This is a genomic window from Actinoallomurus soli, from assembly GCF_024055715.1.
In the GTDB taxonomy this organism is placed as follows: Bacteria; Actinomycetota; Actinomycetes; order Streptosporangiales; family Streptosporangiaceae; genus Actinoallomurus; species Actinoallomurus soli.
Window position 1 is genome coordinate 227641 of record NZ_JAMXMV010000012.1, and the last position, 57480, is coordinate 285120.

Sequence of the window (57480 nt, forward strand, 5' to 3'; positions counted from 1 at the left end):
GAGGTCATCTCCTTCCAGCTGGCGGATCACTCGGTGCGCGTGCACTACCAGATCAGCAAGCCGAAGGGCGATGACGTGCGCTGTTCTCTCGTGGCGTACGGCACCGATCACTCCGAACTCGGGCGGGCCGATGTGACCGTTCCGCCCGGTACCGGCAGTATTGAGCGGCATCAGGAGTTGCCGACATCATCACGGGCCACGTCCGTGACCGTCAACGACTGCCGCGTAGGTTAAAAAGGCATCCCCACTGGGGAACAAACATGAACGTCATAACGGCATAAAGCTCTCGTCCCTCGGCTACTTCACGTTCAAGTGCCGGTAGCCTAGAGAGTTCAACGGCCGCACTTCATGTGGATGAGGAGTACCCGTGACCGAGACCCGCAATGAGAACGTCACCTGGCTGACCCAGGAGGCGTACGACCGGCTCAAGGCAGAGCTGGACTACCTCACGGGCGAGGGCCGGATCGCGATCGCACAGAAGATCGAGGCCGCTCGTGAGGAAGGGGACCTGCGGGAGAACGGCGGATACCACGCGGCCAAGGAGGAGCAGGGCAAGCAGGAGGGCCGCGTCCTCCAGCTCCAGCAGATCCTGCAGAACGCCCGCGTGGGTGAGGCGCCCCGCACCGAAGGTGTGGTCGGTCCCGGTATGACCGTCACCGTGCAGTTCGTCGGCGACGACGAGGAGGTCACGTTCCTGCTGGCCTCCCGTGAGGAGAGCGGCGCCCCGATCGACGTCTACTCCCCCAAGTCCCCGCTCGGCGCCGCCATCAACGGCAAGAAGGTCGGCGAGAAGGCCAAGTACAACCTGCCGAACGGCCGGAGCATGGAGGTCGAGATCCTCGACGCCACGCCGTACGCCGGCTCCTGAGCCGCCGCACCTTCCGCCCCCGGACATCCACGTCATCGCCCGTACGCCCTCGGCGTACGGGCGATGGCGTGTGTCTCACTGCCGCGCGGCGGCCCGTACGAGCGGCAGCGTCCGCTGCGGCACCGGGGTGGCCAGCGCGATGACGGTCGAGGTCCGCTGAACGCCCTCGACGTCGACGATCAGGTCGATGACGCGCTGTAGGTCCTGGTTGCCCCGCCCGACGATGCGGCAGAGCATGTCGCCGCCGCCGGTGATGGTGTGCGCCTCGATGACCTCGGGAATGGCCGCCAGCCGGGCGGCGACGGGATCGTGCCCGCCCACCTGCCGGATCTCCAGCGTGATGAACGCCGTCACCTGGTAACCGAGCGCGGCCGGGTCCACCTCCGGCCCGAACCCGCGGATGACCCCGCGCTCCTGCAGCCGGTCCAGCCTCGCCTGCACGGTGCCGCGGGCCACCCCCAGCCGGCGTGAGCACTCCAGGACGCCGATGCGCGGCTCGGCGTTCAGCAGCCCGATCAGCCGGGCGTCGAGATCGTCGATCATCTCGCCCTCACTTTTCCCTGGGCAGGGTGTACAGATCTGCCCACCCTCTCCCGCCCGAACTGTACAGACTGCCCAGTGATTTCGGCAGGTCTTGCCCACTCTGTACCCGGCGACCCACATTGAGAGGGAACCTCGCCCACCGCAGTGCAGGGAGTAGTGATGACCGAGACCACCGAGCGGCAGGAACTCGCGCCGAACCCGCGCCGGGACGATCCGTTCCCCGTCAAGGGCATGGACGCCGTCGTCTTCGCCGTGGGCAACGCCCGCCAGGCGGCGCACTACTACTCGACCGCGTTCGGCATGCGCTGCGTCGCGTACAAGGGCCCGGAGACCGGCAGCCGGGACGAGGCCGCGTACGTCCTGGAGTCCGGCGGCGCGCGGTTCGTGCTCAAGGGCGCCGTCCGCGCCGGCACCGACCTCGGCCGCCACGTCGCCGAGCACGGGGACGGCGCGATCGACCTGGCCATCGAGGTGCCGGACGCGGAGGCGGCCTACCGGCACGCGATCGCCCAGGGCGCGCGGAGCGTGGAGGCGCCGCACGTCCTGGAGGACGAGCACGGCAAGGTCGTCGTCGCGGCCATCGCCGCCTACGGCGAGACCCGCCACTCGCTGGTGGAGCGCGTGAACTACTCCGGCCCGTACCTGCCGGGCTATGTCGCCGCCGACCCGATCGTGGCGCCGCCCGCCAAGAGGTTCTTCCAGGCGATCGACCACTGCGTCGGCAACGTCGAACTCGGCAAGATGAACGAGTGGGTGGAGTTCTACCAGCGTGTCATGGGCTTCACGAACATGAAGGAGTTCGTCGGCGACGACATCGCCACCGAGTACTCGGCGCTGATGTCGAAGGTCGTGGCCGACGGCAGCCGAAAGGTGAAGTTCCCGCTCAACGAGCCGGCGATCGCCAAGAAGAAGTCCCAGATCGACGAGTACCTGGAGTTCTACGGCGGCCCGGGCATGCAGCACATCGCGCTGGCCACGGGCGACATCCTCTCCACCGTGGACGCGATGCGCGCGGCGGGCGTGGAGTTCCTGGACACGCCGGACTCCTACTACCAGGACCCTGAGCTGCGCGAACGCATCGGCGACGTCCGGGCGCCGATCGAGGAGCTGCAGAAACGGCGGATCCTGGTCGACCGCGACGAGGACGGCTACCTGCTGCAGATCTTCACCAAGCCGGTGCAGGACCGGCCCACGGTCTTCTTCGAACTGATCGAACGGCACGGCTCGCTCGGCTTCGGCAAGGGCAACTTCAAGGCCCTTTTCGAGGCGATCGAACGCGAGCAGGAACGCCGCGGAAATCTCTAGTCCGCGATCACCGGAACCGCGCGGAGATTCCCCGTAAGGCGAAGGCAAAGGTTTCTTGGGGGAGGATCGCTCACCGGCCCGTTTCCGCCGTTTCGCGGGCGGGATCGAGCAAAACGGCGAGTTCGCTTTATCGGCGTTTTGCGGCGAGGCTGGGGCGGTGAGCCTTCCCTCCTCCCGGATCTCCCTGAGCGCGCTGCTCGTCGCCGCGCTCACCGCCTGCTCGTCCAACGCGGGCTCCGCCCGGCCGACGGCCGTCGCCGCACCGGCCGCGGCGGCGGTCGGCGCCGCGAGCGTCGGAGACCCCTACGTCCCCGGTGACGGCAACGGCGGGTACGACGTACAGCACTACTCCCTGGACCTGCGGATCACGCCCAAGGCGACACCCGAGCTGACCGGCACCGCGACGGTGACCGCGGTCGCGACCGGCCCGCTGGCCCGCTTCGACCTGGACCTCACCGGGCTCACCGTGTCCGAGGTCACGGTCGACGGCCGGACCGCCTCCTACACCCGCAGCGGCAGCGAACTCGCCGTCACCGCGCCCAAGCCGATCGCCCGCGGCGCAAGGTTCGCCGTACGCGTCCGGTACTCCGGGAACCCCCGGCAGATCGACGATCCGGTGCTGGGCCGGTACGGCTGGCTGCCCACCTCGGACGGGGTCTTCACCGGCGACGAGCCGAGCGGGGCGCACACGTGGTTCCCTTCGAACGACCACCCGGAGGACAAGGCGAGCTACGACTTCCAGATCACCGTGCCGCGCGGCCTCACCGCGATCGCCAACGGGATCCAGACCGGAACGACCACCACCGGGAAGTCCACGACGTACCGCTGGCGCGAGGACGCCCCGATGGCGACCTACCTCGCGATGGTGGACGTCGGGCGGTTCAAGGTCCGCACCGGCCGTACGCCCGGCGGTGTCCCGGTGTACGTCGCGGTCGACCCGTCCGTCATGACCACCACGGCGGACAAGCTGTACGACACGACCTCGCGGGTCGTCGACGCGTGGACGAAGCTGTTCGGGCCGTACCCGTTCGCGTCGGCCGGTGGCGTCGTCGACAACCTCCAGGTGGGCTTCGCGCTGGAGACCCAGACCAAGCCGGAGTACGGACCGGCGATGGGCGCCGACCCGACCACGGTCGCGCACGAGCTGTCGCACCAGTGGTTCGGCGACAGCGTCACCGTCACCCGGTGGAGCGACATCTGGCTCAACGAGGGCTTCGCCACGTACGCCGAGTGGCTGTGGGGCGAGCGGACCGGCGGCCCGTCGGTGCAGGCGCAGTTCGACCAGCGGTACCGCCAGACGGGCAGCCCCGACCTGTGGTCGGTTCCCCCGGCCGACCCGGGCCGGGCGCAGCTGTTCGGCCGCTCGGTGTACGAGCGCGGCGGCATGACCCTGCACGCGCTGCGGCAGAAGGTGGGCGACGCGAAGTTCTTCGCGATCCTGCGGGCCTGGACGAGCGAGCACCGCCACGGCAACGCCACGACCCCACAGTTCATCGCGCTCGCCGAACGGGTCTCCGGCAAGGATCTCGGCGGGTTCTTCCAGGCCTGGCTGTACGGAAAGAAGCGCCCGACCTCGTGGTGAACGCCGGTCGTGCCTTGTGATCGGGGATCATGGGGAGGATGCTGTGTCCCGCGTGACGCCTCGGGCGTGGCGCCAGCGAAGACAACTGGAGAGGTGCATGGCAAGGCTTACCCCACGGGCTCTGTCGATCGCCGCCATCGCGGCGGCGGCCGGCCTGCTCACCCCCCTTTCCGCAGCCCAGGCCACGACCGGGTTCACCCCCGGCGCGCCGGGCGCCGGCGACCCGTACTTCCCCGACATGGGCAACGGCGGTTACGACGCTCGGCACTACAGCCTGTCCCTGGCGTACGACGCCGGCACCAAGGCCATCGACGCCGAGGCCAGGATCTCCGCGACCGCGACGCAGAACCTCTCCCGGTTCGACCTGGATTTCCTCGGCCCGCTGAAGGTCGGCAAGGTCAAGGTGGACGGTCGCGCGGCGAAGTACGAGCGCACCGGCGCGCAGGAGCTCATGATCACTCCCCCGCACGGCCTGCGCAAGGGACGGTCGTTCACGGTGGACGTCGCCTACTCCGGCGTCCCGCAGATGATCGACGACAAGGCGCTCGGCATCTCCGGCTGGATCCAGACGCACGACGGCGCGGTCGCGCTCTCCCAGCCGTTCGGCTCGGCGACCTGGTACCCGGTCAACGACAGCACCGACGACAAGGCCACGTACGACTTCACCGTCACGGTGCCGAAGGGCCTGCAGGTGCTGGCCAACGGCGAGCCGGCCGGCACGCACACGCACGGGTCGACCACGACGTTCCGCTGGGTGGACAGGCAGCCGACGGCGAGCGAGCTCGTCATGGTCGCGATCGGCCACTTCGACGTCAAGGACACGCGTACGCCGAGCGGCCTGCGCAACATCACCGCCGTCGACCCGGCCTCGGTGAAGTCCGCGACGGCCTCGGGCGACTTCAACCAGGCGACCGCCGACGTGATCGACTGGGAGCAGAAGCTCTACGGCCGCTACCCGTTCGGCTCGGTCGGCGGGATCAACGTGCTCGCCCCGAACGTCGGCTACTCCCTGGAGACGCAGGGCCGTCCGGTGTACGCGCGGCGGTCGGCGGGCGCGATCCCGAGCGCGGACCTGCTCGCCCACGAGCTGGGACACCAGTGGTTCGGGGACGCCGTGACCCCGCAGCACTGGAAGGACATCTGGCTGAACGAGGGCTTCGCGACCTACTCCGAGTGGCTCTACAGCGAGCAGCACGGCGGTCAGACGGCCCAGCAGTACTTCGACCAGGCGTACAACTCGCCCGACACCGACTGGAGCGGCAAGGTCGCCGACCCGGGCCGTGACCACATCTTCGACGACCTGACCTACACGCGGGCCGCGATGACGATCCACCAGATCCGCAAGGCCGTCGGCGACAAGGTGTTCTTCCAGCTGATCAAGGCCTGGCCGGCGGCGCACCGCTACGGCAACGCCGACACGGCGCAGTTCGTCTCCTTCACCGAGCACTTCACCCACAAGAACCTGGACAAGCTGTTCCAGGCGTGGGTCTACAGCGAGGGCAAGCCCGCTCTGTAGCAAGAAGTCGACGACCCGGTGGCCTCGGCAGGCCACCGGGTCGTTCGCTTTCAGGCGAGGACGCAGTGCGTGCCGCGGAAGATGGTCGGCATGCACTTGTTGCAGTGGATGCACAACGACCGGGTGGCGGGGTCCTTCCGGATGCGGTCGACGAGGTCGGGCTCGCGGAGCAGCGCGCGGGCCATGGCGACGAACTCGAAGCCCTCGGCCATCGCGCGGTCCATCGTCGCGCGTTCGGTGATGCCGCCCAGCAGTACGAGGGGCAGTTTCAGGGCGGCGCGGAACTGACGGGCGCTGTCCAGCAGGAACGCCTCCTGGTAGGGGTAGCTCCGGAGGAAGCGCCCGCCGACCAGCGCGATGCCCAGCCGTTGCGGCTGCGGGAACGCCCCGGCGAACTCTCGGAGCGGCGCGTCACCCCGGAACAGGTACATCGGGTTGAGCAGCGAACTGCCCGCCGTCAGCTCCAGGGCGTCGACCCCGCCGTCCCGCTCCAGCCACCGGGCCACCTGCAGGCTCTCGTCCAGCCAGAACCCACCCGGTACACCGTCGTCCATGTTGAACTTCGCGAGGACGGCGATGCGGTCCCCGACGGCGGCCCGTACGGCGCGTGCGATGCCGAGTGCCACCTTCGCCCGGTTCGCGAGTGATCCGCCGTACGCGTCCCGGCGCCTGTTGAGCCTCGGGCTGAGGAACGAACTGGCGAGGTAGTTGTGCCCCAGGTGGATCTCCACCGCGTCGAACCCGGCCTCGATCGCCAGTAACGCCGCGTCGCCGTGCGCCTTGGTGATCCGCTCGATGTCGTCCCGAGTGGCCCGGCGGTTGAACTGCAGACTCTGTGGATTGAACCCGGCGGACGGAGCAAGCGACGGGACGCCGTTGGACCGGCCGTTCGCCACCGGTCCGGCGTGCCCGAGCTGAGCCGAGATCGCCGCGCCCCCGGCGTGCACCGCGTCGGTCAGCCGCCGCAGACCCGGCAGCGCCTCCGGTCGCATCCAGAGCTGATGACGCTCGGTGCGGCCCTCCGGCGCCACCGCGCAGTACGCCACGGTCGTCATGCCGACCCCGCCCGCCGCATGCCGCCGGTGGAACTCGATGAGCGCGTCGCTGACGAGGGCGCCCTTGGTCATCCCCTCGAACGTCGCCGCCTTGATGACCCGGTTGCGAAGCGTCAACGGCCCGAGCCGCGCCGGCTCGAACACGTCCGGGACGACGGATCCGTGCGCCATACGGGGCGGCCGATCAGTCGCCGTCGAGCACCGTCACCTCGACGCAGTCGCCGCCGTTGTCACTGCTGCGCCTGGACTTCCGCCACTGCGTGTCCGTTACGTCCATCGGTCCTCCGCCGTTCTCCTGATGAAGTCCAATGACTCTCGCTGGGAAAGGGCATGGGTGCGGATCGTCTCCCACACATCCTCTAAGGTGGCGATGTCCTCGTGGTTGCTGGTGACGATCCCGCGTACGGCCGTGTCTATATAACCCACCTCACTACCGTCGATGGTCCCGATTGTAAAGGCCCCCGACAGGCGCGGGCTGGCGTCCGAGGGGACGACCTGCACGGTGACGTGCTCGGATACGCTGTCGACCAGACGCATGAGCTGTTCGTGCATCACCTTCGGGCCGCCCTTGTCGCGATAGAGGACCGCTTCGTCGATGACGAAATGCAGTTTCGGCGGCGGGTCGGCCGAGAGAATCGCCTGCCGCTCCATTCGCCTTTGGACTGCCGCCTCGTTCCCGTTCAGGAGCACCCGTGCATAGTCCTCGGTCTGCAGCAGACCGGGCATGATCACGAGTTGGAAAGAACGGAGCCTGGACGCTCGGCGCTCTTCGATGAGCCAGTCGCGTATCCAGCGGGGCAGGCTCTCCTGGTCGAGGAGGTCGAACAGATCGACCAGTGCGCCGTCCGAGGTCTTGAGCGCGCGTTCTATCGCGGCGACCATCTCTCGCGATGGGCGCTCCCGCCCGGTCTCGATCGCGCTGATCGTCTTGTCCGAGCAGGGGATCTCCTTGGCCAGCTCGACCTGCGTGTATCCGGTCCGTTTCCGGTTCCGGCGGATGGCCGCTGCGAGCTTGATCAGGGCTGGGCTCGGGGGATTGCCCATGTCCGCGCCTTTCTGTCCGACTCTGGAAGACTCTCGTCGGCTCCGGGAGTCGCGACGAAATCTCCACCTGTTGTGACCGTTTGATTTCGGAGCGTAGCGCATATCGGCATCGTGGACAGCGCTTGCAGAAAGGCGAGCCATTCGAGGCGGGAGCCGTCCCATGTGCCAGATGCCCACGGAGCCGGACGACATCCGGACGCTGACGATCACGGGTGAACCCAGAGAGGCCAAACGTGCCCGCGCGTTCGCGCGCGCGTGCCTTGACGAGTTCGGCTGCAGCGCCGGCAGCATCGACGACGGAGAGTTGATCATCTCCGAACTGGCCACGAACGCGATCGCCGCGGCCCCCGGGAAACAGATCGACATATCGATCTTCCCCATCAAGGACCTCGTCGCCATCTACGTCTATGACCCCGCGGACGGCCTGCCCCGGCGGCAGCCCCTGACGCTCGCCAGCGAGAAAGGACGCGGCCTCGCGATCGTCAGGTGCTACTCGCATCGGCACGGGACCTTCCGGAGCGCTTCGGGCGGGAAGGTCGTCTGGGCGATGGTGCGGAGGTTCTCGTGATCGACGAGACTCTCACCATCGAGCACCTCAGAGCGCGGTTCTCCGAATGGATAATCGCCTGCGACCCGTCGATGCGCTGTTACTGGCTCCTCCATTGGCGCTACCTGGAGCTCGGGTGGTGCCGGGTCGAGTCGATGCTCCGCGTCGAGGCCACGATCCTCGATATTCAGCAAAGATACGTCCCGTACATCCGTCCCTGAGAGACGCCCCAGGGCGTTGCACTGGCATCCACTGCGCCTAGAGCGCAGTGATCGCCAGGGCCATGGCCAGGTCGGACTTTCTCTATCGATTCGCCCTTACCGCTGGCACATGGCTCCAATCATGCCAGCGACGAAGCCGTTATAACCAACAGGTTCGAGGGCGGAGACCGCCTCGCCCGGGTCAGCGACTCCTCCATGGGCGGCTTCAGCGATCTTTCCTGGGAACTCTCCCCTCGACATGGCCGCGCAGCCGGCACCCGCCACCATGCCGGCCCTGGTCGCCTACGGAGTCAGTCACCGTTGAATACCAAATATCTGTGCGGTCGAGCCAAAGCAAGATCGATTAGCTCAACGAGTCCTTGTGCCGCCTCAATTTCACCAGGATCACCAGATCGCCGAAAGCTTTCGACTTCTCCACGAAGTCGAGGCAGTTGCGACCTGTTGAAAACAGTATCGTCGTACGGATCGACGTCGGAGAGCATCGGAAGGCCCCGCTCTCGCGCCGACGCGCGGAGTGAATGGAGTTGCGGATGAACAGACCTACCGAGTATCTCACCCGAGTAAGTTCGAACGAAGACACTTAGCGCCACTACACCCCTCTCGCCCCGCCATCAACAACGGCGCCGCCCAGCAGTGGACCATCACTCCCGACAACGCCGACGACCTGAACTACACCATCTCAATCGGAGATCCGGCCAACGGTGGTAAGTGCCTGGCCGTTTCAGGGACCCATACCGCGAACAGCACACCGATCATCCAGGCCAGGTCCCGGCTTCGCGCACTCCAGCGATGGAGACCCGCGGGGCCGGGGCCTCGGCGGTGGGAGGCATCCTCCGCCGTCGAAGACGGCGAGGGTCAGCTGAAGCTCAGGGTGTAGCCCTCGGCGCGGAGGCGGCCGAGGACCTCGTCGCAGTGGTCCGGGCCCCGGGTCTCCAGGTGCAGCGACACTTCGGCCTCGTCCACGTTGAGCCGGGAGGCGGTCCGCTGGTGGACGACGTCCAGGACGTTGACCCCGAGCTCGGCCAGCTCGCCGAGCAGCGTGACGAGCGCGCCGGGCCGGTCCGGGAGCCGTACGCGGAACATCAGGTAGCGGCCGGCCACCGCCAGCCCGTGGCGGAGCACCTTGGACAGCAGCAGCGGGTCGATGTTGCCCCCGGACAGCACCGTCACCACCGGCGGCTCGAACATCTGCGGCCGGTCCAGCAGCGCGGCGACGCCGACCACGCCGGCGGGCTCGACCACCTGCTTGGAGCGTTCTAGGCAGTTGAGCAGGGCCCGGGAGATCATCTCCTCGGAGACGGTGACGACCGAGTCGACGAGCTTGGAGATCAGCTCGAACGTGAGATCGCCCGGCCGGCCCACCGCGATGCCGTCGGCCATCGTGCCGGCCGGCTCCACGGCCACCGGGCGTCCGGCGGCCAGCGACGGCGGGTAGGCCGCCGCGCGCTCCGCCTGGACGCCCACGACCCGTACGTCCGGGCGGAGCTCCTTGACGGCCGCCGCGATCCCCGCGACCAGGCCGCCGCCCCCGACCGGCACCACGATCGTGCGGACCTCCGGGCACTGCTCCAGGATCTCCAGGCCCACCGTGCCCTGCCCCGCCACCACGTCGGGATGGTCGAACGGGTGGATGAAGACCGCGTCGTTCTCCCGCGCGTAGGCCGTGGCGGCCGCCAGGCAGGCGTCCACGCCGGGGCCGCCGAACACGACCTCCGCGCCGTACGCACGGGTCGCGGCGACCTTCGGCAGCGGGGCGCCCTCGGGCATGAAGACGACACTCCTGCAGCCGAGGAGCGTGGCGGCCAGCGCGACGCCCTGCGCGTGGTTTCCGGCGCTGGCCGCGACCACGCCGTGCGCCCGCTCCTCCGCGCTGAGGCGGGCGATGCGGACGTACGCGCCGCGGGCCTTGAACGACCCGGCGCGCTGGAGGTTCTCGGCCTTGAGCAGCACGGGGCCGCCGACCTTCGCCGACAGCGACCGGGACTCCAGGATCGGGGTCGTCACGGTCACATCGCGCAGCACGTCACGAGCCGCGCGGACCTCATCAACGCCGACGGGACCGCTCATGCCAGAAGTGTCCCACGGCAGGCGTCAGTACCAGGGTCCTGGTCGCGGGACCCGCCGAAACCCTCGGCACGAGCGGCCTGACGCCTACTCCTCCGCCGTCCAGTAGCGGTCCTCCGCGAGGACCAACGCCGCGGCGCCGATGAGGCCGGCCATCTGGCCCAGCGCGGCGGGGACGACCCGGACCTGGCGGGCGAAGTCCATCCGGGCGTGCGCCCGCAGCGTGTCCTCCAGCGGCCGGAACAGCAGCGGCCCCGCCTGGGACAGCCCGCCGCCGACCGCCACGACCTCCAGGTCGCAGAGGTGCGTCGCGGAGGCGATCGCCACGCCGAGCGCCCAGCCCGCGCGGTTCATCGCCCGCACGGCGACGGGGTGCCCTCGGGCGGCGTCGTCGGCCAGCTCCTTGGCGGTCTCGCCGAGCCAGCCCTGGTCCCGCGCCCAGGCGGCCAGGGCGGGGCCCCGCGCGATCGCCTCCAGGCAGCCGCGGCCGCCGCACTCGCAGACCGGCCCCTCATGGTCGACGATCACGTGACCGATGTGGCCGGCGTTGCCGCTGACGCCGTCGACGAGGCGGCCGCCGAGGATCAGCCCGCCGCCCACGCCGGTCGAGACGACCATGCCCAGCATGTCGCCGCGCCCGCGGCCCGCGCCGCGCCAGTGCTCCCCGGCCGCGAACGCGATCGCGTCGTTGTGCACCCGGACCGGCAGGTCCGGGTACCGCTCCTGCAGCCGCTCGCGCAGCGGGAAACCCCGCCACGCCGGGATGTTGAGCGGCGAGACCTTCCCGGCGGGCCAGCTCATCGGGCCGCCGCACCCGACCCCGACGCCGGCGAGCCCCGTGGCGGGCAGCCGGTCGATCAGGCTGAGCATCGTCCGCCAGAGGGTCTCGGCGTCGGTCGGCGGCTGCGGCGTCGCGATGCGCTCGTACGCGGCGATCCGCCCGCCCGGCTCGACGAGCGCGGCCGCCAGCTTGGTGCCGCCGATGTCGACCGCGAGGACACAGCCCGTCACGCGGGACCCTCCTTGCCGCCCGGCCCGAAGGCCAGGATCGAAGCGGTGAAACTGTGGACGTGGTTGCGCCCCGCGACCGGCCCGATCTCCCCCGCGGCGAAGAACCCGCCGACGCCGGGGCCGCCGAGCACCTGGCGCAGCGTGCGCACGTCGTGATCGGAGCTGGGGAACATCGCCCGGCCCCGGCCCGTGCACGAGAACAGCAGCGCCCCCTCGATGGGCGCCAGGTCCAGATCGCCCAGGAGGTGGCTGAGGTCCTCGTCCGCCGCGTCGGCGTCGCGCACGTGGAACCGCACCGTCCGGCCGACCTCGATGACCTCCCCGGCCGCCAGCGCCCCCACCTCGGGGTCCGCGCCGATCACACCGCGGACCAGGAAGTCGCCGCGCTCCTGCCGCTCGGCGTACTCGTCCATGGCCACGCCGATCAGCAGGCCCGCCTCGACCAGCCCGCGCTCGTCCTCCGGCAGCCCGGCGACGATCTCCTCCAGCTTGGCCAGCGCGGGCATGCCGGCCAGCTCGTACAGGACGTTGTCCTCGGCCTTGGTGACGACCATCGTCGGGCCGATGGGCCTGGCGCCCTGGCTGACCACGGTCGAGGTCATCACCGACCCGCCGAGGAGCACTCCGACGGCGCCGGAGTCGACGATCTCACCGTCCGCGAAGAGCCGGGTGGTCCCGCGGCCGCCCTGGCCGGTCGCCAGGCCCCCGACGAGCGGGAGGCCGGGCAGCACCTCGCCGGACCGCTCGACGAACGCGTCCACCGGGAAGCTGTACGGGTCGGCCAGCAGCACCGCCACCACGTCATCGTCGCGGGTCTGCGGCATGCCGACGACCGCCAGGCGCGGCATCGCCTCACCCTCCGACGCGGGGAACTTCAGCGTCTCCAGCCGGAACGGCTCGATGCGCGCCTCCGGGAGCCGGGCCGCCCAGGCGCTGACCGCGCTGCCGCCCTCGACTCCGTGGTTGCCGCCGATCACCCCGGACGCGCCGCAGCCGATGACATTGGGTGTGCCCGCGACCTCCATCGCCCGCCGTGCCGCCGGCTCGACGGCCTCCGGGCTCGACGCGGACACGAAGACGAACACCAGATCCGGAGGGCCGTCCAGCGGGGCCACCGCCTGCGCCACCGCGGACTCCGCGGCCGTGACCAGGTCCGGTCCGACCGCCAGCCCGTCGCCGAAGCGTGTCATCGCCCTCCTCCCCTCCACCGTGGGCTCGATGCTTACGGTGTACCACAGCCACCTGATGAAGCCACGAGTCAATGATCGACTTCGTAGCGCGACGCGCGCCCCGGTCGGATGCGGCAGCGGAGTTCCCGGCATAGGGTCGGGAACATTGACGCTGAAGAACGTGCTGCGCCACGACGGACGCCGGCCGTCCGGCGAGTGAGGAGCGGTGCCCAGTGAATACGCGACCGAACACGCTCGGTGAGCTCCGGGCGACCGGCCATGTCCACCGGTCCGTGAAGGCCGAGATCCGGCACAACCTGCTCGCGCGGCTGCGCTCCGGAGAGCCACGGTTCCCGGGCATCGTCGGGTTCGACGACACGGTCCTGCCGCACGTCGAGCGCGCGCTCCTCGCCGGGCACGACCTCGTCCTGCTCGGCGAGCGCGGACAGGGCAAGTCACGGCTGATCCGTACGCTGGGCGGCCTGCTGGACGAGTGGACTCCCATCGTCGAGGGCTGTGAGATCAACGACCACCCGTACGCCCCGGTGTGCGTGCGCTGCCGCCGGCTGCTCGCCGAGAAGGGCGACGACCTGCCGGTCGACTGGAAGCACCGGGACGAGCGGTACGGCGAGAAGCTCGCCACGCCGGACACGAGTGTCGGCGACCTCATCGGCGACATCGACCCGATCAAGGTCGCGGAGGGCCGTACGCTCGGGGACCCGGAGACCGTGCACTACGGCCTCGTCCCGCGGACCAACCGCGGCGTCTTCTGCGTCAACGAGCTGCCCGACCTCGCCGAGCGCATCCAGGTGTCGCTGCTGAACGTCCTGGAGGAGCGGGACGTGCAGATCCGCGGCTACAACCTGCGGCTGCCGCTGGACATCCTGCTGGTGGCCAGCGCCAACCCGGAGGACTACACCAACCGCGGCCGGATCATCACGCCGCTGAAGGACCGCTTCGGCGCGGAGATCCGCACCCACTACCCCCTCGACGTCGACGAGGAGCTCGTGCTCATCGGCCAGGAGGCCGAGGTCGCGGCGGCGGTGCCGATCCACCTGATGGAGGTCGTCGCGCGGTTCACCCGGCTGGTGCGCGAGTCCCCGGCGGTCGACACGCGGTCCGGTGTGTCCGCGCGGTTCGCGATCGCCGCGACCGAGACGGTCGCTGCCTCCGCGCTGCGGCGTGCGGCCCTGACCGGTGAGGAGCAGCCGGTGGCGCGCGTGTGCGACCTGCCGTCGATCGTGCCGACGCTCCTCGGCAAGGTCGAGTTCGAGGTCAGCGAGGAGGGCCGGGAGGAGGAGGTGCTGGCGCACCTGCTGCGCAGGGCGGTCGCGGAGACCTGGCGGCGCACGCTCGGCCCGGTCGACCTCAGCGGCCTGCTCGACCGGTTCGACCGCGGCGCGACCGTCGACTCCGGGGAACTGGTGGCGGCGGCCGACCTCCTGCACCGCATCGGCCCGGTGCCCGGCCTGGCCCGGATCATGAACGGCCTGGGCATGGAGGGCGAGTCGCCGGGACACGCGGCGGCGGCGCTGGAGTTCGCGCTGGAAGGGCTCTACCTGATGCGCCGACTGTCGAAGGACACCGAGGACGGGACCTCGACCTACCGGACGTGACGCGGTCCGAGGTCCATGAGATTCCCTTACCCCCCGAGCGAGGGAGGAGGTCGCCGTGGCCGGATACCGCTACGGTCCGTTCCACGAGGGGCCGGACCCGCTCGCCCCTCCGTACGACGTGCGCGCCGCGCTGGACGCCATGGGCGATTCGATGCTGGAGGGCACGAACCCCGGTGACGCGCTGCGCGACCTGCTGCGCCGCGGCCTGCCCGGCGAGCGGCGGCGGCGCGGGCTGGACGACCTGCTGCGGCAGGTCCGGTCCCGCCGGCAGGAGCTGCGCGGCCGCGGTCGGCTCGACGGCACGCTGGAGGAGGCGCGGTCGCTGCTCGACCGGGCGATCGGCCAGGAGCGGGCGGCGCTGTTCCCCGACCCGAGCGACGACGCGCGGCTGCGGGAGGCCGAGCTGGACACCCTGCCGAACGACACCGCGCAGGCGGTGCGCCGGCTGGCGTCGTACGAGTGGCGGTCGCCGGAGGCGCGGCGGACGTTCGAGGAGCTGAAGGACCTGCTGCGCCGTGACGTGCTGGACGCGCAGTTCCGCGGCATGAAGCAGGCCCTGAGCAATCCGGACCCGGCGGCGATGCAGCGGGTCAAGGACATGATGGCCGCGCTCAACGAGATGCTGGAGAAGGACGCGCGGGGCGAGCACACCCCGGAGGACTTCGACGCGTTCATGCGGGAGTACGGGGAGTTCTTCCCGGAGAACCCGCAGAACCTGGAGGAGCTCGTCGACTCCCTGGCGCGGCGCGCCGCCGCGACCGAGCGGCTGCTGGCCTCGCTCACCCCGGAGCAGCGGGCGGAGCTGGCCGGGCTGATGGCCCAGACGCTGGAGGACGCCGGGCTGGCCATGGAGATGCAGCGGCTGGGGTCCTCGCTGCGGCAGCGCCGGCCCGATCTGGACTGGTCCGGCTCCGAGCGCATGTCGGGTGAGGACCCGATGTCCATGGGCGACGCGACGACCGCGCTGGAGGAGCTCGCGGACCTGGCGGAGCTGGAGGGCGCGCTGCGGCAGGACTACCCCGGCGCGCGGCTGGACGACATCGACGAGGAGGCGGTGCGCCGGGCCCTCGGCCGGCAGGCGGTCGACGACCTGTCCGAGCTGCGCCGCATCGAGGCCGAGCTCGAGCGCCAGGGATACCTCAAGCGCAAGGGCGGGGCGCTGGAGCTGACGCCCAAGGCGGTGCGGCGGCTCGGCGAGACCGCGCTGCGCCGGGTGTTCGCCCAGCTGGACACCGGCCGGCGCGGCGACCACGACCAGTCCGACGCGGGTCAGGCCGGCGAGCTGACGGGCGGTTCCCGCCCCTGGCAGCACGGCGACGAACAGCCGATCGACGTCGTACGGACGGTGTCGAACGCCCTGCGCCGCGGCGCGGCCCGGCCCGGCGAGGCCGGGACCGGCGTGCGCCTGACGGTGGACGACTTCGAGGTGCTCGAGACCGAGCGCCGTACGGCGGCGGCGGTGTGCCTGCTCGTCGACCTGTCGTACTCCATGGCGCTGCGCGGCACCTGGGGCTCGGCCAAGCAGACCGCGCTGGCCCTGCACACGCTGGTGGCGAGCAAGTACCCGCAGGACGCGATCCAGGTGATCGGGTTCTCCAACTACGCGCGGGTGCTGCCGCCCACCGAGCTGGCCGGCCTGGACTGGGACATGGTGCAGGGCACCAACCTGCACCACGCGCTGCTCATCGCCGGGCGGCACCTGGAGAAGCACCCCGAGCACGAGCCGATCGTCCTGATCATCACGGACGGCGAGCCGACCGCGCACCTGCTCCGTGACGGCCGTTCGTCGTTCGACTGGCCGCCGTCGCGCGAGACGCTTGAGCTGACGCTCGCCGAGGTGGACAAGATGACCCGGCGGCGCGCGACGCTGAACATCTTCATGCTCGCCGACGACGAGCGGCTCGTCGGGTTCGTGCAGGAGGTCGCGCGGCGCAACGGCGGGCGGGTGTTCGCGCCCACGCCGGACCGGCTGGGCGAGTACGTCGTACGGGACTATCTGCGGGTCCGCCGCGGCCGGGCCGGGTGAGACGGCGCCGGGTGTGATCCGGCCCCCGCCGCGGCGCGCGTCGTACGGGACGTTTGGACGGGCGGCTCCGGGCTAAGACCAGACCATGTCGAGCGCTGATCGGCTGCTTCTGTTCCTGCATCTCGGTTTCGCGATCTTCGCGCTGGGGCCGCTGACCGCGGCGACCATGGCGACGCCCCGATACATCCGCCGGGGCCGGCCTGGCATCGTGCGCTATCTGAACCGCGCGACCCGGATCTACGGCCTGCTCACCCTGGGCATCTTCCTGTTCGGCGCGCTCCTGGCGCACGGGAGATTCGACCAGATGTGGCTGTCCGCGTCGATGACCCTGTTCATCGTCGCCCTCGTGCTGCTGGTCATCGTCGAGCGCGATCAGCGCAAGGCCGTGCACAAGCTCGAGGTCGCCGAGGCGGAGCGGCGTCCGGCGCCGGCGCGCGCGGCCCCGCCGCCGGTCGCGGAGACCTCCGCGGCCGAGGCGGCGAGCGGCGACTCCGTCGCCGCGCCGGGCGAGACCCCGGCGCCCGGAGCGGCGACGGACGCGGGCACCGCGACGCCGGAACCCGCGTCCCGTGCTCCCCTCGGCGAGCCCGCCAAGGTGGAGACCGGCCGGATCGCCACGATCTCCGGCGTCGTCGCGCTCATCTGGCTCGTGATCCTCGTCCTGATGGTCTGGAACGCCTAGCCCTCCAGTGACTGCTCCAGGTCGGCGAGGAGATCGTCGACGTCCTCGATGCCGACCGAGAGGCGTACGAGGTCGCCCGGCACCTCCAGCGGCGACCCGGCGGCGGAGGCGTGCGTCATGCGCCCGGGGTGCTCGATCAGCGACTCCACACCGCCCAGCGACTCCCCGAGCGTGAAGACCTTGGCCCGCTCGCAGACGCGTACGGCCGCGTCCTCGCCGTCGGCGTGCCGGAAGGACACCATGCCGCCGAACGCCCGCATCTGCTTGGCCGCGACCTCGTGGCCCGGGTCCTGCGGCAGGCCCGGGTAGTGGACGGCGCGGACCCGCGGGTGGCGGCTGAGGAACTCGGCGATCCGCGCGGCGTTGGCGCAGTGCCGGTCCATGCGGACGCCCAGCGTCTTGATGCCGCGCAGGGTGAGCCACGCGTCGAACGGCCCGGCGACGGCCCCCATGGCGTTCTGGTGGAACGCCAGCTCCTGGGCGAGTTCGACGTCGGCCGCGATGAGCGCGCCGCCGACCACGTCGGAGTGCCCGCCGAGGTACTTGGTGGTGGAGTGCACGACGACGTCCGCGCCGAGGGCGAGCGGGCGCTGGAGGTACGGCGAGGCGAACGTGTTGTCCACGACGAGGCGGGCGCCGGCCTCCCGCGCCACGTGCGCCAGCGCGGCGATGTCGGCCACGCCGAGCAGCGGGTTCGTGGGCGTCTCGACCCAGATGGCCGTCGTCTCCGGGCGTACGGCCGCGCGCACGGCCTGGACGTCCGTCAGCGGCACGGGGTCGTACGCCACGCCCCACCGGGCGAGGACCTTGGAGAACAACCGGAACGTGCCGCCGTAGGCGTCGTTCGGGATCAGCACGTGGTCGCCCGGCTTGCAGATCGTGCGCAGCAGGGTGTCCTCGGCGGCCAGACCCGAGGCGAACGCCAGCCCCCGTACGCCGCCCTCCAGGGCGGCGAGGCACTCCTCCAGCGCCGTACGGGTCGGGTTGGCCGACCTGCTGTACTCGTATCCACCGCGCAGACCGCCGACGCCGTCCTGCTTGTACGTGGACACCTGATATATCGGCGGAACGACCGCCCCTGTCGCGGGATCGGCCTCTTGACCTGCGTGGATGGCGAGGGTCTCGAAGCCGGTCTCGTGGTTGAAACCGTCCATGCACGCGAGGTTAGTGCCTCCCGAGGGGCGGCCGGGCGATGCGCCGTCCATACCGGGGGATGATCCGTCTCCACCGTAGGGACTAGGACCGAAATCGACTCTGACGGTGAGGCAATGCCCCTTTTGCCTGGATATCGTCGGTGCGTTACTCGAAGACACTCTACGAAGGGGAGCCACCCGTGTTCGGATGGCTGGGGCGCGGTGTCGTCAGACACCCATGGTGGACGATCGGCGCGTGGCTCGTCGCGGCGGCCGTCCTGGTGGTGTTCGCCCCCAAACTAACCACCAAATCGGACCAGCAGGCGTTCCTGCCGAAGAAGTACGAGTCGGTCGCGGCGTCCAACCTCGCCGAGAAGGCGTTCCCGAGCGGCGACCAGAAGGTCGACCGGGAGATGGTCGTCGTCAAGCGGAGCGACGGGGGCACGCTGTCCGCCGCCGACCAGCAGAAGATCGGTCAGGCGGCGAAGGCCATCCAGGCCAAGGCGATCCCGAACGTGCAGATGGCCGCCACCAGCCCGCAGACGCTCTCGCAGAACCACAAGGTTCAGCTGATCGTCGTCGGCCTGCCCAGCGGCTTCGACACCAAGACGCAGAAGAAGAACGAGGACGCCATCAAGCAGGTCCGTGCCGTGACGGCCGACCAGCTGAAGGGCAGCGGGCTGGCCTACGGGGTGGCCGGCAACTTCGCGTCCAGCGTGGACAACGAGAAGTCCAGCCAGCGGACCCTCGCCCTGATCGGGCTCGCGACGGTCGTTCTGATCATCGCCCTGATTCTGATCATCTTCCGCAGCCCCATCGCGGCGCTGCTGCCGATCATCGTCATCGTCCTGGTCTCGCAGGTCGCGAACGCGGTCACCGCATTCGTCGGTAAGGCGTTCGACCTGAGCTTCGATGACAGCTTCTCAACGATCATCGTCGTCGTGCTGTACGGCATCGGCACCGACTACATCCTGTTCCTCCTCTTCCGGTACCGGGAGCGCCTGCGGGCCGGTGAGGACAAGAAGACCGCGATGATCACGAGTGTCGAGCGGGTCGGTGAGGCGATCGCCTCGGCCGCCGGCGCCGTCATCGCCGCCTTCATCGTGCTGGTGCTCGCCTCCTTCAAGGCGTTCGGCGCCCTGGGGCCGGAGCTGGCGATCGCGGTCGCCGTCATGTTCATCACCGCGCTGACGCTCGTTCCCGCCATCGTCTCGCTGCTGGGCCGCTTCGTGTTCTGGCCGTCGAAGGCGTGGAAGAAGGAGCCGAAGCCCGGCCTGTGGGTGAAGATCGGCAACGGTGTCGGGCGCCGCCCGGCCGTGGCCGCGCTCGCCTCCGGCCTCGTTCTGGTGGCCCTGGCCGCCGGCGCCCTGGCGTTCAAGGCGGACTACGACTTCCAGGCCGGCTCCCCGCAGAACACCGAGTCGGCGAAGGCCATGAAGGACCTGCAGGCCAGCCTGCCGTCCGGCCTGACCTCGCCCACCGAGGTGTACGTCCAGGGCAGCGGCGCGCTCGACAAGTCCGCCGTCCAGAAGCTCCAGCAGACGCTGGCGACCGCCAAGGGCGTCGGCCAGGTCGCGCCGGCGCAGTACAGCCCGGATCAGAGCGTCGCCAAGATCACGGTCGTCCTCAAGCTGAACCCCAGCTCGAACGAGGCGATCAGCCTGGTGAAGGGGCCCTTCCGGGACCTCGCCCACCAGAACGCCCCGCCGAGCACCAAGGTGCTGGTCGGCGGCATGACCGCGGCGTACGCCGACATCAATGAGGTCAACAACCGCGACCTGTCGGTCATCATCCCGGTGGCGGTGCTGCTGATCGGCATCATCCTCGCGCTGCTGCTGCGTGCGCTGGTGGCTCCGATCTACCTGGTGATCGCGGTGCTGCTCGGCTTCACGGCCACGCTCGGGGCGACCGTCGCGCTCTTCCAGGGCGTCGAGGGCAAGGAAGGCCTGATGTTCCAGCTGCCGATCATCCTGTACCTCTTCGTACTGGCGATCGGCACCGACTACAACATCCTCATGATCGCGCGGTTGCGCGAGGAGTCACGCGAGGGGCACGACCCGCGGCGTGCCGCCGCGCTCGGCATCCAGCACGCCGGGCCGACGGTCGCGGCGGCGGGCGTCATCCTGGCCGGTACGTTCGCCGCGCTGACCCTCTCCCCGCAGTCGATGCTGGCCGAGATCGGATTCGGCGTGGCCATCGGCATCCTGCTGTCCGCGTTCGTGATGTCGGCGCTCTTCGTGCCGTCGATCACGGCGCTGATGGGCCACAAGGCCTGGTGGCCCGGGCACGGCGACGCGACTCGCAAGGGGAACCAGCCGCCCGCGGCGGAGCCGTACGACCTGGTCGACCGCCCGGTCTGACCGGCCGGTGAGGCACCGAGGCCCCGGTGGCGCGCTGGTCGCGCCGCCGGGGCCTCGTCGTTCGTCGTGGGCGGCGTGCCGAGCACACCGCCCGTCGTTCGTCAGGCGGCGCGCCGGTGACGCCGCCTCGTCGTTCGCCGGGGCCGGGTCAGCCGGCCGCGAGGAAGCCCAGCAGGTCCTGGCGGGTGATGAGGCCGGCCGGTTTGCCGTCGACGAGGACGACGGCGGCGCCGGCGTTCTCCAGGACGCCGACGGCCTTGCTCACGCCCTCGCCCGAGCCGACCATCGGCAGCGGCGGCGCCATGTGGTCGCCCAGCGGGTCGTCGAGGCCCGCCTTGCCGCTGACCAGGGCGGCCAGGAGGTCGCGCTCACCGACGGAGCCGACGACCTCGGCGGCCATGACCGGCGGCTCCTCCTTCATGACGGGCAGCTGCGAGACGTCGTACTCCCGCAGGATGGACACCGCGGTGCCGACCGTCTCGTGCGGGTGGACGTGCACGAACTCCGGCAGCCCGGACCCCTTGCGCGCCAGCACGTCGGCGATGCGCGGCTCCTCGGTCTCGGACGTGAGGAAGCCGTAGTCGGCCATCCAGTCATCGTTGAAGATCTTGGACAGGTAGCCGCGGCCGCCGTCGGGCAGCAGGACGACGACCACGTCGTCGGGGCCGGCCTCGGCCGCGACGCGCAGCGCCGCCACGACCGCCAGACCGCAGGAGCCGCCGACGAGCAGCCCCTCCTCGCGGGCCAGCCGCCGGGTCATGGTGAACGAATCCTTGTCGCTCACCGCGATGACCTGGTCGCAGATGTCCCGGTCGTAGGTCTCGGGCCAGATGTCCTCGCCGACGCCCTCGACGAGGTACGGCCGGCCGGTGCCGCCGGAGTAGACCGACCCCTCCGGGTCCGCGCCGATGACCTTGACGCGCCCGCCGGAGATCTCCTTGAGGTAGCGGCCGGTGCCGGTGATGGTGCCGCCGGTGCCGATGCCCGCGACGAAGTGCGTGACCCGCCCCTCGGTCTGCGCCCAGATCTCCGGCCCCGTCGTCTCGTAGTGGGAGCGCGGGTTGTTCGGGTTGCGGTACTGGTCGGGCTTCCAGGCTCCGGGAATCTCGGCGGCGAGCCGGTCGGAGACCGAGTAATAGGAGTCCGGGTGGTCGGGTGAGACCGCGGTCGGGCACACCACGACCTCGGCGCCGTAGGCCCGCAGGACGGCGATCTTGTCGTTCGCCACCTTGTCGGGGCAGACGAAGACGCACCGATAGCCCTTCTCCTGCGCCACGATCGCGAGCCCGACGCCGGTGTTTCCGGAGGTGGGTTCGACGATCGTGCCGCCCGGCCTGAGGGCGCCGGACGCCTCGGCGGCCTCGACCATCCGGACGGCGATGCGGTCCTTCACCGAGCCGCCCGGATTGAGGTATTCGACCTTGGCGAGCACCTGCGCGCGGGCTCCGGTCGTGACGTTGCGGAGGCGTACGAGGGGGGTGTCCCCGATGAGCTCCGTCAGCGAGTTGTGCACGTGCACCAGCGACGTCCCTGTCGTCGGCAATAGTTCTGCTCAGACGGTACCTCACCCGCTCTGATCACCGTGCGTCCGCCGTCCGTGACCGATCGCTGTCGCGATCGATCGACGCGCGGGCTACCCGCCAGTAGGTTTCGTGGCCGACACGCAGTAGCCTGCGAACGGGACTCAAAGGCCGCCGCCCGGCCGGCCGAGGAGAAGGAGACCGATCATGCCCGAGGCTGTCATCGTCGCGACCGCTCGCTCCCCGATCGGGCGAGCGTTCAAGGGATCGCTGAAGGACCTGCGCCCCGACGATCTCACCGCGCGCATCGTGCGGGCGGCGCTCGACAAGGTCCCGCAGCTGGACCCGAACGACATCGACGACCTGCTGCTGGGCTGCGGCCTGCCCGGCGGTGAGCAGGGGTACAACATGGCCCGCGTGGTCGCCATCCTCCTCGGATACGACAACGTCCCGGGTGCCACGATCACGCGCTACTGCTCCTCGTCTCTGCAGACCACGCGGATGGCCTTCCACGCGATCAAGTCGGGCGAGGCGGACGTGATCGTCTCGGCCGGGGTGGAGATGGTCAGCCGGTTCGCCAAGGGCAGCAGCGACGGCCTGCCCGACACCCAGAACCCACTGTTCGGCGAGGCCCAGGCCCGTACCGCCAAGCGCGGCGAGGGCAACGCCGAGACCTGGCGCGACCCCCGTGAGGACGGCGCGCTCCCCGACGTCTACATCGCGATGGGCCAGACCGCCGAGAACGTCGCCCAGCTGCGCGGCATCAGCCGCGCCGAGCAGGACGAGTTCGGGGTGCGCTCACAGAACCTCGCCGAGAAGGCGATCGAGAACGGCTTCTTCGAGCGGGAGATCACGCCGGTGGAGCTGCCGGACGGCACCGTGGTCGCCAAGGACGACGGCCCGCGCGCCGGCACGACGCTCGAGAAGGTCTCCCAGCTCCAGCCGGTCTTCCGGCCCGACGGCACGGTGACGGCCGGCAACTGCTGCCCGCTCAACGACGGCGCGGCCGCGGTCGTCGTGATGAGCGACACCAAGGCGGCCGAGCTCGGCATCACGCCGCTGGCCCGCATCGTCTCCTCCGGGGTCTCGGCGCTGTCGCCGGAGATCATGGGCCTCGGGCCGGTCGAGGCGTCCCGCCAGGCCCTGAAGCGGGGCGGCCTGACGATCGACGACATCGACCTCGTCGAGATCAACGAGGCGTTCGCCGCGCAGGTGATCCCGTCCTACCGGGACCTGGGGATCGACATCGACAAGCTCAACGTCAACGGTGGCGCGATCGCGGTGGGCCACCCGTTCGGCATGACCGGCGCGCGCATCACGAACACGCTGCTCAACGGGCTCCAGACGCACGACAAGACCTTCGGCCTCGAGACGATGTGCGTCGGCGGCGGTCAGGGCATGGCCATGATCTTCGAGCGCCTCAGCTGAGGTCCGCGCGGTCACGCTCCGGTCAACGACGCGACCGGTTCACGTAAAACTCCCCGGCGGGACACATCCGCCGGGGAGTTTCGTTAGCACTTCGTAACCCGCGGCGGGCGGAGTGTGACGAATGATCTACATGCCGTGACAGAAAGCTCCCCGTCGGGGGGTTGTGTGATTGCGATGGGTGTTGCAGAGTCATCAACAAGCAGCACGCCAAGCCAGGAGGTGCCTATGTCTTTGAACCACTCACCGGAGACGCACAAGAACCTCATCGCACGCATCCCGAAAGTCACAGGACGTGACCTCCCCGAGTGGTTCGAAGCCATCGACAACGGCCCCGCGTTCCTGCGATGCGACGAGCGGGTCAACTGGCTGGCGGACGAGCACGGGCTCTCTCACGGATACGCCTCCGCCCTCGTGCACGAGCACGAGCTGCATCGGCGCGCCGTCCGTTTCTGACCCGGAGTGGAGTACCGCAGGGCACTCGACTTCATCACCGAGCACCACCGTGCGGTGATGGTGACCTTCCACGCCGACGGCCGCCCGCAGACGTCTCCCGTCCTGTGCGCGGTCGATGACGAGGGACGCATCGTCGTCAGCACGCGCGAGACCGCGGCGAAGACGCGCAACCTGATGCGCGATCCCCGCGTCACCTTCTGCGTCTTCACCGACGCCTTCTTCGGCGAATGGGTCCAGGTGGACGGCGAGGCCGAGGTCGTCCAGCTGCCCGACGCGATGGACCCACTGATCGACTACTACCGGAAGGTCTCCGGCGAGCATCCCGACTGGGACGACTACCGCGCGGCGATGGAGAAGGACCGCCGGGTCGTCGTCCGGGCGACGATCGTCCGCGCCGGCCCCGACCTCCACGGCTGAGACGGCGCCGGCGCCCTCCCGCGAGCGGGGGCGCCGGCACCGGTCACTTCTCCTCCTCCACGGCTCGTCGGCTTCGTGGCGTTCCGCGCCCGCGGGCCGCGTCAGTCCCGGTCGTAGAAGTAGGACAGGAACCGGAGCAGCTCCAGGTAGATCCAGATCAGGCTCACGGTCAGCCCGAACGCCGCGAGCCACGCGGCCTGCCGCGGAGCGCCCGAGCGGACCCCGTCCTCGATGGAGCGGAAGTCCAGCAGCAGGTAGAAGCAGCCGACGAGGATCGCGACGACGCTGAAGGCGATGCCGAGCGGGCCGTTCTCCCGGATCCCGATGCCGCCGACGTGGAAGATAGACACCAGCAGGTTGAGCACCATCAGGCCCAGCAGCGCGAACCCGGCCGCGATCACGAAGCGGACGAACCCCGGGGTCACGCGGACGATCCGCAGGGCGTAGATCGCCAGCGTCGCGCCGAACGCCAGCGCGGTGCCGACGACCGCCTGCAGGACCACGCCGTTGTAGAAGGAGTTGTAGGCGTGGCTCACCACACCGACCGCCACGCCGTACGCCGCCGCGTAGCCGAGCACGAGGGCGGGGTTGATCCGGCGGCCGAAGGTCAGGACCGCCCAGCAGATCAGCCCGACCACGACGGCGGCGAGCGCGACGGCGTTCGCCAGGCGGTCCGGGACGAGCACCCACGCGGCGGCACCCGCGACGACGAGCGTGCCGAGCGTGAGGAACGACCGCACGACGACGTCGTCGATCGTCATCGACCGGGGCGGCGCGTACGCCGGCGCGTTGTACATCGCCTCGAGCCGGTACACGCTCGGGGCGTAACCCGACGACCGGCGGCCGAACGCGCCACGCCGGGACAGGACCGGGTTCCCGCTCTGCATGGTTTCCCTCCCGACTCGTTGTTGAGGATTCAACGATGGCGCACGGTCGCGGTGTTCCCGCCACGTCCTACCCCTCCCGTTCGCTCGTCACGCCGAACAGGAGACTTGCCGCGAAACGCCTATATCACGGATTCCGTAGATGAGCGCGGCCGGTATCGGACGAGAAACGGCGAGCCGATACCGGCCGAACTGACGGCCATAACACCACTGGAGACACTCGGACGAAAGGTGTGGATTGCTCCGGTCGACCTTCGTCAAGCTGCAGTGCCCCCGGTCGGAGTCGAACCGACACAACCAACTCTTTTAGGGAGTCTGCCTCTGCCTGTTGGGCTACGGGGGCGGCGTAATCATACCGGGCATGAGCCAATAAGGGACCACCCAGTAAATGCGACAAATAACGCCTATTAGTGCCGCGCCCTAATTACAGGCCGAATACCGCTCAGTCTTTAGCGGCCAGCTCGAACTCCTCACGCGGTCGCGTGATCGACCCGAGCGAGACGATCTCACGCTTGAAGAAGACCGCGAGGGTCCAGTCGGCGGTGACCCGCGCCTTGCGGTTGAACGTGGGCACCCGGGACAGGTGGTACGTCCGGTGCAGCCACCACGCGACGATTCCCCGCATCTTCACGCCGTAGATCTGCGCGACGCCTTTGCGCAGGCCGAGACTGGCCACGGATCCGGCGTAGGCGTGTTCGTAGCGCTTGAGTTCCTTACCGCGCAACGCCGCGACAACGTTGTCTCCCAAGACCTTCGCCTGCCGGACGGCGTGTTGTGCGTTCGGCGCGGTCAAGTTGCCCGGTTTCGTCAGGTCGGGAACGGCCGCGATGTCGCCCGCCGTGAAAGCGCCCTCCACACCTTCCACCGTCAGCTCGGCGGTGGCCTTGAGCCGCCCCTTCTCGTCGAGCGGAAGGTCGGTGCGGCGGACGACGGGATTGGGCTTGACGCCCGCCGTCCAAACGAGTGTTCCCGCGTCGAACTCCTCACCGTCACTGAGCACGATGTGGTGCCCTTCGGCGGATTTCAGGAGCGTCTGGAGCTTGACGGCGATGCCGCGCCGACGCAGCGTCTCGACCGTCCAGCGGCCCATGTCCGGCCCGACCTCCGGCAGGATGCGGTCGCTCGCCTCGACCAGCACCCACCGCATGTCGGACGGGTCGATGTTCGGGTAGTAGGCGCAGGCGTCGCGGGCCATGTCCTCCAGCTCGGCCAGCGCCTCGACGCCCGCGTAGCCGCCGCCGACGAAGACGAACGTCAGCGCCCGCCTGCGGACCTTCTCGTTCGCGGTCGAGGCCGCGATGTCGAGCTGCGCGAGCACATGGTTGCGCAGGTAGATGGCCTCGCCGACCGTCTTGAAACCGATGCCGCACTCGGCGAGCCCGGGGATCGGCAGCGTCCGGGAGATCGACCCGGGGCAGAAGACGAGAAGGTCGTAGGAGAGCATGCGCGTCTCGACGGACCGCTCACCGCCGCCGCCCTCCGCGCTCGTGCTCCCGACCACCTCGACCCACGCCTGGCGCTTCGCGTGCTCGACCTTGGTGACCCGGCCGTTGAGGATCGTCGCACGCGGGAGCACGCGGCGCAGCGGCACGACGACGTGCCGCGCCTCGACGTTGCCGGCGGCCGCCTCCGGCAGGAACGGCTGATAGGTCATGTACGACTGGGGATCGACGACCGTGATCTGCAGTTCGCCGCTCTTGAGCTCGCGGCGCATCTTCTTGTGCAGGCGGAGTGCGGTGTACATGCCTACATAGCCGCCGCCGACGATGAGCACGTGCGTTGCCATACGAGTTCCGGTACCCATGGGATCCTCCCGAAACGACCGGAGACCTTGTGAAAACTTTCACAACCTCGCTTTTTACGGTATTCCGACAGGACGCCCGATGACAGAGCACGTGCTGTGAGAACGATCACGTGCGAACCACTCGCCGCGAAGCCGCGTCAAAGAGGAAGAAGGAACCCGCGCGGGGACGGACGGAGCGAGGGGGCCGTGCAGGGGAAGCGGGGGCTCCACTGTGCGCCGCTCCGCCCGTCACCGCCGGGGTCCATCACCCGCCGCGGCTCGCCTGCCGAGGTCCGCCGGCCGACCCGCCGGGGTCCGTCACCCCTCTCCGGCTTCGCCGGGCAGGTGCGCGTACTCGCGGGCCCGGGTGAACACCGCGTCCAGCATGGGCTCGGTGACCCGTCCCGTGAAGGTGTTCTGCTGGCTCGGGTGGTAGCAGCCGAGCAGCAGTGTCTCGGCGCCGTCCGGCGCCGTCAGGAGCACCTCGGCTCCGTGCCCGAAGGCCGGGCGCGGAGCGGGCAGGGCGTACCCGGCCTCCTTCAGCGCCGGCCACAGCGCCTGCCAGCCGTACCCGCCCAGCACGACGATCGACCGGACCGTCCCGGCGACGAACCCGAGCTCACGGACGAGCCAGGGAAGGCAGGCGGCGCGTTCGTCCGGGGTCGGCTTGTTGGCGGGCGGGGCGCAGCGCACCGGGGCCACGACGCGGGTGCCGAGCAGCCGCTGCCCGTCCCCCGCGTGGGTGCTGGTCGGGATCGCCGCCAGACCGGTCCGGTACAGGGACGCGAAGAGCCAGTCGCCGCTGCGGTCCCCTGTGAAGATCCGCCCAGTGCGGTTACCGCCGTGCGCGGCGGGTGCCAGGCCGACGATGAGGACGCGCGGCTCGGCGTCTCCCCAGCCCGGGACCGGCCGGCCCCAGTACTCCTCCTGCGCGAACGCCCGGCGGCGTTCGACGGCGACCTGTTCCCGCCAGGCGACGAGGCGGGGACAGGCGCGGCACACCGACTGCCGCGCGACGAGCTCGCCCAGCGTCGGGGCGGAGCCCGCGAGGGCCCGTACGTCCTCCGGGGTCCGCGCGACCGGCGTGTCCGGGCCTGCGGGATCCTCCGGATGTCCGGATCCCGGGGGGATGAAGGGGGCGTTCATGCCGTCGGACTCGGTTCGCTTTCGTGGGGTCAGACCAGCGACCAGGCGATGCCGTCGAGGATGTCGCGCTCGCTGACGATCAGGTCGGCGAAGGCGTACTCGCGCATGATCCGGTCGAGGATGAGCGCGCCGGCGCCGATGACGTCGACCCGGCCGGGGTGCATGACGCCGATCCCGCTGCGCTCGTCGTGCGTCGAGCGCAGCAGCGTACGGGTCACGTCGTGGACCTGACGGGCCTTGATCCGCGAGAGGTGGATGCGCTCGGAGTCGTACGCCGGCAGGTCCAGCGCGATGCCCGCGACCGTGGTCACCGAGCCGGCCAGCCCGACCAGGGTGCGCGCCTCGGCGACGGGTACGGCCGGGAGGTGCTCTGCGGGGCGCGCGGACGCGCCGTCGGCGAGAGGGCGGGCGGCCAGCGGGTCGGTGCCTTCGGCCAGGGCACGAGCGGCCGCGGCCGGGTCGGCGCCCGCGGCGCCGTTGCCGGGCGGACCCGGAACACCCGCCGCGTGGCCGTCACGGACGCCGGCCAGGGCGGCGTCGATGTCCGCGACGGCGGCCGCCACCTGCTCGGGCGACGGCGGGTCGGAGCGCAGGTGCCGCTCCGTCAGCCGGACGCAGCCGATGTCGACCGAGCGCGCCGCCTCGACCTCGGCGGTGCCGAAGACGAACTCGGTGGAGCCGCCGCCGATGTCGACGACGAGGTACGGGCGCATGGGCCGGAGCGCCGACAGGTCCTTCGTCGCGCCGATGAAGGACAGGCGGGCCTCCTCCTCCCCCGTGATCACCTCGGGTTCCACGCCGAAGATGTCGACGACGCCACGGACGAACTCGTCACGGTTGCTCGCGTCACGGGTGGCACTGGTCGCCACGACCCGTGTCCGGATCGGGGTGCCGGTGACGTCGTGCGCGGCGATCAGCTTCGCGTAGCCCCGCATGGCCGCGAACGTACGGTCGAGCGCCTCGGGGGCCAGGCGACCGGTCTTGTCGACGCCCTGCCCGAGCCGGACGATCTCCATCCGGCGTTCGAGATCGGTCAACCGGCCGTCGACGATGTCGGCGATCAGCAGACGGACGGAGTTCGTCCCGCAGTCGACCGCCGCGACACGCGTCGCTGTGCTCACGATTCGTTCGCCTCCCGGCGCACCTCTTCGGCGCGGTCCTGCCGCGCTCCTCCACCTCCGACCGCGCCCGAGAGGCCCGGCTCCCGCAGGCCGCCCGCTCCGGCCGCCGACTTACAGCAAATCATGACAGGCCCTGACAGGTCGCGTCATCGGATCCGTGAGACGGCCCCGGCTCGGCGCCACATGTGGCCGCGCACGAACCGGTACGCCACCAGTCCGGCATCCGGTCCAGGGCCTCCCTGCCGAAGGGGTTCGCCCCGGGCACCGCGAGCTCGTGGGCGACCAGGGCGTGCAGGCACTTGACCCGGGTCGGCATGCCGCCCGCGGTCTGCATGCCGTCGGGGAGCGGCTCGAGGCCCTCTTCCTCGGCGGCGGCGTCACGGCGGTCGCGGTAGTCGCGGTGCGCCGCCTCGTACGCCGCGGCCAGCTCCGGGTCGGCGCCGAGCCGCGCGGTCATCTCGCGCATCAGCCCGCTCGCCTCCAGCGTCCCGATCGCCGACGCGGCCTTCGGGCAGGTCAGGTAGAACAACGTCGGGAACGGCGTGCCGTCGGGCAGCCGCGGTGCGGTCTCCACCACGTCGGGCAGCCCGCAGGGGCAGCGATGCGCGATCGCCCGCAGCCCGCGCGGCGCACGGCCCAGTTGCGCGGCCACCGCCGCGACGTCGCGTTCCTCGATCACCGGTAAGCCCTCCGGAGTCGCCGGCAGGCCCGCCTGCCGGCAGGTGCCCGCCTCACCGACGCACCGTCACCGCACTCGCCCCGGCCGTGGTCGGCGTGCCGGACCGGGAGGCGGGTCGGCGTCGGGAACCGGCCTCGCCGAAATCCGTACGCCAGCGCTCAGGGTATGCGGTCAGCGGCGCCGATCCGCCGCGTCCACCGAGCGCCACAGCGTGACGTACCAGGGCGGGGTCGGCGGGGGGCGCTTGCGGGAGGCGTCCTGGCCGCCGCTCTGCCCACCGCCCAGCACCACGTAGCACTTGGCGCCCGGGTCGCACATGTGCAGCCGGCGGCGCGCCTCCCGCCTGATGTAGGACTCGTCACCGAGCCGCTGCTTCTGCCGGGACAGCTGCTCGACCTGAGCCTGCGCCACACGCTGCTGCACCCGCAGCGATGCGATCTCCCGTCGCTGGGCGATGTACTCCCGGACGGGATAGGCGAGGCTCAGGGCGATCGCGCAGGCGACGACCGCCAGGATCGCGGCGCGACTCGTCAGATGAGCGCGCCGCGCCTCCCTGGCCTTCCGCTCAGGCGGTCGCCGCTTCTCCTCGGCCATCGGAGCGTGGTCTCACTCCGCGTGGAAGCGGGGGAACGCCGACTTCCCGGCGTACCGCGCGGCGTCGTCGAGGAGCTCCTCGATGCGCAGGAGCTGGTTGTACTTGGCCACCCGGTCGCTCCGGGCCGGAGCGCCCGTCTTGATCTGACCGCTGCCGACGGCGACGGCCAGGTCGGCGATCGTGGTGTCCTCGGTCTCGCCGGAACGGTGGCTCATCATCGTGCGGAAGCCGTTCATGTGGGCGAGGTTCACCGCGTCGAGGGTCTCGGTCAGCGTGCCGATCTGGTTGACCTTGACCAGGAGCGCGTTGGCCGCGCCCGAGTCGATGCCGCGCTGCAGGCGCTCCGGGTTGGTGACGAACAGGTCGTCGCCGACGATCTGAACACGGGAGCCGACGGCCTCGGTCATCGCCTTCCAGCCGGCCCAGTCCTCCTCCGACAGGGGGTCCTCGATGGAGACCAGCGGGTACGCGTCGAGGAGCTCGCCGTAGTAGGACGCCATCTCCTCGGCGGACCGCTTGCCGCCCTCGAACGCGTACGTGCCCTCGGAGTAGAACTCCGTGGCGGCGACGTCCAGGGCGAGGCCGATCTGGGCGCCCGGCTGGAAGCCGGCCCGCTGGATCGCCTCCAGGATCAGGTCGAGGGCGTCGCGGTTGCTCGGCAGCTCGGGGGCGAAGCCGCCCTCGTCGCCGAGCCCGGTCGCCAGGCCACGGCCCTTGAGCACCGACTTCAGCGCGTGGTAGATCTCCGCGCCCCAGCGCAGGGCCTCGCTGAACGTCGACGCGCCGATCGGCGCGATCATGAACTCCTGGATGTCGACGTTGGTGTCGGCGTGGGCGCCGCCGTTGAGGATGTTCATCATCGGAACGGGCAGCAGGTGCGCGTTCGGCCCGCCGACGTAGCGGAAGAGCGGGAGGTCGGCGGACTTGGCGGCGGCCTTCGCCACCGCGAGGCTCACGCCGAGGATCGCGTTGGCGCCGAGGCGGGACTTGTCGGGCGTCCCGTCGAGGTCGATGAGCGCCTGGTCGACGAGGCGCTGGTCGTCCGCGTCGTAGCCGAGGAGCTCGGGCGCGATCTCGTCCAGCACGCCGAGCACGGCCTTCTCGACGCCCTTGCCGTTGTACCGCTCACCACCGTCGCGCAGCTCGACCGCCTCGAACTGGCCGGTCGAGGCGCCGCTCGGCACCGCGGCACGCGCCTCGCTGCCGTCGTCGAGCAGCACTTCCACCTCGACCGTGGGGTTGCCGCGGGAATCGAGGATCTCCCGAGCGTGTACGGCTTCGATCGACGACACTTGAGCTCCTTGTGATCACTATCGGACCTTTCGCCCCTGAGCCTAGTCGCCCGGGGTCTGGCGGCCGTGCAACGCCACCCCCCTTCTGTGTCGGCGGTCACCCGGCACGCCTGACGGCCGTAGCGGGCCCCTGGCCGCCCATCTGCGGGATCTTCACGGCGTAGTCGTCCCGTTACTCCATTCTTCCGGCCACTTGACGCTCCCTTCGATTCCCTTGTCTACTTAAGCGACCAATCACACCTGTTCGATAGACAAAGTGGGAGTTGCCCATGAAACCGCGGCTCGCGGCCTTCGGCCTTGCCATCCTCGCCGGCGCCGGGCTGCTCACCGCGTGCGGCGGTGGCGGCGACGACGCGAAGGCCTCCTCCGGCGGGGACGGCACCGTCGTCCGGCTCGGCTTCTTCCCGAACATCACCCACGCCACGGCGCTGGTCGGCGTGCAGAAGGGCATCTTCACCAAGCACCTCGGCAAGGCGCCGAAGACGCTGACCTTCAACGCCGGCCCGGCGGCCACCGAGGCGGTGTTCTCCGGCGCGGTCGACGCGACGTACGTCGGTCCCAACCCGGCCATCAACGCCTTCGTGAAGTCGCACGGCCAGGCCATCAAGATCATCGCGGGCGCGGCCAGCGGCGGCGCCGCCCTGATCGTCAAACCTTCGATCAACTCGGCGGCCGACCTGCGCGGCAAGAAGATCGCCACTCCGCAGCTCGGCAACACCCAGGACGTGGCCCTCCGCTACTGGCTGAAGCAGCAGGGCCTCAAGACCGACAAGGCCGGCGGCGGCGACGTCCACGTCGTTCCCCAGGACAACTCCCAGACCCTCCAGGCGTTCGCGCAGGGCCAGATCGACGGCGCGTGGGTGCCGGAGCCGTACGCCTCCCGGCTCATCCTGGAGAGCAAGGGCAAGAAGCTGGTCGACGAGGCGTCGCTGTGGCCCGGCGGCAAGTTCGTGATCACGAACCTGATCGTGCGGACCGAGTTCCTCAAGAAGCACCCCGACCTGGTGAAGAAGCTGCTCGAGGCGCAGGTCGAGACCACCGACTACATCAACTCCGACAAGGCCGGCGCGGAACAGGCCGCCAACACCGAGCTGGGGTCCCTGACCGGCAAGCCGCTCAAGCAGGCCGCCCTGGACGCGACGTTCAAGAACGTCACCTTCACCAACGACCCGATCGCCTCGTCGCTGAAGCTGAGCGCGCAGCACGCCGAGGCGGTCGGCCTCCTCGACCACGTCGACCTGAACGGCATCTACGACCTCGGCCCGCTCAACGAGGTCCTCAAGGAGAAGGGCGAGCCCGCGGTGAGCGACTCGTGACCCGCGCGCTCGGCTGAGGGAGAAGGACATGTCTGCCACAACACGGGAACCGGAGCGCACGACCGCCCCTCCGGTGCGGATCGACGGCGTCTCCAAGGCGTACGGGACCGGTGGCGGGGCGCTGCTGGCACTGGACAAGGTGTCGCTGTCGGTCACTCCGGGCGAGTTCGTCTGCATCCTGGGCGCGTCGGGATGCGGCAAGAGCACGCTGCTGTCGATCGTCGCCGGGCTGGACCGGCCGACGCTCGGCACGGTCGACGTCGGCGGCGCGCGGGTCGGCCTGATGTTCCAGGAGCCCGCGCTCTTCCCCTGGCTGACCGTCGCCGGCAACGTCGAGCTGGCCCTGCGCACGCGCGGCGTGCCCAAGGCCGAACGCCGGCGGCGCGCCGCCGAACTGCTGGCCGCCGTGCACCTGGACGGCTTCGGCCGTAAGCGGCCCCACCAGCTCTCCGGCGGCATGCGCCAGCGCGTCGCCATCGCCCGCGCCCTCGCCCAGGACAGCGACGTCCTGCTGATGGACGAGCCGTTCGGCGCGCTCGACGCGATGACCCGCGACCTGCTCCACGACGAGCTGGAGCGCATCTGGTCCGAGCGTTCGCTGACCGTGCTGTTCGTGACGCACAACGTCCGTGAGGCCGTACGCCTCGGCGACCGCGTCGTCCTGCTGTCCAGCCGTCCCGGCCGGGTCGTCGAGGAGTTCCCCGTGCCACTGGACCGGCCGCGGCGCATCGACGACGCCTCGGTCGCCACGCTGGCGGGACGCATCACCGATCGGCTGCGAGAGGAGGTCGGCCGTCATGGAGCGTGAACCGGTGGAGCCGGGCACCGCGGCGACGAACGTGCTCGAGCGCCAGATCGCGGGCCTGGACGCCCTGGAGATGGCGAACCGCTCCCAGCCCGGCCCACTGCGGCGCATGTGGGCGTCGACGTGGCCGGTGCTCGCCGCGATCGCCATCGCGATCGCCGCCTGGGAGATCGTCGTGCTCAGCGGCTGGAAGCCGACGTACGTCCTGCCCGGCCCGACGCAGGTCTTCCCGCAGCTCGGCAGGGACCTGACCGATTCGTCCTTTTGGGCGGGGCTGGGCCTGACAATGCGCCGGGCGGTGATCGGCTTCGCGCTGGCGATCGTCGTCGGGGTGCTGCTCGGCGCGGTCGTGTCGCGGGTGCGCTTCCTGCGGGTGGCGTTCGGCTCGCTGATCACCGGGCTGCAGACGATGCCGTCGATCGCGTGGTTCCCGCTCGCGATCATGCTCTTCCAGCTCAGCGAGAGCGCGATCCTGTTCGTCATCGTGCTCGGCGCCGCGCCGTCGATCGCCAACGGCCTCATCGCCGGCGTCGACTACACGCCGCCGATCCTGCTGCGGGCGGGGAAGATCCTCGGGCTGCGCGGGTTCGCGCTGTACCGGCACCTCATCCTGCCCGCGTCGCTGCCGGCCTTCGTGACGGGCCTCAAGCAGGGATGGGCGTTCGCCTGGCGCAGCCTGATGGCGGGCGAGCTCCTGGTGATCATCGGGCACCACACGTCGCTCGGCGTCCGCCTGGAGTACGCACGGGAGAACATCGACACCCAGGACATGATCGCGGTCATGATCGTGATCCTGGTCATCGGCATCGTGATCGACCGGCTGTTCTCCGCCGCCGACCGCGCCCTCCGCCGCAGCCGCGGCCTCGACCCGTCCTGAGCACCCCTCAGGGGCGGCGCTTGAGCAGGTCCCCCGGGTCGAGCTCCCCGAACGGGTCGGGCAGCTTCAGCATCTGACCGCACGCGGCTCGGGCCACCTCGTTGTAGTGGCCCGGGCCGAGCCGTTGCAGGACGAGCGTCGGCCGCTCGTTGTCCTCGTCGACCTCGACGAGGAGGTACCAGGGGATGCGGGCGACGGAGTGGAGATGGTTCTTGTAGACCCGGTCCTGCCCCTTGTTCGAGGGCGAGAGGACCTCCACGACCAGGAGGATCTCCGCCGGATGGTGGACCAGGACGTCGTCACCCTGCTCGTACGTCGCCACCACGGGCAGCACTAGGGGCGGGGCTCAGACGATGCGTCATCGACCGGTAAAGCGGCGGAATACGTCCAGACGGCGCCCGGTCCTTAGCGAAGGTCTCCGCTACGGACCGGGCGCCGTCAGAACGGGGCCGGATCAGGGGGCCGTCAGACGGCCGGGGCGGGGCCTGGGCCGGGTTCGAGGTCCTCGATCCGCTCGGCGAGGGCCTCCGGGACCTTCTTCGCCGCGCCGAGCGGGGCGGCGATGTCCTCCAGGGAGACCTGCTCGGCCTTGACACCGAAGATCGCCGCGATGACCCCCGCGAAGGCCATGACGCCCGCCGCGATCAGGTACGCGATGAACAGCTTGCCCCGGTCCGGGTGGTCCTGGTCGCCGATCAGGGCGCCGAAGATCGTCGGACCGAGCGACCCGAAGACCTGCGCGATGGCGAAGAACAGCGCGATGGCCTGAGAGCGCAGCTCCATCGGGAAGATCTCACTGACCGTCAGGTAGCCGGAGCTGGCCGCGGCCGAGGCGATGAAGAAGATCACCGTCCAGAGCACGGTCTGCGAGAAGGCCGACAGCGACCCGATCTTGAAGAGGTAGCCGCTGACCGCCAGGAGCACGCCGGACACGAGGTACGTTCCGGCGATCATCTGCTTGCGGCCGATCGTGTCGAACAGCCGGCCGATGAGCAGTGGGCCGAGGAGGTTCCCGGCCGCGAAGGCGAAGAAGTACTTCGCCACGTCGTGGTCGGACACCCCGTAGAAGTGCTTGAGCACCAGGCCGTACGTGAAGAAGATCGCGTTGTAGAGGAACGACTGACTGATCATCAGTGTGGCGCCGAGCAGCGACCGGGAGGGGTAGTCCCGGAACAGCGTCCGCGCGACCTGGGTGAACGAGATCGCCTCGTGTGGCTGCACCTCGACGTACCGCTCGGGGTCGACCGGCTCCAGGGTGCGGCCGGACGCCTCGACCTCGCGTTCGATCTGGGCGATGGTCTTCTCCGCCTCGTCGGCCTGCCCATGGGCCAGCTGCCAGCGGGGGCTCTCGGGGAGGGTGCGGCGCAGGCCCCAGATCGCCACGCCGATCACGGGGCCGATGAAGAAGCCGACCCGCCAGCCGATGTTGTCGGGGAAGACACTGTGGTTCAGCAGGACGTACTCGCTCAGCGACGCGACGATGGCGCCGAACCAGTACGTCCCGCTGACCGCCAGGTCGACGCGGCCTCGGAAGCGCGCGGGGATGAGTTCGTCGATCGCGGAGTGGATGGCCGCGTACTCACCGCCGATGCCCATTCCGGCGATGAACCGGAGCACCAGGAAGCTCCCGTAGTTGAACGAGAACGCGGTCAGCCCGTTGGCGACCAGGTACAGCGCGAGGGTGGCGACGAACAGCCGGCGGCGGCCGAGCCGATCGGACAGCCGGCCGAACACCAGCGCGCCGACGACCTCGCCGATCAGGTAGATGGTCGCCGAGAAACCGACGTTCTGGGAGCTGAGGTGGAGGGTGTGGGAATGTTGCAGGACCGGGCCGACGATGCTGGCGATCTGGATCTCGAGGCCGTCCAGCACCCAGGCCACGCCGAGGGCGGCGATCATCCGGGTGTGGAAGCGGGACCAGGGCAGTCGGTCGATCCGTGCGGGCACGAGGCTTCGTACGGGGCCCTGTTGCGGGATGGCGCCCACGTCGTCTCCTTTGCCGTGTGGTTGCGTACCGTCAGGATGCGCTTACGTTAGAAAGCCCTTGCCGCACGGTGAACGGATCGTGGACAGATCTGAGGTTCAGGACGTGATTCGTCCGAAATCTGCCGACACGCCCAAGCTCAAGGATCGAGCGTCGGATCAGAGGTTGGTGCCGCGCGTCCCGCCGACCGGGGGGATGATCGGCGGGGTGGGAATGCCGGGGGGCGTCGGGCCGACCGGCCCGCCGGGCGGCGTGGGCCCGACCGGCGGCTTGGGCCCCTGCGGCGCGCCCTTGCTGACGTAAATGGTCACCGTGGCGCCGGGTTCGACCGAGGCTCCGCCGCCCGGCGAGGTCCGCGCGACGGTGCCCGTGCCGTACGCGTCCGAGGCGATCCGCGGGCCGAAGCTCACGTCGAAGCCGGCGGCCCGCAGCCGGCCGGCGGCCGCCGACGGGCTGAGGCCGAGGACGTCGGGGACCTGCACGCGGTCCTCGCCGGACCCCTCGCTGTAATAGTCGCCCGGCGGGCTGTGGAAGTCGTGCTCGGGCACGTCGCGCAGCGCGCCGAGCATCGTCTCGCGCCAGATCGGCGCGGGGATGTCGGCGCCGAACACCTCGCCGAAGCAGCGGCCGCCCAGGCAGACGTTCGTCAGCGGATGCTTGTAGCCGCCCCGCGGGTCGCCGACCCAGACCGCGCTGGCCAGGTCCGGGGTGTAGCCGGCGAACCAGGCGGAGGAGAAGCCGTCGACCGTGCCCGTCTTTCCCGCGGCCGGGCGGCCGATGCCCTCTCCGGCGGCCGTGCCCTGCGTCAGGACCCCGCGCAGGACGTGGTTGACCGCGTCGGCGACGCCCTTGTCGATCGCCTGATGGCAGTGGGCGCTCGGGACCTTCAGCTCGTGGCCGGCCGTGTCGGTGATCTTCGTGAGGACGATCGGCGCGCAGTACTCGCCGCGCGCGCCGAACGCCGCGTACGCCGCCGCGACCCGCAACGGCGAGACCGTGTTGAAGCCGAGCGTGAAGGAGGGGTACTGCTGCAGCGCCGAACCGTCGGCGCGGCGCATGCCGAGCTTCTCGGCCATCTTCACCGTGTCGCAGAGGCCGACCTCCTTCTCCAGCCGGAGGAAGAAGGTGTTGACCGAGTGCCACGTCCCGGTGACGAGGCTGAACGTGCGGCCGCCCTCGCCGTCGCCGGCGTTGCCCAGCGACTCCGTGGAGCCGACCGGTTTGCCGTCGCAGTCGCGGAACCCGGTCGGGGTGTAGTGGTCGGGGGCCATCAGGCGGTGCCCGAACGGCATTCCCTGGTCCAGCGCGGCCGCCAGCGTGAAGATCTTGAAGGTGGACCCGGCCTGCATGCCGATGCTGGTGCCGTGGTCGGAGTCGGCGGCGAAGTTGACCCAGGTCTTGCCGCGCTTCTCCGAGGGTCCCAGCTCCCGGTCGACGGCCATGGCCTTCACCTGGCCGGTGCCCGGCTCGACGAGCGCCTCGGCCGCCGCCTTGTGGCTGGAGTTCTTCGGCGGGACGTAGTGGTCGACCGCGCGCTGCGCGGCGCGCTGCATCCCCGGGTCCAGCGTCGTCCGGATGACCAGGCCGCCGCGCTGGAGGAGCCGGGTGCGTGCCTTGACCGTCTTGCCGAAGATCGGGTTGCCCAGGATCTCCCGCTCGACGTAGTCGCAGAAGAACGGCGCCGAACTATCCACACAGCCGTTCGGCGTCGACGTGACGTGCAGGTGGAGCGGTGTCCGCTCGGCGGCCGACGCGGTGTCGGCGGGCAGCCAGCGCAGGTCGCTCATCCGCTGCAGCACGGTGTTGCGCCGCTCCTCGGCCAGCTTCGGGTTGACGGTCGGGTCGTAGGCGTACGGGTAGCGGACGATGCCCGCCAGCAGGGCCGCCTCGGGCAGGGACAGCTTGGCGGCGGAGTGGCCGAAGTAGTGCCGTGAGGCGGCCTCGACGCCGTACGCTCCGCTGCCGAAGTAGGCGATGTTGAGGTAGCGCTCGAGGATCTGGTCCTTGGTCAGCTGCTTCTCCATCGCCACGGCGTAGCGCAGTTCGCGGAGCTTGCGCGCCGGCGTGGTCGCGAGGGCGGACCGGCGTTCGGCGTCGGTGTCGGCCGTCTCGACGAGGAGGTTCTTGACGTACTGCTGGGTGATGCCCGACCCGCCCTGCGTGACCTGACCGGCGGCGAGGTTGCTGACGAGAGCGCGCGCGGTGCCCTTGAGGTCGAGGCCGCCGTGCTCGTAGAAGCGGCTGTCCTCGATCGCGAGGATCGCCTTGCGCATGATCGGGGCGACCTTGCTCAGGGGCACGTCGACGCGGTTCTCGTAGTAGAACGTCGCCAGCTTCGACCCGTCGGCGGCGAGGATCACCGATCGCTGGGCGACCGGCGGGGTCTGCAGGTCGCCGGGGATGGCCTCGAACCAGTTCGCGCCGTTGCGCGCGCCGACGCCGACCATCCCGAGGGTGGAGAAGGCGATGAGCGCCGCCAGCACCCCGGCGACGACCCCCGCGCCCGCGAGGCGCCCGATGATCCTCAGGGCGTCGCTGCGCGGGCCTTCCCCAGAAGACACGGGGTCAGCGTACGCCGAACCGAGCTGGGAAGGATCTCCGCGGTCCAACAAAACACCGCCGCTTCCGGTCATTCAGTCACGGATGGCGACATATCAACCGCGCGGCAACGGCGTCCGTGACGGTGCGGAGGCGGGCTCAGTCTCCCTTCCACGGCCAGGCGAACGGCGGGTCGAAGAACCACGGCAGGTGGCTGTTGGGCTCCGGAAGGTCCTTCCCGCCCTGATCGGCGCCCGCGGCCTTGTCCTTCGCCTTGTCGTCCTCCTCCTTCTCGCCGTCGCCCTCCCGGAAGTACTCCCCCGGCGGGCCCGCGAAGTCGTGCGCCGGAACCCCCTTCAGGGCGGCCTCCATCGTCTCCCGCCAGATCGGCGCCGGCACGTCCGCGCCGTACACCTGGGCGTAGCACGCCTCGCCCAGGCACACGTCGCGCAGCGGGTGCCTGTAGCCGCCGCGCGGGTCGCCGACCCAGACCGCGCTCGCCAGGTCCGGGGTGTAGCCGGCGAACCAGGCGGCCGAGAAGTTGTCGACGGTGCCCGTCTTGCCCGCCGCCGGACGCCCGAGTTCGTTGCCCTTGGCCGTGCCCTTGGTCAGGACGCCCCGCAGGATGTGGCTGACCGCGTCGGCGACGCCCTCGTCGATGGCCTGGTGGCACTTGGCGCGCGGCACCGGCAGGAATCCCGTCGGGCCCATGACGCTCGTGATCGCGATCGGGCGGCAGTACCGGCCGCGCGCCGCGAACGCCGCGTACGCCGCCGCGAGCCGCAGCGGCGAGACCGTGTTGAACCCGAGCGTGAACGACGGGTACTGCTCCAGCTTCTGCCCGGTCGCGCGACGCATGCCCAGGCGGGTCGCCATCTTGTACGTGGCGCAGAGCCCCACCTTGCGCTCGAGTTCGAGGAAGAACGTGTTGACCGAGTGCCAGGTGCCGGTGACCAGGGTGAACTGCTTGCCGCCCTCGCCGTCGCCCGCGTTGCCGAGCGAGACGCCGGAGTCGCCGACGCGGTCCCCGTCGCAGTTGCGGAAGCCCGTCGGCACGAAGGACTTCGGCGCGTCCAGCTTGTGACCGAACGCCATCCCCTTGTCCAGCGCGGCGGCCAGCGTGAACACCTTGAACGTCGACCCCGCCTGCATGCCCAGGCTGGACCCGTGGTCGGAGTCGGCGGCGAGGTTCACCCACAGTGTGCCGCGTTTGGTGCTGTCGCCCATCCTGCGGTCCAGGGCCATCGCCGTGATCTCCCCCGTGCCCGGCCGGATCAGCACCTCGGCGGCCGCCTTGCCCGATTTGTTGTCCGGGGGAACATAACGGTTCAAGGCGTGCTGGGCGGCCTTCTGCATGCGGGGTTCGAGCGTCGTACGGATCTGCAGACCGCCGCGCTGCAGGAGGAACCGACGCTCCTGGGCGGTCTTCCCGAACGCCCGGTTCGCCAGGATCTCCCGCTGGACGTAGTCGCAGAAGAACGGCGCCGAGCTCTCCACGCACCCGTTCGGCGTGGCGGTGATCCGCAGCCCGAGCGGCCGGCCCTTGACCTCCGCCGCCTGCTCGGGCGTGATGACCTTCAGCTCGGCCATGCGGTCCAGGACCGTGTCGCGGCGCGTCCGGCCCCGTACCGGGTGCAGGTTCGGGTCGTACGTCTGCGGCGCCCGCACGATTCCCGCCAGCGTCGCGGCCTGTGCCAGGGACAGGTCGACGGCGTGCACGCCGAAGTAGTGGCGGGCCGCCGCCTCCACGCCGTACGCGCCATCGCCGAAATAGGCGATGTTGAGGTACCGCTCCAGGATCTGGTCCTTGGTGAGGTGCTTCTCCAGGCCGATGGCGAGCCGCAGTTCGCGGAGCTTGCGGACCGCGGTCGGTTCGAGCGCCTCCTGGCGCGCCGCGGTGGTCGTCGCCGTCTCGGCGAGGGCGTTCTTGACGTACTGCTGGCTGAGCGTCGACCCGCCCTCGACGACGGTCCCGGCGCTGAGGTTGGCGAACAGCGCCCGCAGGATGCTCTTGGCGTCGAGCGCGCCGTGCCGGTAGAAGCGGCTGTCCTCGATCGCGATGATCGCCTGGCGCATGATGGGCGCCACCTGGGCGAGCGGCACCTCGACGCGGTTCTCGTAGTAGAACGTCGCGAGCCGGGAACCGTCCGCGGCCAGGATGACCGAACGCTGCGGGAGCGCCGGGGTGGCCAGCGAGCCCGGCAGCGTCTCGAAGGCGTGGTTCGCGGCCTTGACGCCCAGGCCGGTGGGCAGCAGGACGGGCAGCGCCAGGCAGGCCGACAGCACGCCGGCGGCCACCCCGGCGATCACCAGGTCCTTCAGCCGCGCCGACCGCCGCCCCGAATCCCGCCCCACACTTCGCGGTCATCCCCACACAGAGGGTGATCGGAACCTGGGGAGGGGATTTCCCGGCCATGACCGCGGCCGTCCGATCTCACCGGTCACCGGCCGGTCACGCGGGTCCTCGGGCGGTCGCGCCGGTTGTCAGCCGGTCACGCCGGTCATCGGCCCTGGTGCCGCTCGACGCGGTCGTGGAAGCGGCGGGCGGCCGCGCGCAGCTCGGCCTCGGGGTCGCGGCCCTCCTCGCGAAGCCGGCGGACGAGCGAGAACAGGTCCGCGCCCACGCCGTCGTCGGCGAACAGCTCCTCCGGCACGTCCGCCTTCGCGGCGCGCCGCTGCAGCTGGGCCGCGAGCGAGAGCGAGGGCTGGGCCATCGGGACGCCGTGGAAGATCGAGGCGTCCTCGCCCCGCTCCGCCAGCTTGATCGCGTTCCAGTTGGCGTCGACCTCGTCGGCGTCCGCGACCGTGACGTCACCGAACACGTGAGGGTTCCGGCGTACGAGCTTGTCGGTGATGCCCTCGGCGACGTCGTCCACATCGAAATGCGGCGAGACCTGCGCGTGGAACACCACCTGCATGAGGACGTCACCGAGCTCCTCGCGCAGGGCCTTCAGGTCGCCGCTCTCGATCAGGTCGATGACCTCGTACGCCTCCTCCAGGAGGTACGGCGCGAGGGACTCGTGCGTCTGCTCGCGGTCCCAGGGGCACTCGCGGCGCAGCGTGTCCATCACCGCGACCAGGTCGAGGAACCGCGCGCCGGGCAGGTCATAGGCGCCCTGGACGACCTCCACCTGCGGGGGCTCGTCCATCCCGACGAGGACGGAGCCGACCGCGCGCATCAGGTCCTCGTCGCCGTCGAGCCCGGCCAGCCACACGACCGTGCCGGACGACGCCTCGCGGACGAGGGCGGCGGCGTCGGGCTCGACGACCTCCACCGCGACGCCGGCGTCACGGACGTACGGCAGCTGCGGGTGCTCGCCGCTGCCGGTGAGCACCCGGTCGGCGCCGCGCAGCGTCTCCCAGGCGGGCCAGGTCAGCTGCCCCGGCGCGACCCGCGACGAGGAGGCCAGGAAGGTCAGGCCTGGCATGAGACTCCGCCACTCGTGGTCGGCGTGCCGGAGTCCGGCTTCGACAGGGTCGGGCAGACCGGGCCGAGGGCCATGTGCTGGAAGTCGAAGGAGCCGTAGCGCGGGTTGACCTCGAGCTTGAGGCGGCGGCCCGCCCGCTGGTAGCTGCCGGCGACCTGCTGCAGCGCCTGCTGCTGGGACTGCTGGTCGGTCGCGTTCGTCACGCCGTATTTGCTCATGAGCTCCTGGCGGAGGACGACCGACTTGACGTAGTCGCGGCTGTACCGGGTCGGCAGGCCCTGGGCGAGCACGTTGGCGTCGATGGTGGGCATCCCGCCGTTCTGCGCGATGATCGCGTCGACCTGACCGCCGCTGGCGCTCACCCCGTCGGCGCGCGCGACCTCGTCCCAGACCAACATGTCGACGAGCTGGTACAGGGCGCTGCGCTGCGGCGAGGACGGGTCGAACGGCACCTGCTGCCCCTGGGCCTGCGCCTGCTGGGCGATCTGCTGGGCGGCCGGGTACTTCGGCAGCTCCTTGGTCCACTCGTCGACCGTCGAGTTGAGCTTCGAGATCGTGATGCGGTCGTTGCCCACCAGGGCCGCCGCCCCCGTCTTCACGGGACCGCAGGCGGTGAGCGCCGTACCGGCCAGCGCGGCGGCGATCATGATCTTGAATGGCTTACGGATCACAGCGTCCTTCTCAATTCCTCGCCCGCGGGGGTCGCGGGATGCGTCCGGCACCGGGGGTCTCCTCGCCCCGACTCGTCATCTGGTCACGGCACGTCAGCGGGCCACGGGATCGGGGAGGAACAGCGCCTCCACCAGATCGGTACACCATTTCAGCAGCTCCTGGTCGCGCAGCGGGCGCCCGCCGAGCGGAGCGGTCTTGGGCACCGGCACCAGCAGGGTATTCGTCGCCGTCTTCAGAATGCTCTTCGGGTACAGGCGCTGCAGCCGCACCGTACGCGACTCGGGCAGGCTGACCGGCGAGAACCGGATGTGGTTGCCCTGCAGGGTGACGTCCGTCAGCCCGCCCCGGCGGGCCAGCGCGCGGAACCGCGCGACCTCCAGAAGGTTCAGCACCGGCACCGGCGGCGGCCCGAACCGGTCGGCCAGCTCGTCGCGCACGCCGACGATCTCGTCATCGCTCTGGATCGCCGCGATCCGGCGGTACGCGTCCAGCCGCAGGCGCTCGCCGGGCACGTACTCGTGCGGGATGTGCGCGTCGACCGGCAGCTCCACCTTGACCTCGGGCGTCTCGGGCACACCCTCCTCACGCAGCTCGCGCACGGCCTCGCCGACCATCCGCACGTACAGGTCGAAGCCGACGCCGGCGATGTGCCCGGACTGCTCGGCGCCCAGGACGTTGCCCGCGCCCCGGATCTCCAGGTCCTTCATCGCCACGAACATGCCCGCGCCCATCTCGGTGTGCTGGGCGATCGTCGCGAGCCGCTCGTGCGCGGTCTCGGTCAGCGGCGTCTCGGGCGGGTAGAGGAAGTAGGCGTACGCGCGCTCCCGGCCCCGGCCGACGCGCCCGCGCAGCTGGTGCAGCTGCGACAGGCCGTACATGTCGGCGCGGTCGACGATCAGGGTGTTGGCGTTCGGGATGTCCAGGCCGCTCTCCACGATCGTGGTCGCGACGAGGACGTCGTACTCCTTCTCCCAGAAGTCGACCATGATCTTTTCGAGCTGGTGCTCGTTCATCTGGCCGTGCGCGACGCCGACCCGGGCCTCCGGCACCAGCTCGGTGAGGTGCTTGGCGACCTTGTCGATCGAGCGGACCCGGTTGTGCACGAAGAAGACCTGGCCCTCGCGGAGCAGCTCGCGCCGGATCGCCGCGGCGATCTGCTTGTCGTCGTACGGGCCGACGAACGTCAGGACGGGGTGCCGCTCCTCCGGCGGGGTGAGGATCGTCGACATCTCCCGGATGCCGGTGAGCCCCATCTCCAGCGTGCGCGGGATCGGCGTGGCGGACATGGCGAGCACGTCGACCTGGGTGCGCATCTCCTTGAGGCGCTCCTTGTGCTCGACGCCGAACCGCTGCTCCTCGTCGATGATGATCAGTCCGAGGTCCTTGAACCGGGTCTCCGGCGACAGCAGGCGGTGCGTGCCGATCACGAGGTCGACGGTGCCGTCGGCGACGCCGCGCAGCGTCTCGACGACCTCCTTGTCGGTCTGGAACCGGCTGATCGGCTTGATCACCACCGGGAACGACGCGAACCGCTCGGTGAACGTCGACAGGTGCTGCTGCACCAGCAACGTCGTCGGCACGAGCACGGCCACCTGCTTGCCGTCCTGCACCGCCTTGAACGCCGCCCGCACCGCGATCTCGGTCTTGCCGTAGCCCACGTCGCCGCAGATCAGCCGGTCCATCGGAACCGGCTTCTCCATGTCGGACTTGACCTCGTCGATCGCGGCGAGCTGGTCCGGCGTCTCGATGTACGGGAAGGCGTCCTCCAGCTCGCGCTGCCACGGGGTGTCCGACTGGAACGCGTGCCCCGGCGACGCCTGGCGGGCGGAGTACAGGCGGATCAGCTCGCCCGCGATCTGGCGGACGGCCTTGCGCGCCCGGCCCTTCTGCTTCTGCCACTCGGCGCCGCCGAGCCGGTGCAGGCTCGGCGCCTCACCGCCGACGTAGCGGGTGACCTCGTCGAGCTGGTCGGTCGGCACGAACAGCCGGTCGCCCTTGGCGTACTCGATGATGAGGTACTCGCGGGTGGCGCCCTGCACGGTGCGGCTGGCCATCTCGACGTACCGGCCGACGCCGTGCTGCTCGTGCACGATGTAGTCGCCGACGGTGAGCCGCAGCGGGTCGACGCCGCCGCGCCGCCGCGACGGCATGCGCCGCATGTCCTTGGTCGAGGACTTCTGCCCCGACAGGTCCGTCTCGGTGAGCACCGCGAGCTTGACGGCGTCCCAGACGAAGCCGTGGTCGAGGAGCCCGCAGGAGACGTTGACGATCGCCGGCTCCGGCGGACCGGGCAGCTCGGTGACCTTCGCGCCGAGCCCCTCCTCGCGGACCACCTCGGCCAGCCGCTCGGCCGGGCCGTGGCCCTCGGTGACGAGCACGACCCGCCACTCCTCGTGGATCCAGCCCTTGACGTCGGCCATCACCCGCTGGGTGTCGCCGCGGTACGACTCCGCCGCGCGCGCCCCGATCCGCAGCGCGCCGTCGCCGTCGGCGTCCGGCGCCTCGTCGACGGCCACCTCGGTGAGCTCGCCGGTGGCGGCGGAGTACTCGCGGCGGGTCCGGCCGCCCGCCGGATCGGCGCCCGCCGACTCGGCGCTCGCGAACGGCGCGATCGTCCACCACGCCAGGCCGAGCTCCGCCGTACGGTCGCGGACCTCCTCCAGGGTCCTGAACGCGGCCGCGCCCAGATCGATGGGGGCCTCGCCGCCCGCGGCGGCGTTCACCCACGACGCTTCGAGGAACTCCTGGCTCGTGCTGACCAGCTCGGCGGCGCGCGTACGGATGCGCTCGGGGTCGCAGACGACCACCGAGGAACCGGCGGGCAGCACGTCGAGGAGCAGCTCCATGTGGTCGGCGAGGACCGGCGCGAACGCCTCCATTCCCTCCACCGCCGAGCCGTCGGCGATCTGCTGGAGGATGTCGGCGAGCGCCGGGTGCTCCCGGCCCAGCTCGCGGGCGCGCTCGCGCACGGACCCGGTCAGCGGCAGCTCACGGCACGGCGGCGCCCACAGCCCGTCCTGGGCGACCTCGAGCGAGCGCTGGTCGGCCGCCTTGAAGTAGCGGACCTCCTCCACCTGGTCGCCCCAGAACTCCACCCGCAGCGGATGCTCCTCGGTGGGCGGGAACACGTCGAGGATGCCGCCGCGGACGGCGATCTCGCCGCGCTTCTCCACCAGGTCGACGCGGTCGTAGCCCGCGTCGACCAGGCGGCGCACGGCGTCGTCGAGGTCGGCCTCGTCCCCGGGCCGCAGTCGCACGGGCTCCAGGTCGCCGAGCCCGGCGACGATCGGCTGGAGCACGGCACGGACCGGGGCGACGACGGCCTGCAGCGGACCGGCCGCAGGGTCGTCGGGATCGCCGTGGGCCAGCCGTCGCAGCACGGCGAGGCGCTGGCCGACCGTGTCCGAACGCGGCGACAGGCGCTCGTGCGGCAGCGTCTCCCAGGCGGGGAAGTGCGCCACCGCGGCCGGGTCCAGCAGGCTTGTCAGGGCCGCCGTCAGGTCCTCGGCCTCGCGGGCCGTCGCGGTGACCATCAGGACGGTACGCCCGCGCTCGCGCGCCAGCGCGGCACCGAGGACCGGCCGCAGCGCGGGCGGCGCGACGAGGTCCAGGTGGGCGTCGGCGCTCTTCAGGGCACGGGCGAGCGCGGAATCGGCGGCGGCGACGTCGAGCAGTCCGGAAAGGGTCATGAGCTCATCAAGGGTCAGGCAGCGTGAAGGCCCGAGAGTGATCTCACCCCGGGGTCCCCAGCCTACGCGTCGCCGCTACCACAGGCCGCAGCGCCCCGGTCAAGCGGGTGGTCGACAACCGGTGGTGCACGACACGGACAATGCCGAATGCGGCCACGGTGTGCGAGCGGGCGGCTACGCTCCGGGGCGTGACCGAGCTGCGGACCCCGCCGACCTTCGATCCCGACGTCTTCCACCAACGTGTTCGCGAGTACGCCGACGAGCGGCCGTACGAGCGGCTGCGGGTCCTCGACGCCGGCTGTGGGCGGAGCGTGCCGCTCGACCTGCGTCCCGCCGAGTGCCACGTCACCGGGGTCGACGACGACCTGCCGGAGGCGCGCGCGGGGGTCCGCGCCCGCCGCGACCTCGACGCCTGGCACCTCGGGGACCTGCGCACGGTCCCCATGCCGCCACGGGTGTACGACATCGTGCACGTCTCGTACCTGATCGAGCGGATCCCGCACGCCGAGCTGGTCCTCGACCGGTTCGTCGCCGCGCTCCGGCCCGGCGGGCTGATGCTGGTCCGGTTCCGGGACCGCGACAGCGCGTTCGGCCGCCTCGACCGGGTCGCCCCGGGATGGCTGCGCTCCGTCCTGTGGCTGCGCGGCACCCCGCCGCGCCCGGTGTACGAGCGGGTGGCGTCGGCCGCCGGCATGCGGGCGTACTGCCTGATGCGGGGCCTGGTCGTCGTCGACGAGCACACGTCCGCCGGGATGGTGGCCTGGTCAGGGACGATCGTGCGGCTGATGTGCCGGGCCGTGGGCGTTCTGTCCAGGAATCGCGCGACCTCGGCGTACAGCGACGTCGCCATGGTGATCCGCAAGCCGGAGAATCGCTACGCGCGCATCATCTGAGGTGGCGTCGGCAGAGCGTAGAGTGCAATGGTCAACGGTCGAGACACGATCGGAGCCTGCGTTGACGACGGAAGCCGGCGACCTACGCGACCTGCCGAGCCTGACGCCCGGCCCGGCCGAGCTGGCCGACCTCGAACTGCTGCTGAACGGCGCGTTCCATCCGCTCACCGGTTTCCTCGGCGCGGTGGACGCGGCGACCGTGTCCGCCGCCGGACGGCTGTCCGACGGCACGCCGTGGCCGGCGGCCGTGACGATCGCCGTCCCGGAGGACCTCACCAAGGAGGACCGGGTCGTCCTGACCGATCCGGAGGGCGTGCCGCTCGCGGTCCTGCACATCGCCGAGACGTGGCAGGACAACGCGTCACCGGCCGGGTTCCCCGAGGATGATCCGCTTCGCGCGTCGGGGACGACCTCCTGGCACGCGGCCGGCCGGGTCGAGGCGCTGGCCCTGCCGGAGCACGGGACGTTCCGCCGGCTCCGCCTGCCCCCGCGCGAGGTGCGCGCGGAGCTGGCCGGGGCGACGACGCTGGCGCTGGCGACCCGTGGTCCGCTGCACCGGCGCCATCTCGGCCAGCTGCGCCAGCTCGCCGAGAAGCTCGACGCGCGGCTGCTGCTGATGCCGTTGATCGGCGAGGGCCACGACGACGCGCTCGTCCGCGCTCTGCTGGCCGTGCGCCGCGAGCTGCCGGCCGGCACGCTCGTCGTTCCCGTGCCGCTCATCGAGCGGCCGGGCCGTGACCTGGCCCTCGCGGCCCACGTCGCCGCGGCGTACGGCGCCACCCATTTCTTCCTGGAGCCCGCCGCCGGCGCTGAGGAGGCCGCGCGGGCGGGTGCGCAGGCCCTGCCGCTGACGAGCGGACAGCTCCCGATCGAGCCGGTCACGCCGGAGCCGTGGGCGTACGACGAGAGCGTCGAGGTGTGGCGTCCGGTCTCCAAGATCGAGCCTGACCACATCCGGCCGGAGCCGACCGAGGCGGAGCTCGCCGCGATGCTGGACCGCGGCGAGAAGATCCCGGAGTGGTTCACGCTGCCGGCGGTGGCGGAGGAGCTGCGCCGGGCCAACCCACCGCGGCACGAGCGGGGTCTCACCGTCTTCTTCACGGGCCTGTCCGGCTCGGGCAAGTCCACGATCGCCCGCGGGCTCGCCGACGCGCTCGTCGAGCGGGGCGGCCGCACGGTCACCCTCCTGGACGGCGATGTCGTCCGCCGGCTGCTGTCGGCGGGCCTGACGTTCTCCCGTGACGACCGGGACCTCAACATCCGCCGCATCGGCTACGTCGCCGCCGAGATCACCCGGCACGGCGGGGTGGCGATCTGCGCGCCGATCGCGCCGTACGCCGCGACGCGGGCGGAGGTGCGCCGGATGGTGAACGCCACGGGCGACTTCGTCCTGGTCCACGTGGCCACGCCGCTGGAGGAGTGCGAGCGCCGCGACCGCAAGGGCCTGTACGCCAAGGCGCGGGCCGGCCTGATCCCGGAGTTCACCGGCATCTCCGACCCCTATGAGGTCCCGGACGACGCCGAGCTGACCATCGACACCTCGCAGCTGACGCCCGAGGCCGCGGTGGAGCGGGTCCTGGACCTGCTCGTCGCCGGCGGCTGGGTGCGCTCCGAGTAAGGGTTCCGTCACCGAACGCCAACGGGGGCCTGCCTGGCGCTCCCCGGCCATCACCGTTTAACCTGAGTGTCCGACTTTCCCGATATAACGGGTAGGGCATACGGATGCACTTCGATTATCAGATGGCCATGGGCTCGTTCCTGGTCGCGATCGTGGTGGGATTGACCGGAATGGGCGGCGGCGCCCTGATGACGCCGATGCTCACCGTCTTCTTCGGCGTCCCGCCGCTCACCGCGGTCTCCAGCGACCTCGTCGCCGCAGCCGTCATGAAGCCCGTCGGCAGCCTCGTGCACCTGCGCCGCGGGACCGTCAACCTGCGCCTCGTCGCCTGGCTGTGCGCCGGATCGGTACCGACCGCGTTCTGCGGCGTCCTGCTCGCCCGCGCGCTCGGGCACGGCAGCCGGGTGCAGGACGTCATCGAGATCGCCCTCGGCGTCGCCCTGCTCATCGCCGCCTCCGGTCTCGTCATCCGCAGCTACCTGACCATGGCCGCCGGTGGCCCGCGCCGGGCGGCCCGTGCCTCCTCCCCCGACGACGGCGCGCCCTCGGCGGCCGTTTCCGTACGCCCAATCCCGACAATGCTGGTGGGAGCGGTGGGCGGCCTGGTCGTCGGCATGACCTCGGTCGGCTCCGGTTCGTTGATCGTCGTCGCCCTCCTCGCCCTGTACCCGAAGCTCACCGCCAACCGCCTCGTCGGCACCGACCTGCTGCAGGCCGTGCCCCTGGTGTGGTCGGCGGCGCTCGGTCACATCCTCTTCGGCGACTTCAAGCTCAGTGTGACGCTCGCGCTGCTGGCCGGGTCGATCCCCGGCGTCATCCTCGGCTCGCTGGCGTCGTCCCGGGCCCCGGGCGGCCTGATCCGGTGGGCGCTGGCGTTCGTCCTGCTGGCGTCGGCGCTGAAGATGTTCAACGTGGGCACGACGCCGATGGCGTGGGCGCTGGTCGCCGCGGCGGTCGGCGGCACGGCCGCCTGGTCCCTGCTCCGCGCCTGGAACGGCCTCCGCGCGCTCCCCCTCCCCCGCCACGACGCGCCACCCCTGAGGACCGTCCCGATCCGCCGCTCCGAAAAAGACCCGTCCGTCGTCCCTCACTGACCCGCTCCCCTGCCGTCCCCGCCCAGGAGGCGTTACAGAGGCCCCCCGCCACCGCCTCGTTGCCGCCGCCGCGCCCTGGTCGCCGCCGCGGTGGTCTGGTTGCCGTCGACGGTGACGGTCGATGACCGATTCGCCGGGTCTGGAACGTCACTGCCGACGGCGAAGTGGCCGATCGATCCGGCGCAGGGGGCCGCCGCCCGGACCAGGACGGGGTTCCGCCATCCGATCATCATCACGTGCTCGGAGCGGCCCGCCGGGCTCGGCCGCGCGTCTCCATCACCGGGACCGGGCAGGGGTGCGTGACGGGGAGATGGTCCGTACGGTGGGGGCGTGGATCTCACACGGCTGCGCCGTCGGGCGGAAGCGCTTCCGCCGTGGGCCGGGGAGGCCATTGTGTGTGCGGCCGCTCTGGCGGTGAGCGTCTACCGCATCGGTACCGCGACGCCGGACGGTGGCGAGCGGAGTCCCGACGCCTGGGCGTACGGGCTCGGGCTCACGATGGCCGTGGCGTTGCCGATCCGCCGGCGCCGGCCGGCCCTGGCGCTCAGCGTCGTCTTCCTGCTGTGGGTGATCTACCACGTCGCGAACTATCCGGGCGGAGCACCGGCCGTACCGGTCTGGATCGCGCTGTACTCGGTGGCCGCCGCGCCACGGCGGAGGATGGGGCTGGCGCTCGCGGGCTGGCTGATCGTGTCGGACGCGCTGGCCCGGACGAAGTACACCGGCGCCGGCCTGTTCGACGCGGCGCTCGACGGGTCGACGGTGGTGTTCGTCGCGGCGCTGTTACTGGGCGACTCCGTCCGCAGCCGTCGCGCCCGACGCGCCGAGTTCGAGGCCCGTCTGGCGCTGCTGGCCGCGCACCGGGACCAGGTCGCCGCGCAGCGGCTCACCGAGGAGCGGATGCGCATCGCCCGCGAACTCCACGACGTGTCCGCGCACACGATCGCCGTGATCAACGTGCAGGCGAGCGTGGCCGCCGAACTGCTGACCGAGGCCCCCGACCAGGCTCGGGAGGCACTCGATGCGGTCCGGCGGGCCGGTGGCGAGGCGCTGGCCGAGATGCGGGCGACCGTCGGCGTCCTGCGGGAGCGGGACGGAGCGGAAGGCGGCGTGGCACCCCCGGCTCCGGGCATCGACCGGCTGCCGGACCTGGCCCTGGCCTGTGCCGGTGGCGGGCCGCGCGTCGAGGTGCGGGTCGAAGGCGAGCGCCGTCCGCTGCCCCGGCTGGTGGAGTTCACGGCCTACCGGATCGCCCAGGAGTCCCTCACCAACGCATTGCGTCATTCCGACGCCGACCTGGTGGAGATCCTGGTCCGGTACGACGAGGCCGGGCTCGCTCTGGAGATTCGCGACGACGGCGGCGGAGGTCACGGCCGCACCGGCCGACCCGGGGATGTCACGGAGGGCAACGGCCTGCGGGGCATGGCCGAACGCGCGGCCGGCCTGGGCGGCCGGTTGACCTCCGGCCCGTTCGAGTGGCCCAACGGCGCCGGGCGAGGTTTCCGGGTACGCGCCTGGCTGCCGGCCGTGGACGACGACGTGACGATGCGCAAGAGGGGGGCGTCCCGCGTGGGCGACCGGCCGAGGGACGAGGAGGCGACGTGACGATTCGGGTGTTGGTGGCCGACGACCAGGCGCTCGTCCGGGCCGGGTTCCGCATCCTCCTCGACCGGGCGGAGGACCTTGAGGTCGTCGCGGAGGCCGCCGGCGGTGAGGAGGCGGTCGCCCTGACCCGGGCGCACCGCCCTGACGTCGTGCTCATGGACGTGCGGATGCCCGGCACGGACGGGCTCGCCGCGACGAGGCGGATCCTCGCCGACGAGCGGACGCCGGACGTCAGAGTGATCGTCCTGACCACCTTCGACCTGGACCGGTACGTCTTCGCCGCGCTGCACGCGGGGGCCAGCGGGTTCCTGCTCAAGGACATCGACCCCGAGGCGCTGCGGCAGGCGGTGCGCACGGTGTTCAAGGGGGACGCCCTGCTCGCGCCGCAGGTGACCCGCCGGTTGATCTCGGCGTTCGTGGGGCGGCCGGACGGGCCGTCGTTCGACCCGGCCCTGTCGGGGGCTCTCACCGACCGGGAGCGCGAAGTGGTGGCGCTCGTCGCCGAGGGCATGTCCGACCAGGACGTGGGCCGGCGGCTGGGGATGAGTCCCGCGACGGCGAAGACCCACGTCAACCGGGCGATGACCAAGGTGAGCGCGCGAGACCGTGCCCAGCTCGTGGTGTTCGCCTACCGGTCGGGGCTGGCGGTGACGCCACCCGGGGTACCGCCCCGGCGGTAGTTCTCGTACCACGACCGCCGTATCGGATCGCATCGCGAGGCGGATGGAATTCACGGCGCGGCTCCCTAGCGTTGCCTGCGTAGTCATTCACTCGGTAAGGGAGAAACCATGCAGCCGGTTTTCCGGACAATCGCCGGTGTCTGCCTCGTCATAGGTCCGACACTCCAGGGAATCTCGACTTTCTATTGGACCGACCGCTACCAGGGCATCACCGCCGGAACTCTCATCGTGGCCGCGACGACCTGCTGGCTCATCGGTCTCGTCGCGGTGTACCGCCTCATCGAGCCGAGAGTGCCGCGCTACGCGGCGATCGCACTGCCGGTGGCGATTTACGGGTGCGTCGGCGGAGCCTCGTTCGGGCTGCAGGGAATGCACGAGGAACTGTTCAACGTCTCGCACACCGAGGCGGTGCGGCTGATCCAACAGCATCCCGGGGCGGCGTTCGTGACGTTCTGGTTCGCCGGCTCGGCCTTTCCACTCAGCCTCTTCATGCTCGGCGTCGTGCTCACCCGGATCCGGGCGGTGCCCTGGCCGATCGGCGTCCTGCTGTTCGGCGGCGCCATCGCGTTCCCGCTCAGTCGCGTACCGCGCGAAATAGCGATAGCCCACCTCGCGGACCTCGTACTGCTGGCGCCTTTCGCCTATCTCGGGACTCGGATCGTGCTGGGCCATCTGGCCATGGCGCCTGCCTCGGACCGCTCGACGGCCGCTTTGCCGGATTCGCCGATGAGCGCACGACAATGAGCAGGCAATGATTCAGCAGCCCACCGCCCGGAGCGTGATCGGCATATCCGCTCCGGGTACGCCCGCCGAATGGACCGTTCGTGTCCGGCAGCAGCGACTCGCAGGGGTGAAGAATGATTCGACGGGGCACCTTGGGCGCATCGACCGGTGAAATGGTCACGATCCACCGAATAGCGGCCGCCTGGGGCCTGGTGGTCGGCGTCGCCGGCCTCGCCTCGCTTCCCTCCGCGGCCGAGGCCGCCCGAATCCCGGCGGCCGCGCAGGAACGTCTCGTCACCGATCACAACAATGACGGCAACGGCCACCACAACGCCACCGCCATGTCCGTACGCAGTCCCATCCGCAATCGCGGCTATCAGCACACCACCAACCGGAACGCCGGAGGTGTGAGTGACGCGCAGAACGCCTTGTGTCATCGCGCCCGGGTCTGCAACCTGACGCAGAGGGTCACCATCGTGAATCCCGAGCGACCGGCACCACCGACGGCCGAGGCCCCCGCACCGGCCCAACTCGCCACAGTGCCGGGGCAGACCACCGCCGCGTCCGCCGGTCCCCTGCTCTCCATGGGTCCGTACGGTCTGATGCTGGCGGGCGAAGACTCCGCCGGTCCGTCCTCCTCAGCCGAGGACGCCGGGGATCCGATGCGGTGGCTCGGCTGGCCGGCCGGTCCCTTCTCCTGACCGGGGTGCCGGTCAGGGTCCGGGGCGGCGGTCGGCGGCGAGCTGGTCGAGCAGGTCGGGGACCTTGGGGTACGCGGAGACGTCGATCTTGCGGGCGAAGAACGCGTCGCTGGCCCGCAGCTCGTCCAGGTGCGCCGCGGTGATCAGGTCGGGATGGCTCGCGTCGGCACCCCACCGGATGAACCGCCTGCTGTCATCGGCGACCGAGCGGGCCGGCCGAGCGTTCAGGGCCAGCGAGCAGATGAAGGTCTCGTCCGGGATCGGCGCATACCGCAGATAGCGCAGCAGGCGGTCGGCCAGCGGGTCGGCCAGCATGCCGTGCACGGTCTCGGCGGACAGGTTGAACCACATGTCGCCGACGTACAGCCCCACCCCGTCCCGGTAGGGATGCCGCCGCTCGAACGGCAGCGGCACCGATCGGTGGGTGCCGGGCAGCCGCCGCTTGCGCAGGTAGCGGCGGCGGGTCACCGCCTGCCAGGGGTCGGTGTCCGCCGCCGGATCGGGAGTGACGGCGAAGTGCCGCAGATAGGCGTCGTACGGTGAGGCGGCGAGCTCCTTCTCGATCGCGGTGACGGGCCGGATCGGGTAGTCCTGGCCCGACACCAGGAGCACCCAGGAGAACTCCGGGATGTTGGCCGCCACCCAGCGCAGCGACCGCCACTGCGCCTCGACCAGGGAGAGTCTTCCCCACTGGCAGGGGCGGGCGTCGGGGATCAGCGCGACGTTCGAGGACGGACGCAGATTGAGCGGCTCACCGCTCGGGTCGTGGTGGATCACCGCGACCGTGTCGACGCCGGTCCGGATCCGGTCCACGAGCCGGGCGACCTGCCCGGGGTTCCGGTGCGACAGCACGATCACGACCAGCGGTCCGCCGCCCACGCCCATCCCGCGCCTTTCACCGAGTTCCGCCATTGCGTGACCGAGCGTACTGGCGTTCCGGAAAAGCGGTGACGAGTCCGATGATGAAAGGCCGATTACGGTAAAGTGCCGGGAAAGTTGAAGTCGGTCACCGGGGCGGATCCGGGCTGATCAAGGGCACAGGGGGCGCAGTGCTCCGCGCACTTGTCGAACGGCTGTGGCTGCCCGAGCCGGAGTCCTCCGGGTGGCCGGTCCGGGTCACGTCGGGCGAGGTTCCACCGGGGTACCGCGTGGTCGAGCGCTATGCCGTGGTGCCCTCTCCCGAACGGCCGCGTTTCCTCGTCCCGCTCGACGGCCGGGCCGTCGCCGCCGGCAGCCTCACCCACTACAACGGGCTGCGCTGGGCCCGTCTCCGCCTCCCGCGTACGGTCCTGGGCGCCGGGTTCCGCACCGGCGTCGCGCCGCTCGTGCTGCGCCACCGGCTGCTCGTCTGCGTTCCCGAGGAGCTCCCGCCGGCCGAGCTGGGCGACTACCTGCTGAGCGCGCACCTGGGCCGCGTGCTCGGCCTGCCGCGACCGGCGCTGGGCGTGGGCGTGCGGCCGCCGGACCCCAACCTGAAGCCGACGCTCCAGCTCTTCGGCGCCGACGGCGCCCCCGTGGGCTACGCCAAGGTCGGCTGGAACTCCGCCACCCGGGAGATGACCCGGCGGGAGGCGGCCGCGATCGCCGCGGTCACCGAGGGCCCGGTCGGCGGCATTCGCGTCCCGGAGCTGCTGCACCACGGCCCGTGGCGCGACTACGACCTCACCGTCACGGCACCACTGCCGCTGCGGATCCGCCGCTATCGGGAGGCGGAGCCGCCCCGCGTCCCGTACGACGCGGTTTTTCCCGACCAACCGACCCCGACCGACCTCCCGGGTCCCTTCGCCGCCCGTACGACGAAGCTGGCCGACTCGGCCTTCTGGCGGGCGCTGCGGGCGGAGGCGGCCGTACTGGCCGATGACGAGGAGGAGCGGCGACTCGCAACCGTGGTCGCCGCCCACTGCGACGAACTCGAACGCGAGCACGGCGGCACTCCCCTGCGCGTCGGCCGCTGGCACGGCGACTGGGTGCCCTGGAACATGGGCCGGTACGCCGGGGACCTGTACGTCTGGGACTGGGAGCACAGCGCCGAGGAGGTCCCGGTCGGCTTCGACCACCTGCACTGGAGGTTCCAGGACGCGCTGGTGCTGCGCGGCCGGCCGCTGGCCGAGGCGGTCGCCGCCGTACGGGCCGCCGCCGAGAACGAGCTTCCCGAGATCCCCTCCGACCATCGCCGACTGCTCGGACGGCTCTACCTGCTGGAGATGTTCATGCGGACGTACCACCTCAAGCGGCTGGGCGGCGGATGGAACCCCGCCCTCCATCCGGCCATGCTCGCGGTCCTGGAGGAACGGTGAGGGTCCTCCTGGTCTGCTCGACCGGCGGGCACCTGACCCAGCTGCACCGGCTGCGGCCCTGGTGGTCCGAGCACGAGCGGATGTGGGTGACGTTCGAGAAGGCCGACGCCTGCTCCCTCCTCGCGGACGAGCAGGTGACCTGGGCCTACCACCCGACGACCCGGAACATCCCCAACCTGCTGCGCAACCTGTGGCTCGCGCTGCGGCTCGTCCCCCGCTACAAACCGGACGTCATCGTCAGCTCGGGGGCGGGCGTCGCCGTGCCCTTCTTCCTCCTGGGCAAGCTGCTGCGCCGGCGCACGGTCTACCTCGAGGTGTACGACCGCATCGACTCGGGCACGCTCACCGGCCGTCTCTGCTATCCGATCGCGGACCTGTTCCTGCTGCAGTGGGAGGAACAGCGGGCGCGCTACCCGAAGGGCACCGTCGTGGGGCAGCTGCTGTGACCGGCCCGGACAGACCGCTGGTCTTCGTGACCGTGGGCACCGACCATCACCGGT

Annotated in this window: 52 protein-coding genes and 1 tRNA gene (2 of these 53 cut by a window edge); 28 read left to right on the plus strand and 25 right to left on the minus strand. The window is 70.9% G+C overall.

Features of this window, described 5'->3' with window-relative positions:
• Both NDW01_RS27570 and greA read left to right on the plus strand, forming a co-directional pair.
• A protein-coding gene (locus tag NDW01_RS27570; RefSeq protein ID WP_252825602.1) for a DUF4307 domain-containing protein crosses the window boundary here: on the plus strand, window positions 1–234 show its 3' portion. 132 nt of this gene lie to the left of the window's left edge; the window shows 234 of its 366 coding nt (coding positions 133–366); its start codon lies off the left edge, out of view; the stop codon is at window positions 232–234.
• Between the two features lie 133 nt (window positions 235–367).
• Window positions 368–868 carry a transcription elongation factor GreA gene (gene greA, locus NDW01_RS27575; RefSeq protein WP_252777677.1) on the plus strand — a complete coding sequence of 167 codons (501 nt, stop codon included), beginning with the start codon at window positions 368–370 and terminating at the stop codon, window positions 866–868.
• A gap of 75 nt (window positions 869–943) precedes the next feature.
• Here the strand turns inward: greA and NDW01_RS27580 are convergent, their stop codons facing one another.
• Window positions 944–1411, minus strand: coding sequence for an Lrp/AsnC family transcriptional regulator (locus NDW01_RS27580; protein WP_252825604.1), 468 nt, complete (start codon window positions 1409–1411; stop codon window positions 944–946).
• Window positions 1412–1570: 159 nt separating this feature from the next.
• Here NDW01_RS27580 and hppD point away from each other — a divergent pair, with 159 nt between their 5' ends.
• The 3 genes from hppD (at window position 1571) to NDW01_RS27595 (ending at window position 5814) form a co-directional block, all read left to right on the plus strand.
• Window positions 1571–2716 (plus strand): 4-hydroxyphenylpyruvate dioxygenase, encoded by a 1146-nt coding sequence (gene hppD / locus NDW01_RS27585; protein WP_252825607.1) that lies wholly within the window; start codon window positions 1571–1573, stop codon window positions 2714–2716.
• Between the two features lie 157 nt (window positions 2717–2873).
• On the plus strand, window positions 2874–4298 hold the full coding sequence (locus NDW01_RS27590; RefSeq protein ID WP_252825609.1) for a M1 family metallopeptidase: 1425 nt from the start codon (window positions 2874–2876) through the stop codon (window positions 4296–4298).
• Window positions 4299–4395: 97 nt separating this feature from the next.
• Window positions 4396–5814, plus strand: a complete 1419-nt coding sequence (locus NDW01_RS27595; protein WP_252825611.1) for a M1 family metallopeptidase — start codon at window positions 4396–4398, stop codon at window positions 5812–5814.
• Between the two features lie 50 nt (window positions 5815–5864).
• Here NDW01_RS27595 and NDW01_RS27600 read toward each other — a convergent pair whose 3' ends face one another.
• From NDW01_RS27600 to NDW01_RS27610, 3 genes are read right to left on the minus strand one after another with little or no spacing between them, the layout of a single operon-like run.
• Entirely contained in the window at window positions 5865–7040 is a 1176-nt protein-coding gene (locus tag NDW01_RS27600; protein ID WP_252825613.1) for an NADH:flavin oxidoreductase, read from the minus strand.
• A gap of 13 nt (window positions 7041–7053) precedes the next feature.
• Complete coding sequence (locus tag NDW01_RS27605) at window positions 7054–7146, minus strand: DUF397 domain-containing protein (protein WP_252825615.1); 93 nt, start codon at window positions 7144–7146, stop codon at window positions 7054–7056.
• Window positions 7137–7913 carry a helix-turn-helix domain-containing protein gene (locus tag NDW01_RS27610; protein ID WP_252825617.1) on the minus strand — a complete coding sequence of 259 codons (777 nt, stop codon included), beginning with the start codon at window positions 7911–7913 and terminating at the stop codon, window positions 7137–7139. The genes NDW01_RS27605 and NDW01_RS27610 overlap by 10 nt, the downstream gene beginning before the upstream one ends.
• A 169-nt stretch (window positions 7914–8082) precedes the next feature.
• Between NDW01_RS27610 and NDW01_RS27615 the strand changes: the two genes are divergently transcribed.
• From NDW01_RS27615 to NDW01_RS44455, 3 genes are all read left to right on the plus strand, one after another.
• The gene (locus NDW01_RS27615; protein ID WP_252825619.1) at window positions 8083–8481 is read left to right on the plus strand and encodes an ATP-binding protein; all 399 of its coding nucleotides are present in this window, start codon (window positions 8083–8085) and stop codon (window positions 8479–8481) included.
• Complete coding sequence (locus tag NDW01_RS27620) at window positions 8478–8681, plus strand: hypothetical protein (RefSeq protein ID WP_252825621.1); 204 nt, start codon at window positions 8478–8480, stop codon at window positions 8679–8681. Before NDW01_RS27615 ends, NDW01_RS27620 begins: the two co-directional genes overlap by 4 nt.
• 514 nt (window positions 8682–9195) lie before the next feature.
• Window positions 9196–9558, plus strand: coding sequence for an RICIN domain-containing protein (locus NDW01_RS44455; RefSeq protein WP_406567767.1), 363 nt, complete (start codon window positions 9196–9198; stop codon window positions 9556–9558).
• On the opposite strand, the gene ilvA is transcribed toward NDW01_RS44455, so the two are convergent.
• From ilvA to NDW01_RS27635, 3 genes are all read right to left on the minus strand, one after another.
• Window positions 9537–10748, minus strand: a complete 1212-nt coding sequence (ilvA, locus tag NDW01_RS27625; protein ID WP_252825623.1) for a threonine ammonia-lyase — start codon at window positions 10746–10748, stop codon at window positions 9537–9539. The genes NDW01_RS44455 and ilvA overlap by 22 nt on opposite strands.
• An 84-nt stretch (window positions 10749–10832) precedes the next feature.
• Window positions 10833–11756, minus strand: a complete 924-nt coding sequence (locus NDW01_RS27630; RefSeq protein WP_252825626.1) for an ROK family protein — start codon at window positions 11754–11756, stop codon at window positions 10833–10835.
• Complete coding sequence (locus NDW01_RS27635; protein ID WP_252825629.1) at window positions 11753–12946, minus strand: FIST signal transduction protein; 1194 nt, start codon at window positions 12944–12946, stop codon at window positions 11753–11755. The genes NDW01_RS27630 and NDW01_RS27635 overlap by 4 nt, the downstream gene beginning before the upstream one ends.
• A gap of 212 nt (window positions 12947–13158) precedes the next feature.
• On the opposite strand from NDW01_RS27635, the gene NDW01_RS27640 reads away from it, so the two are divergent.
• From NDW01_RS27640 to NDW01_RS27650, 3 genes are all read left to right on the plus strand, one after another.
• Window positions 13159–14541 (plus strand): sigma 54-interacting transcriptional regulator, encoded by a 1383-nt coding sequence (locus tag NDW01_RS27640; RefSeq protein WP_252825640.1) that lies wholly within the window; start codon window positions 13159–13161, stop codon window positions 14539–14541.
• Between the two features lie 55 nt (window positions 14542–14596).
• Window positions 14597–16567 (plus strand): VWA domain-containing protein, encoded by a 1971-nt coding sequence (locus NDW01_RS27645; protein ID WP_252825643.1) that lies wholly within the window; start codon window positions 14597–14599, stop codon window positions 16565–16567.
• An 85-nt stretch (window positions 16568–16652) separates the two neighbouring features.
• On the plus strand, window positions 16653–17249 hold the full coding sequence (locus NDW01_RS27650; RefSeq protein ID WP_252825655.1) for a hypothetical protein: 597 nt from the start codon (window positions 16653–16655) through the stop codon (window positions 17247–17249).
• Here the strand turns inward: NDW01_RS27650 and NDW01_RS27655 are convergent.
• Window positions 17246–18403 carry a cystathionine gamma-synthase gene (locus tag NDW01_RS27655; protein ID WP_252825667.1) on the minus strand — a complete coding sequence of 386 codons (1158 nt, stop codon included), beginning with the start codon at window positions 18401–18403 and terminating at the stop codon, window positions 17246–17248. The two genes, NDW01_RS27650 and NDW01_RS27655, sit on opposite strands and share 4 nt — an antisense overlap.
• A gap of 179 nt (window positions 18404–18582) precedes the next feature.
• On the opposite strand from NDW01_RS27655, the gene NDW01_RS27660 reads away from it, so the two are divergent.
• Window positions 18583–20742, plus strand: a complete 2160-nt coding sequence (locus NDW01_RS27660) for an MMPL family transporter (RefSeq protein ID WP_252825670.1) — start codon at window positions 18583–18585, stop codon at window positions 20740–20742.
• Window positions 20743–20890: 148 nt separating this feature from the next.
• On the opposite strand, the gene NDW01_RS27665 is transcribed toward NDW01_RS27660, so the two are convergent.
• Window positions 20891–22261 (minus strand): cystathionine beta-synthase, encoded by a 1371-nt coding sequence (locus NDW01_RS27665; protein ID WP_252825814.1) that lies wholly within the window; start codon window positions 22259–22261, stop codon window positions 20891–20893.
• Between the two features lie 208 nt (window positions 22262–22469).
• Here NDW01_RS27665 and NDW01_RS27670 point away from each other — a divergent pair, with 208 nt between their 5' ends.
• From NDW01_RS27670 to NDW01_RS27680, 3 genes are all read left to right on the plus strand, one after another.
• Window positions 22470–23690 carry an acetyl-CoA C-acetyltransferase gene (locus NDW01_RS27670; protein ID WP_252825673.1) on the plus strand — a complete coding sequence of 407 codons (1221 nt, stop codon included), beginning with the start codon at window positions 22470–22472 and terminating at the stop codon, window positions 23688–23690.
• Window positions 23691–23915: 225 nt separating this feature from the next.
• Entirely contained in the window at window positions 23916–24143 is a 228-nt protein-coding gene (locus NDW01_RS27675; RefSeq protein WP_252777695.1) for a DUF4287 domain-containing protein, read from the plus strand.
• Window positions 24144–24149: 6 nt separating this feature from the next.
• Window positions 24150–24560, plus strand: coding sequence for a PPOX class F420-dependent oxidoreductase (locus NDW01_RS27680; RefSeq protein ID WP_252825675.1), 411 nt, complete (start codon window positions 24150–24152; stop codon window positions 24558–24560).
• A 101-nt stretch (window positions 24561–24661) separates the two neighbouring features.
• Here NDW01_RS27680 and NDW01_RS27685 read toward each other — a convergent pair whose 3' ends face one another.
• From NDW01_RS27685 to eno, 8 genes are all read right to left on the minus strand, one after another.
• The gene (locus tag NDW01_RS27685; RefSeq protein WP_252825677.1) at window positions 24662–25447 is read right to left on the minus strand and encodes a Bax inhibitor-1/YccA family protein; all 786 of its coding nucleotides are present in this window, start codon (window positions 25445–25447) and stop codon (window positions 24662–24664) included.
• A gap of 265 nt (window positions 25448–25712) precedes the next feature.
• Window positions 25713–25787, minus strand: a tRNA-Leu gene (locus tag NDW01_RS27690).
• A 99-nt stretch (window positions 25788–25886) separates the two neighbouring features.
• Window positions 25887–27230, minus strand: coding sequence for an NAD(P)/FAD-dependent oxidoreductase (locus tag NDW01_RS27695; RefSeq protein WP_252825679.1), 1344 nt, complete (start codon window positions 27228–27230; stop codon window positions 25887–25889).
• A 315-nt stretch (window positions 27231–27545) separates the two neighbouring features.
• Window positions 27546–28373 (minus strand): uracil-DNA glycosylase, encoded by an 828-nt coding sequence (locus tag NDW01_RS27700; protein ID WP_252825681.1) that lies wholly within the window; start codon window positions 28371–28373, stop codon window positions 27546–27548.
• 29 nt (window positions 28374–28402) lie between these two features.
• The gene (locus NDW01_RS27705; protein WP_252825683.1) at window positions 28403–29494 is read right to left on the minus strand and encodes a Ppx/GppA phosphatase family protein; all 1092 of its coding nucleotides are present in this window, start codon (window positions 29492–29494) and stop codon (window positions 28403–28405) included.
• A gap of 121 nt (window positions 29495–29615) precedes the next feature.
• Window positions 29616–30173, minus strand: coding sequence for a DUF501 domain-containing protein (locus tag NDW01_RS27710; RefSeq protein ID WP_252825686.1), 558 nt, complete (start codon window positions 30171–30173; stop codon window positions 29616–29618).
• A gap of 171 nt (window positions 30174–30344) precedes the next feature.
• Window positions 30345–30767 carry an FtsB family cell division protein gene (locus tag NDW01_RS27715; protein ID WP_252777702.1) on the minus strand — a complete coding sequence of 141 codons (423 nt, stop codon included), beginning with the start codon at window positions 30765–30767 and terminating at the stop codon, window positions 30345–30347.
• A 12-nt stretch (window positions 30768–30779) separates the two neighbouring features.
• The gene (gene eno / locus NDW01_RS27720) at window positions 30780–32060 is read right to left on the minus strand and encodes a phosphopyruvate hydratase (protein WP_252777703.1); all 1281 of its coding nucleotides are present in this window, start codon (window positions 32058–32060) and stop codon (window positions 30780–30782) included.
• A 269-nt stretch (window positions 32061–32329) separates the two neighbouring features.
• On the opposite strand from eno, the gene NDW01_RS27725 reads away from it, so the two are divergent.
• Genes NDW01_RS27725 through NDW01_RS27735 form a run of 3 tightly spaced genes read left to right on the plus strand, consistent with a single transcriptional unit; the run spans window position 32330 to window position 35058 of the window.
• Window positions 32330–33376 carry an ABC transporter substrate-binding protein gene (locus tag NDW01_RS27725; protein WP_252825689.1) on the plus strand — a complete coding sequence of 349 codons (1047 nt, stop codon included), beginning with the start codon at window positions 32330–32332 and terminating at the stop codon, window positions 33374–33376.
• Window positions 33377–33404: 28 nt separating this feature from the next.
• A complete protein-coding gene (locus NDW01_RS27730) occupies window positions 33405–34184 on the plus strand; it encodes an ABC transporter ATP-binding protein (RefSeq protein WP_252825691.1) in 780 nt (259 codons plus the stop codon).
• Entirely contained in the window at window positions 34174–35058 is an 885-nt protein-coding gene (locus NDW01_RS27735) for an ABC transporter permease (RefSeq protein WP_252825693.1), read from the plus strand. Before NDW01_RS27730 ends, NDW01_RS27735 begins: the two co-directional genes overlap by 11 nt.
• A 7-nt stretch (window positions 35059–35065) precedes the next feature.
• On the opposite strand, the gene NDW01_RS27740 is transcribed toward NDW01_RS27735, so the two are convergent.
• The 7 genes from NDW01_RS27740 to mfd form a co-directional block, all read right to left on the minus strand.
• Complete coding sequence (locus NDW01_RS27740) at window positions 35066–35383, minus strand: Uma2 family endonuclease (RefSeq protein ID WP_252825695.1); 318 nt, start codon at window positions 35381–35383, stop codon at window positions 35066–35068.
• Between the two features lie 140 nt (window positions 35384–35523).
• Window positions 35524–37044, minus strand: a complete 1521-nt coding sequence (locus NDW01_RS27745) for an MFS transporter (RefSeq protein ID WP_252825698.1) — start codon at window positions 37042–37044, stop codon at window positions 35524–35526.
• A gap of 156 nt (window positions 37045–37200) precedes the next feature.
• Window positions 37201–39603, minus strand: a complete 2403-nt coding sequence (locus NDW01_RS27750) for a transglycosylase domain-containing protein (protein ID WP_252825700.1) — start codon at window positions 39601–39603, stop codon at window positions 37201–37203.
• A 136-nt stretch (window positions 39604–39739) separates the two neighbouring features.
• Complete coding sequence (locus NDW01_RS27755; protein WP_252825703.1) at window positions 39740–41935, minus strand: transglycosylase domain-containing protein; 2196 nt, start codon at window positions 41933–41935, stop codon at window positions 39740–39742.
• 146 nt (window positions 41936–42081) lie between these two features.
• Complete coding sequence (locus tag NDW01_RS27760) at window positions 42082–43008, minus strand: MazG family protein (protein WP_252825706.1); 927 nt, start codon at window positions 43006–43008, stop codon at window positions 42082–42084.
• Entirely contained in the window at window positions 42996–43679 is a 684-nt protein-coding gene (locus NDW01_RS27765) for a hypothetical protein (RefSeq protein ID WP_252825708.1), read from the minus strand. Before NDW01_RS27765 ends, NDW01_RS27760 begins: the two co-directional genes overlap by 13 nt.
• A gap of 93 nt (window positions 43680–43772) precedes the next feature.
• On the minus strand, window positions 43773–47369 hold the full coding sequence (gene mfd, locus NDW01_RS27770) for a transcription-repair coupling factor (protein ID WP_252825711.1): 3597 nt from the start codon (window positions 47367–47369) through the stop codon (window positions 43773–43775).
• Between the two features lie 188 nt (window positions 47370–47557).
• Here mfd and NDW01_RS27775 point away from each other — a divergent pair, with 188 nt between their 5' ends.
• The 7 genes from NDW01_RS27775 (at window position 47558) to NDW01_RS27805 (ending at window position 54683) form a co-directional block, all read left to right on the plus strand.
• On the plus strand, window positions 47558–48262 hold the full coding sequence (locus tag NDW01_RS27775) for a class I SAM-dependent methyltransferase (RefSeq protein WP_252825714.1): 705 nt from the start codon (window positions 47558–47560) through the stop codon (window positions 48260–48262).
• A gap of 61 nt (window positions 48263–48323) precedes the next feature.
• A complete protein-coding gene (cysC, locus tag NDW01_RS27780) occupies window positions 48324–49880 on the plus strand; it encodes an adenylyl-sulfate kinase (protein WP_252825717.1) in 1557 nt (518 codons plus the stop codon).
• 104 nt (window positions 49881–49984) lie between these two features.
• Window positions 49985–50974 (plus strand): sulfite exporter TauE/SafE family protein, encoded by a 990-nt coding sequence (locus NDW01_RS27785; protein WP_252825719.1) that lies wholly within the window; start codon window positions 49985–49987, stop codon window positions 50972–50974.
• Window positions 50975–51304: 330 nt separating this feature from the next.
• Window positions 51305–52579, plus strand: coding sequence for a sensor histidine kinase (locus tag NDW01_RS43980; protein ID WP_252825721.1), 1275 nt, complete (start codon window positions 51305–51307; stop codon window positions 52577–52579).
• Entirely contained in the window at window positions 52576–53259 is a 684-nt protein-coding gene (locus NDW01_RS27795) for a response regulator transcription factor (protein ID WP_252825754.1), read from the plus strand. The genes NDW01_RS43980 and NDW01_RS27795 overlap by 4 nt, the downstream gene beginning before the upstream one ends.
• A gap of 108 nt (window positions 53260–53367) precedes the next feature.
• Window positions 53368–54003, plus strand: a complete 636-nt coding sequence (locus tag NDW01_RS27800; RefSeq protein WP_252825757.1) for a hypothetical protein — start codon at window positions 53368–53370, stop codon at window positions 54001–54003.
• A 152-nt stretch (window positions 54004–54155) separates the two neighbouring features.
• Window positions 54156–54683, plus strand: coding sequence for a hypothetical protein (locus NDW01_RS27805; protein WP_252825759.1), 528 nt, complete (start codon window positions 54156–54158; stop codon window positions 54681–54683).
• Window positions 54684–54695: 12 nt separating this feature from the next.
• Here NDW01_RS27805 and NDW01_RS27810 read toward each other — a convergent pair whose 3' ends face one another.
• Window positions 54696–55595, minus strand: coding sequence for a beta-1,6-N-acetylglucosaminyltransferase (locus NDW01_RS27810; protein ID WP_252825761.1), 900 nt, complete (start codon window positions 55593–55595; stop codon window positions 54696–54698).
• Window positions 55596–55732: 137 nt separating this feature from the next.
• Here NDW01_RS27810 and NDW01_RS27815 point away from each other — a divergent pair, with 137 nt between their 5' ends.
• The 3 genes in view from NDW01_RS27815 to NDW01_RS27825 are tightly spaced (each overlapping or abutting the next) and all read left to right on the plus strand, a layout consistent with a single transcriptional unit that may run on beyond the window.
• Entirely contained in the window at window positions 55733–56980 is a 1248-nt protein-coding gene (locus NDW01_RS27815; protein ID WP_252825763.1) for a hypothetical protein, read from the plus strand.
• Window positions 56929–57426, plus strand: a complete 498-nt coding sequence (gene pssD, locus NDW01_RS27820; protein WP_406567768.1) for a PssD/Cps14F family polysaccharide biosynthesis glycosyltransferase — start codon at window positions 56929–56931, stop codon at window positions 57424–57426. Before NDW01_RS27815 ends, pssD begins: the two co-directional genes overlap by 52 nt.
• Window positions 57423–57480: the beginning of a glycosyltransferase gene (locus tag NDW01_RS27825; protein WP_252825766.1), read on the plus strand. The gene runs 497 nt beyond the window's last position; only the first 58 of its 555 coding nucleotides appear in the window; it begins with the start codon at window positions 57423–57425; the stop codon falls past the right edge of the window. Before pssD ends, NDW01_RS27825 begins: the two co-directional genes overlap by 4 nt.

Excerpts from the sequence above, each read along its gene's own strand:
- NDW01_RS27580 (WP_252825604.1), bottom strand. The coding sequence starts at position 1,411 with ATGATCGACGATCTCGACGCCCGGCTGATCGGGCTGCTGAACGCCGAG.
- hppD (WP_252825607.1), top strand. The coding sequence starts at position 1,571 with ATGACCGAGACCACCGAGCGGCAGGAACTCGCGCCGAACCCGCGCCGG.
- NDW01_RS27595 (WP_252825611.1), top strand. The coding sequence starts at position 4,396 with ATGGCAAGGCTTACCCCACGGGCTCTGTCGATCGCCGCCATCGCGGCG.
- NDW01_RS27600 (WP_252825613.1), bottom strand. The coding sequence starts at position 7,040 with ATGGCGCACGGATCCGTCGTCCCGGACGTGTTCGAGCCGGCGCGGCTC.
- NDW01_RS27605 (WP_252825615.1), bottom strand. The coding sequence starts at position 7,146 with ATGGACGTAACGGACACGCAGTGGCGGAAGTCCAGGCGCAGCAGTGAC.
- NDW01_RS27610 (WP_252825617.1), bottom strand. The coding sequence starts at position 7,913 with ATGGGCAATCCCCCGAGCCCAGCCCTGATCAAGCTCGCAGCGGCCATC.
- NDW01_RS27615 (WP_252825619.1), top strand. The coding sequence starts at position 8,083 with ATGCCCACGGAGCCGGACGACATCCGGACGCTGACGATCACGGGTGAA.
- ilvA (WP_252825623.1), bottom strand. The coding sequence starts at position 10,748 with ATGAGCGGTCCCGTCGGCGTTGATGAGGTCCGCGCGGCTCGTGACGTG.
- NDW01_RS27635 (WP_252825629.1), bottom strand. The coding sequence starts at position 12,946 with ATGACACGCTTCGGCGACGGGCTGGCGGTCGGACCGGACCTGGTCACG.
- NDW01_RS27650 (WP_252825655.1), top strand. The coding sequence starts at position 16,653 with ATGTCGAGCGCTGATCGGCTGCTTCTGTTCCTGCATCTCGGTTTCGCG.
- NDW01_RS27655 (WP_252825667.1), bottom strand. The coding sequence starts at position 18,403 with ATGGACGGTTTCAACCACGAGACCGGCTTCGAGACCCTCGCCATCCAC.
- NDW01_RS27670 (WP_252825673.1), top strand. The coding sequence starts at position 22,470 with ATGCCCGAGGCTGTCATCGTCGCGACCGCTCGCTCCCCGATCGGGCGA.
- NDW01_RS27675 (WP_252777695.1), top strand. The coding sequence starts at position 23,916 with ATGTCTTTGAACCACTCACCGGAGACGCACAAGAACCTCATCGCACGC.
- NDW01_RS27685 (WP_252825677.1), bottom strand. The coding sequence starts at position 25,447 with ATGCAGAGCGGGAACCCGGTCCTGTCCCGGCGTGGCGCGTTCGGCCGC.
- NDW01_RS27695 (WP_252825679.1), bottom strand. The coding sequence starts at position 27,230 with ATGGCAACGCACGTGCTCATCGTCGGCGGCGGCTATGTAGGCATGTAC.
- NDW01_RS27700 (WP_252825681.1), bottom strand. The coding sequence starts at position 28,373 with ATGAACGCCCCCTTCATCCCCCCGGGATCCGGACATCCGGAGGATCCC.
- NDW01_RS27715 (WP_252777702.1), bottom strand. The coding sequence starts at position 30,767 with ATGGCCGAGGAGAAGCGGCGACCGCCTGAGCGGAAGGCCAGGGAGGCG.
- NDW01_RS27725 (WP_252825689.1), top strand. The coding sequence starts at position 32,330 with ATGAAACCGCGGCTCGCGGCCTTCGGCCTTGCCATCCTCGCCGGCGCC.
- NDW01_RS27730 (WP_252825691.1), top strand. The coding sequence starts at position 33,405 with ATGTCTGCCACAACACGGGAACCGGAGCGCACGACCGCCCCTCCGGTG.
- NDW01_RS27735 (WP_252825693.1), top strand. The coding sequence starts at position 34,174 with ATGGAGCGTGAACCGGTGGAGCCGGGCACCGCGGCGACGAACGTGCTC.
- NDW01_RS27760 (WP_252825706.1), bottom strand. The coding sequence starts at position 43,008 with ATGCCAGGCCTGACCTTCCTGGCCTCCTCGTCGCGGGTCGCGCCGGGG.
- mfd (WP_252825711.1), bottom strand. The coding sequence starts at position 47,369 with ATGACCCTTTCCGGACTGCTCGACGTCGCCGCCGCCGATTCCGCGCTC.
- NDW01_RS27785 (WP_252825719.1), top strand. The coding sequence starts at position 49,985 with ATGCACTTCGATTATCAGATGGCCATGGGCTCGTTCCTGGTCGCGATC.
- NDW01_RS27800 (WP_252825757.1), top strand. The coding sequence starts at position 53,368 with ATGCAGCCGGTTTTCCGGACAATCGCCGGTGTCTGCCTCGTCATAGGT.
- NDW01_RS27805 (WP_252825759.1), top strand. The coding sequence starts at position 54,156 with ATGGTCACGATCCACCGAATAGCGGCCGCCTGGGGCCTGGTGGTCGGC.
- NDW01_RS27810 (WP_252825761.1), bottom strand. The coding sequence starts at position 55,595 with ATGGCGGAACTCGGTGAAAGGCGCGGGATGGGCGTGGGCGGCGGACCG.
- pssD (WP_406567768.1), top strand. The coding sequence starts at position 56,929 with ATGGAACCCCGCCCTCCATCCGGCCATGCTCGCGGTCCTGGAGGAACG.